The sequence below is a fragment of the Comamonas guangdongensis genome (assembly GCF_041079535.1).
GTDB classification, from domain to species: Bacteria; Pseudomonadota; Gammaproteobacteria; order Burkholderiales; family Burkholderiaceae_C; genus Comamonas; species Comamonas guangdongensis.
This window is the reverse complement of the sequence record NZ_JBFYGN010000001.1, coordinates 1-57,671: the sequence shown is the minus strand read 5'-3', so window position 1 is coordinate 57,671 and position 57,671 is coordinate 1. Positions and strand designations below refer to the sequence as shown.

General features: G+C 65.4%; 43 protein-coding genes and 2 tRNA genes (1 of these 45 running past the window's edge). 24 read left to right on the top strand and 21 right to left on the bottom strand.

The window, feature by feature from the left end:
* Together AB6724_RS00225 and AB6724_RS00220 are read left to right on the top strand one after the other, a co-directional pair.
* A protein-coding gene (locus tag AB6724_RS00225) for a D-amino acid dehydrogenase (RefSeq protein ID WP_369336491.1) crosses the window boundary here: on the top strand, positions 1–365 show its end. 904 nt of this gene lie to the left of the window's left edge; the window shows 365 of its 1,269 coding nt (coding positions 905–1,269); its start codon lies beyond the left edge, outside the window; it ends in the stop codon at positions 363–365.
* 100 nt (positions 366–465) lie between these two features.
* Positions 466–1,893: an amino acid permease gene (locus tag AB6724_RS00220; RefSeq protein ID WP_369336490.1), complete on the top strand. Its 1,428-nt coding sequence runs from the start codon at positions 466–468 to the stop codon at positions 1,891–1,893.
* 156 nt (positions 1,894–2,049) lie between these two features.
* Here AB6724_RS00220 and AB6724_RS00215 read toward each other — a convergent pair whose 3' ends face one another.
* A complete protein-coding gene (locus AB6724_RS00215) occupies positions 2,050–2,982 on the bottom strand; it encodes an EamA family transporter (RefSeq protein WP_369336489.1) in 933 nt (310 codons plus the stop codon).
* 344 nt (positions 2,983–3,326) lie between these two features.
* On the opposite strand from AB6724_RS00215, the gene nhaA reads away from it, so the two are divergent.
* From nhaA to AB6724_RS00200, 3 genes are all read left to right on the top strand, one after another.
* Positions 3,327–4,715, top strand: coding sequence for a Na+/H+ antiporter NhaA (nhaA, locus tag AB6724_RS00210; RefSeq protein ID WP_369336488.1), 1,389 nt, complete (start codon positions 3,327–3,329; stop codon positions 4,713–4,715).
* 398 nt (positions 4,716–5,113) lie between these two features.
* Positions 5,114–5,968, top strand: a complete 855-nt coding sequence (locus AB6724_RS00205; RefSeq protein WP_369336487.1) for an SEL1-like repeat protein — start codon at positions 5,114–5,116, stop codon at positions 5,966–5,968.
* A complete protein-coding gene (locus tag AB6724_RS00200) occupies positions 5,862–6,770 on the top strand; it encodes a tetratricopeptide repeat protein (protein ID WP_369336486.1) in 909 nt (302 codons plus the stop codon). The genes AB6724_RS00205 and AB6724_RS00200 overlap by 107 nt, the downstream gene beginning before the upstream one ends.
* 55 nt (positions 6,771–6,825) lie before the next feature.
* Here AB6724_RS00200 and AB6724_RS00195 read toward each other — a convergent pair whose 3' ends face one another.
* Complete coding sequence (locus AB6724_RS00195; protein WP_369336485.1) at positions 6,826–8,004, bottom strand: alpha-hydroxy acid oxidase; 1,179 nt, start codon at positions 8,002–8,004, stop codon at positions 6,826–6,828.
* A gap of 195 nt (positions 8,005–8,199) precedes the next feature.
* Between AB6724_RS00195 and AB6724_RS00190 the strand changes: the two genes are divergently transcribed.
* From AB6724_RS00190 to lldD, 5 genes are all read left to right on the top strand, one after another.
* Complete coding sequence (locus AB6724_RS00190) at positions 8,200–9,858, top strand: L-lactate permease (RefSeq protein WP_369336484.1); 1,659 nt, start codon at positions 8,200–8,202, stop codon at positions 9,856–9,858.
* 251 nt (positions 9,859–10,109) lie between these two features.
* Positions 10,110–10,262 (top strand): hypothetical protein, encoded by a 153-nt coding sequence (locus AB6724_RS00185; RefSeq protein WP_369336483.1) that lies wholly within the window; start codon positions 10,110–10,112, stop codon positions 10,260–10,262.
* 63 nt (positions 10,263–10,325) lie between these two features.
* Positions 10,326–11,990 carry an L-lactate permease gene (lldP, locus tag AB6724_RS00180; protein WP_369336482.1) on the top strand — a complete coding sequence of 555 codons (1,665 nt, stop codon included), beginning with the start codon at positions 10,326–10,328 and terminating at the stop codon, positions 11,988–11,990.
* Between the two features lie 17 nt (positions 11,991–12,007).
* Positions 12,008–12,778 (top strand): transcriptional regulator LldR, encoded by a 771-nt coding sequence (gene lldR / locus AB6724_RS00175; RefSeq protein ID WP_369336481.1) that lies wholly within the window; start codon positions 12,008–12,010, stop codon positions 12,776–12,778.
* Positions 12,775–13,911 carry an FMN-dependent L-lactate dehydrogenase LldD gene (gene lldD, locus AB6724_RS00170; RefSeq protein ID WP_369336480.1) on the top strand — a complete coding sequence of 379 codons (1,137 nt, stop codon included), beginning with the start codon at positions 12,775–12,777 and terminating at the stop codon, positions 13,909–13,911. Before lldR ends, lldD begins: the two co-directional genes overlap by 4 nt.
* A gap of 40 nt (positions 13,912–13,951) precedes the next feature.
* Here the strand turns inward: lldD and AB6724_RS00165 are convergent, their stop codons facing one another.
* The gene (locus AB6724_RS00165; protein ID WP_369336479.1) at positions 13,952–14,833 is read right to left on the bottom strand and encodes an EamA family transporter; all 882 of its coding nucleotides are present in this window, start codon (positions 14,831–14,833) and stop codon (positions 13,952–13,954) included.
* On the bottom strand, positions 14,830–15,450 hold the full coding sequence (locus AB6724_RS00160; RefSeq protein WP_369336478.1) for a nitroreductase family protein: 621 nt from the start codon (positions 15,448–15,450) through the stop codon (positions 14,830–14,832). The genes AB6724_RS00165 and AB6724_RS00160 overlap by 4 nt, the downstream gene beginning before the upstream one ends.
* 80 nt (positions 15,451–15,530) lie before the next feature.
* Between AB6724_RS00160 and AB6724_RS00155 the strand changes: the two genes are divergently transcribed.
* Positions 15,531–16,424 (top strand): LysR family transcriptional regulator, encoded by an 894-nt coding sequence (locus AB6724_RS00155; protein ID WP_369336477.1) that lies wholly within the window; start codon positions 15,531–15,533, stop codon positions 16,422–16,424.
* A gap of 27 nt (positions 16,425–16,451) precedes the next feature.
* On the opposite strand, the gene pbpC is transcribed toward AB6724_RS00155, so the two are convergent.
* The 12 genes from pbpC to argH form a co-directional block, all read right to left on the bottom strand.
* Positions 16,452–18,887 carry a penicillin-binding protein 1C gene (pbpC, locus tag AB6724_RS00150; RefSeq protein WP_369336476.1) on the bottom strand — a complete coding sequence of 812 codons (2,436 nt, stop codon included), beginning with the start codon at positions 18,885–18,887 and terminating at the stop codon, positions 16,452–16,454.
* A gap of 115 nt (positions 18,888–19,002) precedes the next feature.
* Positions 19,003–19,572 carry an HdeD family acid-resistance protein gene (locus AB6724_RS00145; protein WP_369336475.1) on the bottom strand — a complete coding sequence of 190 codons (570 nt, stop codon included), beginning with the start codon at positions 19,570–19,572 and terminating at the stop codon, positions 19,003–19,005.
* 82 nt (positions 19,573–19,654) lie between these two features.
* Positions 19,655–20,530 carry an endonuclease/exonuclease/phosphatase family protein gene (locus AB6724_RS00140; RefSeq protein WP_369336474.1) on the bottom strand — a complete coding sequence of 292 codons (876 nt, stop codon included), beginning with the start codon at positions 20,528–20,530 and terminating at the stop codon, positions 19,655–19,657.
* Positions 20,531–20,585: 55 nt separating this feature from the next.
* Complete coding sequence (locus tag AB6724_RS00135; protein ID WP_369336473.1) at positions 20,586–21,218, bottom strand: nucleotidyltransferase family protein; 633 nt, start codon at positions 21,216–21,218, stop codon at positions 20,586–20,588.
* Positions 21,211–21,606, bottom strand: a complete 396-nt coding sequence (locus AB6724_RS00130) for a VOC family protein (protein ID WP_369336472.1) — start codon at positions 21,604–21,606, stop codon at positions 21,211–21,213. The genes AB6724_RS00135 and AB6724_RS00130 overlap by 8 nt, the downstream gene beginning before the upstream one ends.
* Positions 21,607–21,660: 54 nt before the next feature.
* Positions 21,661–22,515 (bottom strand): carbohydrate ABC transporter permease, encoded by an 855-nt coding sequence (locus AB6724_RS00125; protein WP_369336471.1) that lies wholly within the window; start codon positions 22,513–22,515, stop codon positions 21,661–21,663.
* Positions 22,512–23,453, bottom strand: a complete 942-nt coding sequence (locus tag AB6724_RS00120) for a carbohydrate ABC transporter permease (RefSeq protein WP_369336470.1) — start codon at positions 23,451–23,453, stop codon at positions 22,512–22,514. The genes AB6724_RS00125 and AB6724_RS00120 overlap by 4 nt, the downstream gene beginning before the upstream one ends.
* Complete coding sequence (locus AB6724_RS00115) at positions 23,453–24,751, bottom strand: ABC transporter substrate-binding protein (RefSeq protein WP_369336469.1); 1,299 nt, start codon at positions 24,749–24,751, stop codon at positions 23,453–23,455. The genes AB6724_RS00120 and AB6724_RS00115 overlap by 1 nt, the downstream gene beginning before the upstream one ends.
* 72 nt (positions 24,752–24,823) lie before the next feature.
* On the bottom strand, positions 24,824–25,921 hold the full coding sequence (locus AB6724_RS00110) for an ABC transporter ATP-binding protein (RefSeq protein ID WP_369336468.1): 1,098 nt from the start codon (positions 25,919–25,921) through the stop codon (positions 24,824–24,826).
* Between the two features lie 127 nt (positions 25,922–26,048).
* Positions 26,049–32,012, bottom strand: a complete 5,964-nt coding sequence (locus tag AB6724_RS00105) for an alpha-2-macroglobulin family protein (RefSeq protein ID WP_369336725.1) — start codon at positions 32,010–32,012, stop codon at positions 26,049–26,051.
* 217 nt (positions 32,013–32,229) lie between these two features.
* A complete protein-coding gene (locus AB6724_RS00100; protein WP_369336467.1) occupies positions 32,230–33,222 on the bottom strand; it encodes a Bug family tripartite tricarboxylate transporter substrate binding protein in 993 nt (330 codons plus the stop codon).
* A 98-nt stretch (positions 33,223–33,320) separates the two neighbouring features.
* Positions 33,321–34,769 (bottom strand): argininosuccinate lyase, encoded by a 1,449-nt coding sequence (gene argH, locus AB6724_RS00095; RefSeq protein WP_369336466.1) that lies wholly within the window; start codon positions 34,767–34,769, stop codon positions 33,321–33,323.
* Positions 34,770–35,118: 349 nt separating this feature from the next.
* Between argH and AB6724_RS00090 the strand changes: the two genes are divergently transcribed.
* The 3 genes from AB6724_RS00090 to AB6724_RS00080 all read left to right on the top strand — a co-directional run bounded on the left by AB6724_RS00090 (position 35,119) and on the right by AB6724_RS00080 (position 37,973).
* A complete protein-coding gene (locus tag AB6724_RS00090; protein ID WP_369336465.1) occupies positions 35,119–36,072 on the top strand; it encodes a DMT family transporter in 954 nt (317 codons plus the stop codon).
* 106 nt (positions 36,073–36,178) lie between these two features.
* The gene (locus tag AB6724_RS00085) at positions 36,179–37,249 is read left to right on the top strand and encodes a sensor histidine kinase (protein ID WP_369336464.1); all 1,071 of its coding nucleotides are present in this window, start codon (positions 36,179–36,181) and stop codon (positions 37,247–37,249) included.
* Positions 37,227–37,973, top strand: a complete 747-nt coding sequence (locus AB6724_RS00080; protein WP_369336463.1) for a LytR/AlgR family response regulator transcription factor — start codon at positions 37,227–37,229, stop codon at positions 37,971–37,973. The genes AB6724_RS00085 and AB6724_RS00080 overlap by 23 nt, the downstream gene beginning before the upstream one ends.
* A gap of 30 nt (positions 37,974–38,003) precedes the next feature.
* Here the strand turns inward: AB6724_RS00080 and AB6724_RS00075 are convergent, their stop codons facing one another.
* From AB6724_RS00075 to polA, 4 genes are all read right to left on the bottom strand, one after another.
* Positions 38,004–38,825, bottom strand: a complete 822-nt coding sequence (locus tag AB6724_RS00075; protein WP_369336462.1) for a ZIP family metal transporter — start codon at positions 38,823–38,825, stop codon at positions 38,004–38,006.
* Positions 38,826–39,000: 175 nt separating this feature from the next.
* On the bottom strand, positions 39,001–39,909 hold the full coding sequence (locus AB6724_RS00070; RefSeq protein WP_369336461.1) for a dienelactone hydrolase family protein: 909 nt from the start codon (positions 39,907–39,909) through the stop codon (positions 39,001–39,003).
* 97 nt (positions 39,910–40,006) lie between these two features.
* On the bottom strand, positions 40,007–41,104 hold the full coding sequence (locus tag AB6724_RS00065) for a hypothetical protein (RefSeq protein ID WP_369336460.1): 1,098 nt from the start codon (positions 41,102–41,104) through the stop codon (positions 40,007–40,009).
* 191 nt (positions 41,105–41,295) lie between these two features.
* The gene (gene polA / locus AB6724_RS00060; protein WP_369336459.1) at positions 41,296–44,091 is read right to left on the bottom strand and encodes a DNA polymerase I; all 2,796 of its coding nucleotides are present in this window, start codon (positions 44,089–44,091) and stop codon (positions 41,296–41,298) included.
* A 34-nt stretch (positions 44,092–44,125) separates the two neighbouring features.
* Here polA and AB6724_RS00055 point away from each other — a divergent pair, with 34 nt between their 5' ends.
* From AB6724_RS00055 to AB6724_RS00045, 3 genes are all read left to right on the top strand, one after another.
* On the top strand, positions 44,126–44,488 hold the full coding sequence (locus tag AB6724_RS00055; protein ID WP_369336458.1) for a hypothetical protein: 363 nt from the start codon (positions 44,126–44,128) through the stop codon (positions 44,486–44,488).
* A 112-nt stretch (positions 44,489–44,600) separates the two neighbouring features.
* Positions 44,601–45,557: a homoserine kinase gene (locus AB6724_RS00050; protein WP_369336457.1), complete on the top strand. Its 957-nt coding sequence runs from the start codon at positions 44,601–44,603 to the stop codon at positions 45,555–45,557.
* A gap of 123 nt (positions 45,558–45,680) precedes the next feature.
* A complete protein-coding gene (locus tag AB6724_RS00045) occupies positions 45,681–46,502 on the top strand; it encodes a BPSS1780 family membrane protein (RefSeq protein ID WP_369336456.1) in 822 nt (273 codons plus the stop codon).
* Positions 46,503–46,634: 132 nt separating this feature from the next.
* Here AB6724_RS00045 and AB6724_RS00040 read toward each other — a convergent pair whose 3' ends face one another.
* Positions 46,635–49,103, bottom strand: coding sequence for a UvrD-helicase domain-containing protein (locus tag AB6724_RS00040; protein ID WP_369336455.1), 2,469 nt, complete (start codon positions 49,101–49,103; stop codon positions 46,635–46,637).
* Positions 49,104–49,268: 165 nt separating this feature from the next.
* On the opposite strand from AB6724_RS00040, the gene AB6724_RS00035 reads away from it, so the two are divergent.
* The 7 genes from AB6724_RS00035 (at position 49,269) to AB6724_RS00005 (ending at position 57,654) form a co-directional block, all read left to right on the top strand.
* The gene (locus AB6724_RS00035) at positions 49,269–50,831 is read left to right on the top strand and encodes an efflux transporter outer membrane subunit (RefSeq protein WP_369336454.1); all 1,563 of its coding nucleotides are present in this window, start codon (positions 49,269–49,271) and stop codon (positions 50,829–50,831) included.
* Positions 50,832–50,867: 36 nt separating this feature from the next.
* Positions 50,868–52,022 carry an efflux RND transporter periplasmic adaptor subunit gene (locus tag AB6724_RS00030; RefSeq protein ID WP_369336453.1) on the top strand — a complete coding sequence of 385 codons (1,155 nt, stop codon included), beginning with the start codon at positions 50,868–50,870 and terminating at the stop codon, positions 52,020–52,022.
* Between the two features lie 10 nt (positions 52,023–52,032).
* Positions 52,033–55,113 carry an efflux RND transporter permease subunit gene (locus AB6724_RS00025; protein WP_369336452.1) on the top strand — a complete coding sequence of 1,027 codons (3,081 nt, stop codon included), beginning with the start codon at positions 52,033–52,035 and terminating at the stop codon, positions 55,111–55,113.
* Positions 55,114–55,315: 202 nt separating this feature from the next.
* Positions 55,316–56,293 carry a GMP reductase gene (locus AB6724_RS00020; RefSeq protein WP_369336451.1) on the top strand — a complete coding sequence of 326 codons (978 nt, stop codon included), beginning with the start codon at positions 55,316–55,318 and terminating at the stop codon, positions 56,291–56,293.
* A gap of 210 nt (positions 56,294–56,503) precedes the next feature.
* Complete coding sequence (locus tag AB6724_RS00015) at positions 56,504–57,373, top strand: NAD(P)-dependent oxidoreductase (protein ID WP_439329809.1); 870 nt, start codon at positions 56,504–56,506, stop codon at positions 57,371–57,373.
* A 78-nt stretch (positions 57,374–57,451) separates the two neighbouring features.
* Positions 57,452–57,527 (top strand) — tRNA-Lys (locus tag AB6724_RS00010).
* Between the two features lie 51 nt (positions 57,528–57,578).
* A tRNA-Lys gene (locus tag AB6724_RS00005) sits at positions 57,579–57,654 on the top strand.
* Positions 57,655–57,671: the final 17 nt, after the last annotated feature.

Sequence of the window (57,671 nt, the reverse complement as noted above, 5' to 3'; positions counted from 1 at the left end):
TGGTCACCAGCCGCCTCGGCGACGATCGCTTCCGCGTGGCGGGCACGGCCGAATTCAACGGCTACAACAAGGACATCCGCGCCGACCGCATCCGCCCACTCATCGAATGGGTGCAGCAATGCTTTCCGGGCGTCAGCACGCGCAGCGTCGTGCCCTGGGCCGGCCTGCGCCCCATGATGCCGGACATGCTGCCGCGCGTGGGTCGTGGTAGCAAACCCTGCGTGTTCTACAACACCGGCCACGGCCATCTGGGCTGGACCCTGTCGGCCATCACCGCCGATATGGTCGGCGACGTGGTACTGCAGTCCATGGGCAGCACCGGCAAACAGTCCCGACCGGCCACGCTGACCACCGCCAGCGCCTGATCTCAAGCTAACAACTTCAACCACAAGCCAGACACGGCAGCCGCAGCGCCCCGTGAGGGGCAGCTGTTGCCGTGCGAATGGCAAAACGGAGACATACAACATGAGCCGAAATCATCCAACCGCAGCCGGGGATTCGCTGCAACGCACAGGGGAACTGGAGCGCGGCCTCAAGGACCGGCATATCCAGCTGATCGCCCTGGGTGGCGCCATAGGCGTGGGCCTGTTCCTGGGCTCGGCCAAGGCGATTCACAAGGCGGGGCCGCTGCTGCTGCTCAGCTACGCCATCGCGGGGCTGGCCATCTTCTTCATCATGCGTGCACTGGGCGAGTTGCTGGTGCACCGCCCGGTGGCCGGCTCTTTTGCCACCTATGCCGAAACCTATGTCAGCCCCTGGGCCGGCTTTGTCACCGGCTGGACCTACTGGTTCACCTGGGTGGTGACGGGCATGGCCGAACTCACGGCCATAGGCATCTACACCCATTACTGGTTTCCGAGCATTCCGCAATGGGTTCCGGCGCTCGCCACCCTGGCCGTGCTGCTTGGAGTCAACCTGATCGCGGTCAAGGTCTTTGGCGAGCTGGAATTCTGGTTCGCGCTGATCAAGGTCGTGACCATCGTGGCCACGCTCGTGCTGGGCGTGGCCATCATCACCACGGGCTGGGGGCCGCTGGGCCAGACGGCGAGTTTCGCCAATCTCTGGTCGCATGGCGGCTTCGCGCCCATGGGCATGGTCGGCGTGGTCTTCACCTTGCAGATAGCCTGCTTTGCCTACACCGGCGTGGAACTGATAGGCGTGACCGCCGGCGAGGCCGAGTCGCCCGAGAAAGTGCTGCCGAAAGCCACCAACAGCATCGTCTACCGCATTCTGATCTTCTATGTCGGCGCCCTGGTCGTCATCATGTCGCTGGTGCCCTGGAACGAGCTCAGCCCCGACATGAGCCCCTTCGTCCATGTCTTCGACAAGCTGGGCATTCCCGCTGCGGCCGACATCATCAACTTCGTGGTCATCACCGCCGCCGCCTCTTCGTGCAACAGCGGCATCTTCAGCACCGGGCGCATGCTCTATACGCTGGCCCAGTTCAAGCAGGCGCCTGCCCGCTTGGGCAAGGTCAATTCACGCCATGTGCCTGCGGCCGGCATTGTGCTGTCGGCGGCCTTCATGCTGGTCGGCGTGGTGCTCAACTATCTGGTGCCCGAGGAAGCCTTCATCTATGTGACCAGCATTGCGACGATAGGCGCCGTGTGGACCTGGGGCATCATCGTCTTTGCCCATCTGCGCTACCGCCGCGCCGTCAAGTTGGGTCAGGCCGCTGCCGTGGCCTACCGCATGCCCGGCGCGCCGTTTACCAACTGGTTTGTGCTGGCCTTTCTGGCCGTGGTGCTGGTCTGCCTGTCGCTGGATGCCAGCACCCGCGTGGCGCTCTATATCGCGCCCCTGTGGTTTGCGCTGCTGACGCTTGGCTACCGTCTTTATGCGGCCCAGCCCGAGCGGCGCCCACGCCTGCCGCAAGCGCAGCAAGTCGCCTGAGATGCATGGCAGCCGCAATGTCGATGCCGAGCTAGCGGCATCCGATACTGCGGTATCCCGCTATTGATTCAAGAGCTTCTTGCGCTCATCCATAGTTCACTTCATCGATTTTTCAATACAGGAATGAGCTATAGAAAGCGCAGGCAGCTCTCAAAATCAGAGCTGCAAACAGATCAGCACCAGGCCCAGCATCATCAGCGCCATGCCCAGCTTCTCCATCAACGACAGCTTCTCGCTGAACACCTTGCGCGAGACGATATAGCTGAACACCACCTCCACCATGCCCAGCGTGCGCACCGGCGCTGCGCCCTGCATGGCATAGGCGGTGAACCAGGCCAGCGATGCGGCGGCGCCCATGCTGCCGGCCAGCAGCGAGATGCGCCAGGCCTTGAAGATGGGGCGCAGCCCCTGTTCATGGGTTTTGGCAATCCAGGCGCTCATGACCACGGACTGCATGGTCTGCGCAATCAGCACGCCCCAGGCCCCGGAAAGCCAGGGCGAGCTCACGCCCAGCCTGGCAATCTCTACCGCACCGCCGCGAAAGCCTATCGTGGCCAGCGCAAAACAGGCACCGCAGATCAGGCCGTAGACAGACGATTTGCTGGTCCAGGCCGAGAGCGTGAACAGCTGCCCGCGCGGCGGCAGCGACAGCATCAGCACGCCCACCGTGGCCAGCACCATGGCCAGCAGCGCCAGCCGGGTCGGCAGCTCGTGCAGGAACATGGCCGCAAACAAGGCCACTTGCAGCACCTCGGTCTTGGAGAGCGTGACCGCCACGGCAAAGTTGCGCTCCTTCATGGCCATCAGCAAGGCGGCCGTGGCCGCGACCTGAAAGAAGGCACCGAGCGCAATCCAGCCCAGATAGGCGGCACTGAACTGCGGCAGCACCAGGGACGGATCGCCCAGACCATAGAGCGCCAGCAGATAGATGGCGGCGAACGGCAAGCCATAGAGAAAGCGCACCAGCGTGGCCGGCAGCGTGCCGACCTGTGCCGTCAGCGAGCGCTGGGCCGTGTTGCGCACCGTCTGCGCCGCCGCCGCAAACAGCACCACGACCACCCACAAATATTCCATTCCTATGCCCGACATGACACGCTTTCTTTATCGTTAGCGCGCCAGCATAGCGCCGGCCGCCGGGCGGCGCTGACGCGATTCGTGCAGTCCACCCGCTCAAGCCAAGGCGACGTGAAGCGCGAGAGGCAACCGTCCCGACAGCGAAGTCTCTTTTCCTGAAAATAAACCTCATATCCAGGCCATTGCTGCATCTTTAGCTACAATTTCAGCCGGGTGCCCGTCACACAAGGTGGCGATGGCAGGTGAATGTTCATGCGCAGGTCGGGCCGCCAGCGCGCCAGTCGTTTGCAGTGCAGACGGCACCATAAGACATGGTGCTGCACATCTGTCTGCGGACGAGCTCAGACACCTACCGACACATGGACCCACAAACAATGGTGCAGGCCCCTGCACCTTTTGCATCCCAAAAATCGCCCCGCGTCCCCGCACTGCAATCCGCGACCGAACGCGTGCAGGCGCAAATCTCGCAGCTGCTGCATATCGAATCCTTCGCCGGCATGGTGCTCATGCTGGCCGCCGCCGCAGCCCTGATCTGGGCCAACTCCGCTGCAGCGCCAAGCTACTTTGCACTGTGGCATGCGCCCGTCGCGCTGACGCTGGGCCCATGGAGCTTCAGCACCGACCTGCACTTCATCGTCAACGATGTGCTGATGACGGTGTTCTTTCTGGTCGTTGGCATGGAGATCCGACGCGAGCTGCACAACGGCGCGCTGGCCAGCCTGCGCCAGGCCAGCCTCCCACTGATCGCGGCCATCGGCGGCGTGGCCGTGCCCGCGCTCATCTATGTGGCCCTGGCGGGCAGCGACAGCACGCTGCTCAAGGGCTGGGCGATCCCGACGGCGACCGACATCGCGTTTGCCGTGGGCGTGCTGGCCTTGCTGGGCCGCAATATCCCGGGCGCTCTGCGCATCTTCCTGCTGGCCCTGGCCATCATCGACGACATCGTGGCCGTGCTCATCATTGCCTTCTTCTACTCGGGCGGGCTGGAGCCCATGGGCTTTGTGGTTGCCGCAGCCGGCGTGCTGCTGGTGCTGCTGTTCCAGCACATGGGCATTGCCGCCGCCCCCCTGTATGTGCTGCCCGGAGCCATTCTGTGGTTCGGCCTGCTCAAGACCGGCGCTCACCCCACCTTGGCGGGCGTGGTGCTGGGCCTGATGACGCCCGTGTTTGTACGCTCCGCTCCCATGCCGCTGCTGATCACGGCACAGGCGGCCATGCGCAAGGCCGGCGAACAGATGCTGAGAGGCAGGCCCGATCCGCAACACCTGCTGCAGGACCTGCGCACCGCTCGACTTGCACAGCGCGATCTGCTGCCGCCCGCTCTGCGCCTGCCCATGATTCTTCACCCCTGGGTGGCATTTTGCGTCATGCCCATCTTTGCGCTGGCCAATGCCGGCGTGCAGTTCTCAGGCGTCGACCTGAGCGCAACCGCGCCGCAGACCACGGCCATGGCCGTGCTGATGGCACTGGTGCTGGGCAAGCCTCTGGGCGTCTTCATCTGCACATGGCTGGCCGTCAAGAGCGGGCTATGCAACCTGCCCGAAGGCCTGAACTGGCGCGGTGTGCTGCTGGTGGGTCTGCTGGCCGGCATCGGCTTCACCATGTCTATTTTTGTAGCCGGCCTGGCCTTTGCGGATGCCAGCTTGCTGGGCGCGGCCAAGCTGGGCATTTTGGCGGGCTCGGCCCTCGCCGCCTTGCTGGGGCTGGGCTATGGCTTTTCCATGCACAGGCGCCTGCAACACAAGTAAGCACTTCTCAATCCCGATGCCCGATGGGGCTGGGGGCAGAAAAAGCACCCTGATCAACGAGCTGCAGCCGCCAGTTGCGATGAGCGACTTGGCGGCTGCAGCTTGTTACGTGACTAGAATGCCTGCTCGCTCTGGCCCGCAGTCCGTACATCTGGAACCTGTTCCATGGGCTGCGGCGTCCGGCCCTCCAGAGTGCCATCCATCCCTGACCAAGCGTGAATAGGCAGGGTCCGGATGATCGGTCCGGCAGCGCTGTTTCACTGCACTCTCCGTGAACTGCCTCACGGTGGCAGCGCTCAAGAAGACATCGAGTTGCCAGAAGTCATGGCGAGCTTTGCAGTCACAGGCCGAACACACTTCCCTTTTCGCAAGACCATCAGGAAAAAATGAAGAAACACATGGTTCATCTTTACTCCGCTGCTGCGCTGCTGCTCGCCAGCACCTTGGCAATGGCGCAACCCGCGGACCTGCTGCGCAAAGCACAAGAGGGCGATGCCCAGGCTCAGCTTGATCTGGGCCAGATATACGTGGAAGGCCGTGGTGTGGCGCAAAGCGACGAGAAAGCCGCTCAATGGTTTAGCCTTGCCGCGGCGCAGGGCAATGCCTTGAGCCAGAGCAATCTCGGCTTGATGTATGACCAGGGCCGTGGTGTGAAGCAAAGCGACCAGGAGGCCGTCAAGTGGTATCGCCTTTCGGCGGCGCAAGGTGAGGCCAATGGCCAGTTCAATCTGGGTGTGATGTACGACGATGGGCGTGGCGTTGAGCAAAGCGATGAGGAGGCCGTCAAGTGGTACCGGCTCGCTGCAGCGCAAAACCTTCTCGATGCCCAGTACAACCTGGGACTGATGTATGTCAGCGGCCGCGGCGTGGAACAAAGCGATCAGGAGGCCGCCAGATGGTTTGGCATGGCGGCTGCAAAGGGCCACGACTCGGGGCAAGCCAACCTCGCCGTGATGTATGCCACCGGTCGCGGCGTGCCGCTCGATGAGAAGGAAGCAGCCAGACTGCTGGGACTGGCCGCAGCGCAAGGCAATGCGACGGCCCAGCTCAACCTCGGCACGATGTTGGAGGAAAGCCGCGGCGTCAGACGCAGCCTGTCCCAGGCCTATTTCTGGTATGCCTTGGCGGCCGCTCAGGGCCTGGAAGATGCTGTGCCGCTGCGCGATGCTGCGGCCCGCAAGCTCAAGCCTGCAGAGCGCTCTGCGCAGGACGCAAAAATCAACGCCTGGAAACCCAAGGCGAAAACTCGCTGAGTTTGCACGCTCGAAACCGCAACTCTTTATCGACAAGCAAGCCATGAAAAAACAATTCAGCCGTCTCCTTTGCGCAGCCACCTTGCTGCTCTCCAGCACTTTGGCCATCGCACAATCGCCCGACCTGCAACAAAAGGCCGAGGCCGGTGACGCCCAGTCACAGTTCAAACTCGCAGCCGCCTACCTCACAGGCCGTGGTGCTCCCAAAAATGATGATGAAGCAGCCAGGTGGTTCACGCTTGCGGCAAAGCAGGGTCATGCGGAAAGCCAGGCCAATCTCGGCTTGATGTACGGCCGCGGACGCGGCGTGCCGCAAAGCGACGAGGAGGCGGTGAAATGGTATCGCCTGGCGGCAGAACAAGACGATGTCGACGGCCTGTTCAACCTCGCAGTGATGTATGACGACGGCCGGGGCGTGGCTGAGAACCAGGAGGAAGCCGTCAGGCTGTATCGCCTTGCCGTGGCGCAAAACCATGTCTCGAGCCAGAGCAATCTCGGCTATATGTACGACCATGGCCGTGGCGTGGCGCAAGACAGCAAGGAAGCCTTCAAGTGGTACATGATGGCGGCAGAACAGGGCGATGCCAACAGCCAGTTCAACGTAGGCTCCATGTATGCGCTGGGCCGCGGTGTGGAGCAAAGCTGGCCTCAGGCCTATTTCTGGGCGCTGCTGGCAGCCAAGGATGGCGAGAAGGATTCGGCCAAGCAGCAGGAAATCATCGCCAAGAAATTGAAACCGGCACAGCGGGCCAAGATCCAGCAGCAGGTGCAGGCATGGAAGCCCAGGGCCAGCAACTCCTGACCTCCGGCCAGAGGTCGTGGCGGCTTGCAGCGCAGCAAGCCGCCGACAACACGGATCAGATCACTGCAAACGGTTTGGGATAGGTGCCGGGCAACAGAATCTCTTTGCCGACCTGGTTGATATTGGTGTGCCCGCAGAAGGCCATGGTGGTGTCCAGTTCCTTGTGGATGATCTGCAGTGCCTTGCTCACTCCGGCCTGCCCATAAGCACCCAGACCGTAGAGAAAGCTGCGGCCGATCATCGTGCCCTGCGCGCCCAATGCGCGGGCCTTGAGCACGTCCTGACCGCTGCGGATGCCGCCATCCATCCAGACCTCGATGGCCTTGCCCGCAGCCTCTGCAATCGATGGCAAGGCTTCAATCGACGAAGGCGCACCGTCGAGCTGACGGCCGCCGTGGTTGCTGACCACCAGCGCATCGGCCCCGCTCTGCGCGGCCAGGCGCGCGTCTTCGGCATCCATCACGCCCTTGAGAATGATCTTGCCGCCCCAGAGCTTCTTGATCCATTCCACGTCGCTCCAGTTCAGTGTCGGATCGAACTGCTCGGCCGTCCAGGACGACAGCGAGGACACATCGCCCACGCCATCCACATGGCCGACGATATTGCCGAAGCTGCGGCGACGGGTACCCAGCATGCCCAGGCACCAGTGCGGCTTGGTCGCCAGATTGATCAGGTTGGCAAGCGTGGGCTTGGGCGGGGTGGACAGCCCGTTCTTGATGTCCTTGTGGCGCTGGCCCAGGATTTGCAGGTCCAGCGTCACCACCAGGGCCGAACAGTTGGCCGCCTTGGCGCGGTTGATCAATCGCTCCATGAAGGCCTTGTCGCGCATCACATAGAGCTGGAACCAGAACGGATGGCGTCCGGTGTGTTCGGCAATGTCTTCCAGCGAGCAGATGCTCATGGTCGACAGGGTGAAGGGAATGCCGAAGGCCTTGGCGGCCCTGGCGCCCAGAATCTCGCCATCGGCATGCTGCATGCCGGTCAGGCCCGTGGGCGCGATCGCCACCGGCATGGCCACCTCCTGGCCGATCATGGTGCTGCGCGTGCTGCGCCCCTCCATGTTCACCGCCACGCGCTGGCGCAGCTTGATCTTCTGGAAGTCGTCTTCGTTGGCGCGGTAAGTGCCCTGGGTGTAGGAGCCAGAGTCCGCATAGTCATAGAACATGCGCGGAACGCGGCGCTTGGCCACCACGCGCAGATCTTCGATACAGGTGATTTTGGAAAGATCGGCCACGGACTAAACCCTTTGTTTTTCGTTGCAGCCGATGGTAGTGCGCCTGCGGCATTTGTGTCGGCCGCTCAGGTTTGAAGTGATTTGTGCGGGTTTTGAAATTTTCTGCACCCGCCGCAAACCAAGGGCTAACGCTAGTGTGGGAACGCGCGCACATCGCCACCATCGCAGCCATTAATACAGAGAGGAGCAACAGAGATGGTTTGGCAACAGGTCTACGACCCCTTATCGAATATGTGGCTGTCCACATTGCTGGCGGCGATTCCCGTCGTGGTGATGCTGGTAGGCCTGGGCTTTCTGCACATGAAGGCCCACTGGGCCGCAGGCGCGGGCCTGGTTGCGGCGCTGGTCATTGCGGTTTTCGTCTACAGCATGCCGGCCGGGATGGCGGGCCGCGCGGCCATGCTGGGCGGCCTCACCGGCCTGCTGCCCATAGGCTGGATCGTGCTCAACATCATCTTTTTGCACCAGCTGACCGAGAAGAACGGCAGCTTCAAGATCCTGCAGGACTCGATTGCCGGCATCACCGAGGACCGCCGCATCCAGCTGCTGCTGATCGCCTTTGCCTTCGGCGCCTTCTTCGAGGGCGCGGCCGGCTTCGGCACGCCCGTGGCCGTGACGGCCGCCATCCTGATCGGTTTGGGTTTTTCGCCGCTGGCCGCCTCGGGCCTGTCGCTGATCGCCAATACCGCGCCCGTGGCCTTTGGCGCCCTGGGCACGCCCGTGATCACGCTGGCCAAGGTGCACGGCTACGACCTGATGGAAGTGACGGCCATGATCGGCCGCCAGTTGCCCTTCTTCTCGGTACTGGTGCCGTTCTGGCTGATCTGGGCCTTTGCGGGCCGCAAGGCCATGATGGAGATCTGGCCCGCCATCTTGGTGACCGGCGTGTCCTTCGCGATCCCTCAATACCTGGTGTCCAACTTCATCGGCCCCGAGCTGGTGGACATCATCGCCGCCATCGTCTCCATGGTCTGCCTGGTCGCCTTCCTGCGCGTCTGGCAGCCCAAGAACATCTGGCGCACCACCACGCTTCGTGGCCATGAAAGCGGTCAGGGCGAGGGGGAAGCACCACGCGCCATCACCAAGCATTCGCGCGCCGATGTGATCCGTGCCTGGACCCCCTGGGCCATTCTCACGGTCTTCGTCTTCATCTGGGGCCTGCCCTCGGTCAAGACCGCACTCAACGGCATCTTCAGCCCCGCCTTCCCCATGGACGGCCTGCACAATCTGATCGAGAAGATGCCGCCCGTGGTCAAGCAGCCCACCAAGGAAGGCGCGGTCTACACGCTGAACCTGCTGTCGGCCACAGGCACCGGCATTCTGCTGTCGGCCATCGTTGGCGGCCTGGTCATGAAGTACAACCCCGTGCAGCTTGTAGGCCAGTTCTTCAAGACCATCTACATCGTGCGCTACTCGCTGCTGACCATCGTGCTGATGCTGGCCCTGGGCACGCTGACGCGCTACTCGGGTACCGACACCACGCTGGGCCTGGCGTTTGCCAACACCGGCGTGCTCTACCCCTTCTTCGGCACCTTGATGGGCTGGCTAGGCGTGGCGCTCACGGGCTCGGACACGGCATCGAACGTGCTGTTTGGCGGCATGCAGAAAGTGGCGGCCGACCAGTTGGGCCTGTCGCCCAATCTGATGGGCGCTGCCAACAGCTCGGGCGGCGTGATGGGCAAGATGATCGACGCCCAGTCCATCGTCGTGGCCTCCACCGCCACGCGCTGGTTCAACCATGAAGGCGACATCCTGCGCTATGTGTTCTTCCACTCGATCGCCCTGGCATGCCTGATGGGCATCTTCGTGACCCTGCAGGCCTATGTCTGGCCCTTCCATCTGATGGTGAACTAGTCCCCCCTGAGCCGCTTTGCGGCTTCCCCCCAGGGGGACGACGGCCTTTGCTGCGGGGCGGCCCTTGCTGGCCGTCTCTGGCTTGGGTGCCGCGGTTTTGAGCACCGCGCTCAAAACCCGCCGTCAGACCGGCAATGAGCTTGTCCATAAAAGCCGCAGCGCTCCAGGCCTGCGGCTTTTTTACGTCCTCCGGACGATGCTTCCCCACCATATTGGTATTACCAATAAATCCCAAAAATCAAGGGAAAACCATGAATTTCCTTATCAAATCCGGTTTCTATAATCCGCTCCACTTGAGAATTTCTCATATTGGTCATACCAATTTACAAACCAAGCCATGGCGAGCCAGCCCCCTGTTTCGGGTGTCGCGCGCCTGCTGCACGGTTTTTGCTGAAGAAAATTGACGGGGAGACTTCTGGACGCTCAGAAGGCTTGCCCTCCCCGCGCAAATCCAGGAGATCGAGGCAATGCAAGAAATCTGGTCGCAGAACTACGACCCCGCGGGCAATCTGTGGGTGTCGGCGCTGGTGGCGCTGATACCCATCATCTTTTTCTTTCTCGCGCTGACCAAGCTGCGGCTCAAGGGCTATGTGGCGGGCAGCATCACGGTGGTGCTGGCGCTGGCCGTGGCGCTGCTCTTCTACCGCATGCCGGTCGCCAACGCGCTGGCGGCCGGCGTCTACGGCTTCTTCTACGGCCTGTGGCCCATTGCCTGGATCATTGTTGCGGCGGTCTTTCTCTACAAGGTCTCGGTCAAGACCGGGCAGTTCGACATCATCCGCTCGTCCATTCTGTCGGTCACCGAAGACCAGCGCCTGCAGCTGATCCTGGTGGGCTTCTGCTTCGGCGCCTTCCTTGAAGGCGCGGCCGGCTTCGGCGCGCCCGTGGCCATCACGGCGGCGCTGCTGGTGGGCCTGGGCTTCAGGCCGCTGTACGCAGCCGGCCTGTGCCTGATCGGCAATACCGCGCCCGTGGCCTTCGGCGCCATGGGCATTCCCGTCATCGTGGCCGGCCAGGTCTCGGGCGTCGATGCCATGGCCATCAGCCAGATGGCCGGCCGCCAGCTGCCGTTCATGACCATCATCGTGCTGTTCTGGCTCATGGCCATCATGGACGGCTGGCGCGGCGTCAAGGAAACCTGGCCCGCCGTGCTGGTTGGCGGCGGAAGCTTTGCGCTCGGTCAGTTCCTGACGGCCAACTACATAGGCCCCGAACTGCCGGACATCACCTCGGCCATCTTCGCGCTGGTGACGCTGACGACCTTTCTCAAGTTCTGGCAACCCAGACGCATCTTCCGCTTCGACACCGAACCCGGCGCCGCGAAAATCCAGACGGCGGCCACCGTCAAGCTGACGGCCGGCGTGGTGCTCAAGGCCTGGTCGCCCTTCATCATCCTCACGGCCATGGTGACGATGTGGAGCCTCAAGCCCTTCAAGGCGCTGTTCGCCTCGGGCGGCGCGCTGGCCGGTACGGTCTTCAACCTTCCCGTGCCCATGCTGCACAACCTGGTGCAGAAGATGCCGCCCGTGGTGGCCGCTGCCACGCCCTATGGCGCGGTGTACTCCTTCAACTGGCTGTCAGCCACCGGCACGGCGATTCTGATCGGCGCCGTGCTCGCCATCCTCCTGCTGCGCCTCAAGCCTGCCGTGGCGGTCAAGACCCTGGGCGAGACCTTCAAGGAACTGGCCCTGCCCATCTACTCCATCGGCATGGTGCTGGCCTTTGCCTTCATCGCCAACTACTCGGGCCTGTCCACCACGCTGGCCATGGCGCTGGCCCACACCGGCAAGGCCTTTGCGTTCTTCTCGCCCTTCCTGGGCTGGGTCGGCGTGTTCCTCACGGGTTCGGACACCTCGGCCAACGCCTTGTTCGGCGCGCTGCAGGCCACCACGGCGGCGCAGCTGGGCCTGCCCGAGGTGCTGACGGTGACGGCCAACACCACGGGCGGCGTGACCGGCAAGATGATCTCGCCCCAGTCCATCGCCATCGCCTGCGCGGCCGTGGGCCTGGCCGGCAAGGAGTCGGACCTGTTCCGCTTCACCGTCAAGCACAGCCTGGCCTTCCTGGTGCTGATCGGCATCATCTGCACGCTGCAGGCTTATGTGTTTCCGTGGATGATTCCAACCACGTAAACCTGCCGAGAGATTCCATGCCCGCCCCACGCCTGTCCGATCGCGTTGCCCAGCAGCTGCTGGAGCTGATCCAGACCACCCAGCTCCAGAGCGGCGACAAGCTGCCGACCGAGCGGGCGCTGGCCGAGCAGCTGGGCGTGTCGCGCACGGCGCTGCGCGAGGCGATACAGAAGCTCGCCAGCCGCGGCGTGCTCGAAAGCCGCGTGGGCGCCGGCACCTTTGTCTGCGCCCCCGTACCGCTGTGGCACGAGCAGGCCGTCGCGCCGCTCGCGCCGCTGCTGCGCGACGACCCCCAGTACCGCTACGACGTGCTGGAAGCGCGCCAGGCGCTGGAGCTCAGCACCGCCTGGTACGCGGCCCAGCGCGCCACCGACAAGGATAGAGACCGCATCCGCCGCTGCTTCGACGACATGCTGCGCCACCAGCAGGCGCATGATGCCGCCAGCGCCGCCCGCTCCGACGCGCAGTTCCACCTGGCCATTGCCGAGGCCTCGCACAACGCCGTGCTGGTGCAGCTCATGGGCAGCCTCTTCGAGCTGGTGCTGGGCACCGTGGCCCAGAACCGGCGCCTGATGTTTGTGCATGACGATCTCTCGACGCTCGAGCACCTGACTGCCCAGCATCAGAATCTCATGCAAGCCATTCTCGACGGCCAGCCCGAGCAGGCCAGAAGCGCCATAGGCCAGCACCTGGCCTATGTTCACGACAAGCTGTCCGAGTCCGACGCGGAAGCCGCCCGGCGCAAGCGGCTGGATCGTTTCTCATCTTCCTCCGTCATTTTTTCATGATCATCTCCTCCACCACCGACTACCGCGCGGCCGCGCAAAAGCGCCTGCCGCCCTTTCTGTTTCACTACCTCGACGGCGGTGCCTACGCCGAGAAGACACTGGCGCGCAACGTCGGCGACCTGGCAGAGGTGGCGCTGCGCCAGCGCGTGCTCAAGGACATGAGCCAGCTCGACACCGGCATCGAGCTGTTCGGCGAGAAGTTCTCGATTCCCGTGGCGCTGGCTCCCGTGGGCCTGACCGGCATGTTCGCGCGCCGCGGCGAAGTGCAGGCCGCCATGGCCGCCGACAAGAAGGGCATTCCCTTCACCATGTCCAGCGTTTCGGTCTGCCCGATCGAGGAAGTCGCACCCAAGCTGGGCCGCCCGATGTGGTTCCAGCTCTATGTGCTCAAGGACCGGGGCTTCATGAAGAACGCGCTGGAGCGCGCCCAGGCCGCGGGCGTCTCCACCCTGGTCTTCACCGTGGACATGCCCGTGCCCGGCGCGCGCTACCGCGATGCACATTCGGGCATGAGCGGCCCCAACGCCGCCATGCGCCGCTACCTGCAGGCCGTGACCCATCCGCACTGGGCGCTGGACGTGGGCCTGCTGGGCCGCCCGCACACCCTGGGCAATATCTCCACCTACAAGGGCCAGAACGTCAGCCTCGAAGACTATATGGGCTATCTGGGCGCGAACTTCGACCCCTCGATCTCGTGGAAGGACCTGGAGTGGATCCGCGACTTCTGGAAAGGACCCATGCTCATCAAGGGCATTCTCGATCCCGAGGACGCCAGGGATGCGGTGCGTTTCGGCGCCGACGGCATCATCGTCTCCAACCATGGCGGCCGCCAGCTCGACGGCGTGCTCTCGTCGGCACGCGCACTGCCAGCCATTGCCGATGCCGTCAAGGGCCAGATCAAGATCCTGGCCGACTCGGGCGTGCGCAACGGCCTGGACATCGTGCGCCTGCTGGCCCTGGGCGCAGACTGCACCATGATAGGCCGCGCCTTCGTCTATGCGCTGGCCGCCGAGGGCGAAGCCGGCGTGAGCAATCTGCTGAACCTGCTCGAAAAGGAAATGCGCGTGGCCATGACGCTGACCAGCGTCAAGAACGTCTCTGAGATCACGGGCGATCTGCTGGTTCGGGGATGATTCCGCGCCAGTCCCCGGCCGGGCCTGGGTCTGGCGGGAATCAGCGCGCCACGCCCTTCTGCCCCAGCCAGATGCCGCCCAGGACCAGGGACACGCCGGCCATCTGCACGGCCGTCAGCGTCTGGCCCAGGACCGCCCATCCCAGCAAAATCGCCGTGAGCGGGCTCAGAAAGCCCAGCGGCGCCACCATCTCGGGCTCGAGGCGGGCAATGCCGCGAAACCACAGCACATAGGTCAGCGCCGCGCCCACCAGGCCCAGCCAGGCCAGCCCGATCAGATGGCCGGGCGTGGGCGCCGGAAAAGCCGGCCCGGCCCAGAGCGCCACGGGCAGCAGCAACAGGCCGCCGGCCGTGAGCTGCCAGGCGGTAAAGGTCAACAGCGGCACGGGCGGACGCCACTTGCGCGTGAGCACCGTGCCGCAGGCCATGGACAGCGCTGCGGCCAGGCCTGCCGCAATGCCGGTCGCATCCAGCGCCACGCCGGGCGTGAGCACCAGCAGGGCCACGCCCGCCAGTCCGGCCAGGGCTGCGAGCACCGAGGCCGGTCGCAGTGCACTGCCCAGCACCCAGGCCGCAAGAAACACCACCACCAGCGGCTGCACGGCTCCCACGGTGGCAGCCGCCCCGCCCGGCAAGCGGTAGGCCGAGATGAACAGCAGGCTCCAGAACACCGAGAAATTGAGCGCCCCCAGGATGAATACCCTCAGCCACCACACGCCCTGCGGCAGACGCCGCGCGAAGGCCAGCAGCAGCAGGCCCGCAGGCAGCGCGCGCAGCAGAGCCACCGTCATCGCGGGCACCTGCGGCAGCAGCTGCGTGGTGACGATGTAGCTGCTGCCCCAGATGGCGGGCGCCAGCCCCGTCAGCAGCAGATCCCATGCCCGAGTCTGCCCCGGTGTTCGCACAGCTTGCCGGGAGCTCATGCGAACTCCAGCACCTGCTCCAGCGGCCGGCGCGGCTTCTGCGGCCAGTTGCCGGCTGCGGCACGACCCACGGTGACGAGCATCACCGGCAGCTCCTCGCGGGCCAGGCCGAAGCTGCCTGCCACGCCTTCGGCGTCGAAGCCCGTCATCGCACAGGACGCCAGGCCCAGGGCCTGTGCCGCATGCATCAGCGTCATGGCGGCTAAGCTGGCCGAGCGCAGGGCCTCGTCGCGCACCGCCAGCGCGCTGGCGTATTGCAGGCGCGCGGCCTGCAGCCAGCCCTGCGCCATGGCGGCAGGCATGAAGCCGCCGTCCACAAAGGGCTGCAGCCGTTCGGCCAGCGCCTCGGGGTCGGCCAGCACGCCGCAGACGATGAAGCAGACGGCCGCGTCCTGCACCTTGACCTGGTCCTGTGCCACAGCGCGCAGACTGGCCTTGGCTGCGGGCGTGCGCACGGCGATGAAGCGCCAGTTTTGAAGGTTGTAGGCCGTGGGCGCTCGCGTGGCCAGCTGTACCAGCCGTTCGATCTCGGCATCCGCCAGGGTGTGGGAGGTATCGAAGCGGTTGGCCGAGATGCGCTGCTCAATGAGAGCGAGTGTGGGGTGAGGAGTGGTCATGGCATGACTGTAGATAATTCACCCTGAATTGATAATTGGCTTTTATCGAAATAAACCATTCACTGGAAGAAAAGAATCAGATGGACCGACTGACCGCCTTGCAAGTCTTTCAGCGGGTGGCCCAGCGCGGCAGCTTTGCCGAGGCGGGCCGCAGCCTGGGCCTGTCGCCGGCTGCGATCAGCAAGAACATCGCCGAGCTGGAGGCCCATGTGGGCACGCGCCTGATCCAGCGCACCACGCGGCGCATGGCACTGACGGAGGAAGGCCGCCTGTATCTGGAGCATGTCACGCGGGCGCTCGATGCGCTGGCCGATGCCGACTCCGCGCTATGCCCCTTCAAGGCCGCGCCCAGCGGCCTGCTCAAGGTCAGCGCGCCCATGACATTCACGCTGACGCAGATCTCTTGCGCCATCCCTGCCTTCCTGGAACGCTACCCCGAGCTGCAGCTGGACCTGCACCTGGACGACAGGCGCGTCGATATCGTGCGCGAGGGCTTCGATCTGGCCATACGCGGCAGCGACCGGCTCGAGGACTCCTCGCTGATCGCACGCCCGCTGACAAGCATGTCGCATGTGCTGTGCGCCGCTCCCGGCTATTTCGAAAAGCGCGGCCTTCCGCACAGGCCTGCCGAGCTCAACGGCCTGGAGCACATACGCTTCAGCCTCTCGGGCCATGCGGATGCCTGGGAATTCGAGCAAGGTGGGCACATGGAGCGCGTGGCGGTCAACGCGCGCTATTCGGTGTCCTCAAGCCTGGCGGTGCGCGACGCGCTGCGTGCGGGCTTTGGCGTCAGCCTGATCCCGCGGCCCTATGTCGAGGAAGACCTGCGCACGGGCCGGCTGCAGGCCGTCCTGGAGGACTGGAGCACGGTGAAGACCACGCTCTATGCGATCTATCCGTCGCGCCAGCATGTGACGCCCAAGCTGCGCGCGCTGCTGGACTTTCTGGTAACGCAGTTCGCCCCCGGCAACTGACCAGCCGGTCCGTTGACCGGCTGGCATTCAGCGCCGGCGCTGGCTTTGGATCTGTTCAGGCCCGGCCACCAGGGCGCCGGCACCGCGCACCTCCAGCGCAATGCTGTCCAGCACCTTGCCCGACGCATCGAGCAGCTCCAGCTTGTGGCGACCCGGCCAGGGCAGCCAACCCAGCTGGCTGCCGCGCCCCAGCTCGCGCTGCACCTCTCGCATCACGGGCTGCGCGGTCTTGTCGGCTGCCGCAGGCGCCGAATATTGTCGCGTCACCAGCCGCCAGCGCAGGCTGTTGTCGCGCCAGTCCTGCTCCGCCGCCATGCTGGCCTGCCGTGCGATCAGCTGCACGCGCTGGCGCTCGGGTGGAATATCGGGGTCCAGCGCCAGAATCGTTCCGTTGGCCGGACGCGAAATCCGCACCGCCGCCGCCTGCTCGGCCTGCGGCTTCGAAAGTTTTCCCTTGGCCGCCCTTGCGTTGTCTTCGCCAGCAGCTATGTGATCCATAGCAAACAGAGGCTGCTGGGTACCGGCCACAAACCATTCGCGGCGTGCGCTCTCGATCGGCATGCCGCCGGCCACAGCGCTGCCGAACTCCACCTGCTGCAGCAGCAGGCCCGCCGGCGGCTTGGGCGCCCGGCTGGGCGTTGTGCGATGCAGAAAGCCCATGATCTCGGCCCAGATCGGCGCGGCGCCGCTGGTGCCGCTGACCGAGTGCATGGCCTCGCCGCGCGCATTGCCCACCCAGACCCCCACGGTGTAGCGCTCGGACCAGCCCACGGCCCAGTTGTCGCGCATGTCCTTGCTCGTGCCGGTCTTGACCGCCGTCCAGAAGCGTGTGGCCAGCACGCTGTCGGTGCCGAAGGTGGGCGCGCGCGCCATATTGTCTGAAAGCACGTCGCCCACGATGAACGCGGCTCTCGCATCCAGCACCGGCTGCTGCTTGTCGCCGGCCGGATCGCCGGGCTTGCCACCGGCCTTGCGGCCGGCGGCCGGCAGGGCCCAGCTCACGGGCCGGTACAGGCCGCCGTTGCCCAGCGCGCGATAGGCATTGCTGAGATTCAGCAGCGAAACCTCGGCACTGCCCAGTGCCAGGCTGAAGCCGTAATAGCCGCCGCTTTCGCGCAGCGGCAGGCCCAGGCGCTTGAGCTGCTCGAAGAAGGCGTCGGTCGTGACCATGACCAGGGTGCGCACCGCAGGCACGTTGAGCGAGGAGGCCAGCGCCGTACGCACCGAGACCCAGCCCTTGAAGCGGCGGTCGTAGTTCTGCGGGATGTACAGGCCGTTCGGGGTCGGAATATGTGCGGAAGAATCCTCGATCAGCGAGGCCGCGGTGAGGCGCTGCTCGGCTATCGCCTGTGCATAGAGAAAAGGCTTGAGCGTGGAGCCGGGCTGGCGCAGCGCGGTGACGCCGTCGACCTCGGCGGCCTGGCTCAGCGTGCCCGAGGAGCCCACCCAGGCCAGTATCTCGCCCGTGGCGTTGTCCAGCACCACGGCCGCGCCATCCTCCACATTGCGGCCCTGCAGCTCGCGCAGATGCTGCTGCAGGCTGCCGACCGCAAAGCGCTGCACGGAGGCGCTGAGCGTGGAGCGGACCCGCTCCTGGCCCTTGTTCTGCGGCAGGGCCAGCCAGCGCCGCGCGAAATGCGGCGCAATGCCCTCGCTGGGCTGCCACTGGCGCCGCTGCAGCACGCTGGCCGTGTACAGCTGCATGGCCGTGCCGTCCCCGGCGCAATTGCGCGCCGCCGCATCGTCGGGCGCCATGCTCTGCAGCACGCCACAGGCGCGCTGGGCCACGCGCTCGGGCGAGGCATTGGGCGCACGCACCAGCGCCGCGGCAATCGCCGCTTCGCGCGCATCCAGCCCATGGGGCGCCTTGCCGAAAAGGCTTTGCGCGAGCGCGTCTATGCCCACGATCTCGCCGCGGAACGGCACCATGTTCAGATAGGCCTCGAGAATCTGATCCTTGCGCCAGCGCCGGTCCAGCACCTGGGCCGCCACGGCCTGGCCCAGTTTCTGCACCACGCTGCGCCCGCCCGCACCCTGGCGCCAGTCGCCGTCGAGCAGGCCCGCGAGCTGCATGGTGATGGTGCTGGCGCCGCGCGTGCGGCTGTTCCAGAGATTGCCCCAGGCCGCCGAGGTCACGGCCGCCCAGTCCACGCCGCTGTGCTCGTAAAAGCGCTTGTCCTCGCTGAGCACCAGGGCCGTGCGCAGCGCCGGCGAGATATCGGCCAGCACCACCCAGGGGCCGCGCCGCACCGTGCTGTCGGTGCGCAGGCGCTGCAGCTCCTCGCCTTCGCGCGACAGCAGCAGGGTTTCCGAAGAACGGTGCTCGCCGCGCACCTCGTCAAAGCTCGGCAAGGCATGGCCGGTACCCGCCAGACCCAGCAGCAGAGCGCCAGCCAGTGCGGCCTGGCGCCAGGGTTTTCCAACGGTTGCTGCTATGAATGGGCTCTGCTTGCCTGGTTCCATGTCTGTCATCTGCTGATTGGCCGTGGACGCCATTGTCCCAAGGTCCGGACCGGCGGCGGGCCGCGGAGATGAAAAAAGCGGCTCCGCGAGCCGCTTGCTGGCTGCCGCGCCGGCCTCAGGCCGCGCGCAGATGGCTGATGCTGCGGATCCTGAAGGCCAGGATCACGATCAGGAGGCCGAACACCACCGCATAGCTGGCCAGCACCCAGAGCATGGCCATCATGCCCGCGCCCGGCTGCGCGAGCACGAAAGCGCCGAACAGCAGCGAGATCAGGCCGCCCAGGACCAGCAGCCACTCGCCTTCGATCTCCTTGCGCAGGCGGATGGCGGCGATGATTTCCATCACGCCGGTGATCAGCGCCCAGACGCCGATATAGAGGGTCAGCACCAGGGCCGTGACCGCGGGATTGATCACCGTGAGCACGCCCACGACCACGCCCGTCAGCCCCCAGAGCAGGATCACCCACCAATGACGCGATTCATGGCGGCTCTTGATCGCGGTATAGCTGCCCAGCAGGCCGTCGACAAACACATAGGCGCCAAAGACCAGCAGCAAGGCAGCCGCCGAGGCCGCGGGCTGCAGCCAGGTCAGCACGCCGAAAACAATGGCCGCGGCACCGCGCAACAGCAGCACCCACCAGCTACGGTGCAGCATCAGAGAGATGGACGGAATTTCTGCCGGCATGGGGACTCCCTAGAAAAACATGTTGAAACACTGATCCATAGCCCACGGACTGTCTGTAGGACTCCGGCCTGAACGTTCAGAATCAGCCCAGCGTCAGCATCACGGGCTGGTGGTCGGAGGCCTGGGTGGCACTGTCCACCTGCCATGCTCGCACATGGGCGCTCAGGCTGTCGTTGATCCAGATGAAGTCGCAGGCCGAGGGCTCGGGGCCCCAGGTGCGATCCACCAGCCTGAAGGTGGGCGGTTGCGGCGCGCCGGGATGCAGCACGCTCCAGCTGTTGAGCCAGCGGCCGGGCTTCAGCCCCGGCAGCTCATGCTCGGCCCAGGGCGCGGCGAGCTCGGCGTACTCGGGGTCCTGGGGCTCGAAATTGAAGTCCCCGCAGAGCACCGCATGGCGCGTATGCGGCTTGGTCTGGTAGGGAGAGCCATCGCTGGCCGCCTGGGGCGGCGTATCGGCCAGGGCGCAGGCCTGCATATGCAGAGCGCGCAAGGCCCTGGCCTGAGCCATGCGCTGCAGCGCGGAATAGTATTCAAGGTGGGTAGTCATGATGCGCACCGGCCCCAGCATGGGGTCGCTCACCGTCAGCACCGAGCACATGCGCTGCATGCAGCGCATCTGGGCCTCGGCCGGAAACGGCAGCGGATAGTGCTGGACCTGCAGCACCGGCAGGCGCGTGGCGATCACATTGCCGAAGCGCTGGCGCCCTTGCGGCGTGAATTCATCGACCGAGGCGCCGAAGAACAGCTGCCAGCCCGGCAGCAGCGCCCGCAGCTCGGCCGGCTGATCGCCGGGAACGCCCTCCAGATCCGGATAGTTGACGGCCACCTCCTGCAGGCACAGCACATCCAGCCCGCCGGCCGCGGCGCCCATGTCCAGCGCCTGGCGGACTATGCGCTCCACGCTGACCACGCCGTCCATGCCGCAGCACCACTGTGTATTCCAGGTCAGTATCTGCATGTTTCATCCTTCGCATCAAACCAGGGGCCAGCGCTGATGCTGCAAGCGCATCCAGCTATTGTTTTTGCAGGCTCTGCAGCTCCAGGCCAGGCCAGAAGCGCTGCCACTGCTTGGCGCTCATGCGCGCCTCATAGGTCGCGGGACTGACGCGCTCGGGATCGCTGGCGTTGTAGCGCACGCGCAGCGCCAGCAGATCGTCGAGACCCAGCGGAGCCACCAGTTGCAGCTCATCACGCGCATCAAGATAGACGCCCACGCAGGTGGCCACTTCCGGCCAGCTCGCAACAGCCTGCTCAAGCGATGCAAAAGGCGGCACCGCTTGGCCCTTCGCGCCGCGATACCAGCAATGCACGGCCGCCTGGTTCACGACCTCCCACCGCACCCATGGCAAGCGCTCCTGGAGTTGCTGCCTGGCCAATGCCTGCGCAGACTGCCAGTGACCCCGTTCTGCTTCCCGCACATCGAAATACACCACATCCATGTCGCCGAGGCAAGCCGGCGGCAACGCACCCGCGGCCCGCCCATGCAGTGCCTCCCATACCGCGCAGCGCACGGCTCCCGCACCTATGCACCACGACGCCCAACCCTGCTGCCTGGCCGCATCAAGCGCCTGCATCAGCCAGGGCGTGTGTCGTACAAAGTGCTTGAGCTGCCCTGCTTGCGCCGCGCCAGGCGCGATGTCATGCATGGCCCGCCGTCCATTCGCGCAGCTGGAACACATTGCCTTCGCAGTCCATGGCATTGCAGACCGCAAAACCCGGGCCCTGCCAGCGCTCGTCGAACACCTGGCCACCCAGAGCCTCGGCGGCGCTGGCGGCTTCGGCAATGGACGCCACGGTGGCAAAGAACTTGAGCGCCACGTTCTCGCGCCGCGCCGGCGGCGAGGCAATGCTCACCTGGCTGGCAATGGCTTCGGGAATGGCGTGGACGACCAGCTGCAGCTGCGGCGACGCCATCACCGTCAGATGCTCGTCGCGATGCAGCTGCTGCATGCCCAGCACCCGGCCGTAGAAGTTCGCGAGCGCATCGCGGTGTTTGGCGTAGATCAGCACGCCTGCTGCAGCGGGTCCGGACATGGCAAGTACTCCATTACACAAGAGCGCCACTGTACCCCGCCGCCCGCCTGCGGATCACTTGATGCCGGCACGCATGAAGCTTTGCACGAACTGGCGCTGGAACAGCAGAAAGGCCAGCAGCAGCGGGCCCGAGGTCATCAGTGTGGCCGCACAGATGGTGGACCACTCCACGCCAGACTCCACGCTGGAGAACACCTGCAGCCCCACGGTGAGCGGACGCGATTCCACGCTGTTGGTGATGATCAGCGGCCACAGGAAGTTGTTCCAGTGAAAGCTCACCGACACCAGCGCAAACGCCGTGTACACGGGCCGGGCCAGCGGCACGTAGACGCGCCAGAGGATCTGCAGCGTGCTGGCGCCTTCCACGCGCGCGGCCTCGTCCAGTTCCTTGGGGATGCTCATGAAGGTCTGGCGCAGCAGAAAGATCGCAAAGGCCGAGGCGAAATACGGCAGGCCTATGCCCAGCAGCGTATCGACGGCACCCAGCTGCGACATGGTCTGGTAATTGGCCACCAGCAGGATGTCCGGCATGATCATCAGCTGCACCAGCACCAGCGCGAAAGCCACGTTGCTGCCGCGAAAGCGATAGCGTGCGAACGCAAAGGCCGCCAGCGTGCTCAGCACCAGCTGCGCTGCCAGGATCAGCGCCACCAGGATCATCGTGTTGAGGAAGTAGCGCGCAAACGGCGCGGCCTCCCAGGCGTGGCGGAAGTTCTGCAGCGTCCAGGGTGCGGACAGGTCCAGGCGCGTGGACACATCGGCAGAATGGAAGGCCGTCCAGCACGCATAGGCCAGCGGCAGTATCCACAGCAGGGCCAGCAGCCAGGCGGCCACCGTGTCCAGCCACGATGCCGCGTAGAAATTCGCCCCCGGGCGCTGGCGCTGCGAGGAAAGGCTGGCGGCACTCATTGGTAATGCACCTTTTTGTCGAGCACGAAGAACTGCAGCAGCGCCACGCTGGCCAGCACCACCACCAGCACCACGGTGATGGCCGCGGCATAGCCGGTGTCCCAGAACTTGAAGCCCACTTCGTACAGGTGGTAGAGCAGCAGCGTGGAGGCATTGTCCGGCCCGCCGCGCGTGAGGATGAAGATATGGTCCACCAGGCGGAAGGCATTGATCACCGCATTGACCAGCACGAACAGCGTGGTGGGCATGAGCAGCGGCCACTGCACGCGGCGAAAGAAATACCAGCGCGATGCGCCCTCGATGGCCGCCGCCTCCTTGAGGCTGGGGTTCAGCGTCTGCAGCGCGGCCAGGTAGAAGATCATGAAGAAACCCGCCTCCTTCCACACGGCCACCAGGGTCACGCAGGCCAGCGCCGTGGACGGATCGCCCAGCCAGTTGTGCGCGCCCAGCCCGAAAGCACCGCGGATCTGCTCGAGCAGACCGTACTGCGGCGTGTAGAAGAACAGCCAGATATTGGCCACGGCGATCATGGGCAGCACCGTGGGCGTGAAATACGCCATGCGCAGAAAGGCCCGCCCGGCCAGTTTTTCGTTGACCCACAGCGCCATCAGCAGCGCCAGCCCCATGGACAGCGGGATCGTCGCCGAGGCAAACCACAGATTGTTGCGCACGGCCTGCCAGAACACGGGGTCGTCGACCATGACCACATAGTTCTCCAGGCCCGCCCACTCGCCGCTCTGCCCGCCGCGCCCCGTGGCATGCAGGCTGTCCCAGAACGTGGCCAGCGCGGGCCAGTGCGTGAAGCTCAGCAGCAGCACCAGGGCGGGCAACAGCAGCAGCCAAGCATGGACGGCCTCGCGGCGGGCCGCAGCGGCGGCCAGGGCCCCTGCCACAGGCCGCAGGCCGCCCCGCGCGTTGTCGGTCGCTGTGGCGCTCATTACTTGTAGCGACGCAGGATGCGGTCGGATTCCTTCTGCGCCTCTTCCATGGCCTGGGCCGGGGTCTTGCTGCCGTTCAGGGCCGCCTGGATGGCGTCGTTGAGCACCTTGGTCACGCGCTGATTCTCATGCGTGGAGTATTCGGCCACCGACACGGGCAGCTGGTCGCGCGCCACCAGGGCCGGCGGGAATTCCTGGCCGTACTTCTTGAGCTCGGGCGTCTCGTAGGCTGCGGGTGAGACCGCCACATAGCCACTGTCCATGCTCCACTGCGCGGCATGCTCGGGCTGGGTGATCCACTTGGCGAACTCGAAGGCGGCTTGCTGCTGCTCCTTGGAGGCCTTCTTGAAGATGTAGAAATTGCCGCCGCCCGTGGGCGAGCCCTTGCGGATATTGCCGGCGATCTGGCCCACGCCGAAATCGAACTTGGCATTGGCCTTGATATTGGTCAGATTGCCGGTCGTGGTCACGATGATGGCGGCCTTCTTTTCCATGAAGTCCTTGGGCGTCGTGCCCCACTCCACCACGCCGGCCGGATGCACGCCTTCCTTGACCAGGCTGACCCAGAAGTCCAGCGCTTCGATGACCTTGGGATGGTTCAGCGTGACCTTGGTGCCGGCCTCGTTGGCCAGCAGCGCGTCGTTGGGCGTGGTCAGCGTCTGCAGCATCCAGTAGGCAAAGCCCGTGGACGGAATCTGGATGCCGTACTGCACGACCTTGCCGCTGGCATCCTTCTTGGTCAGCTTGTGCGCGGCTTCCTTGAGCTCCTTCCAGTTCTGGGGAGGCTTGCTGGGGTCCAGGCCGGCTTCCTTGAAGGCCTGCTTGTTGTAGTACATGACCACGGTGGAGCGCTGGAACGGGATGCCCCAGGTCTTGCCGCCGGCCTGGCTGTTGGCCATGAAGGCCGGATAGAAGCCCTTGAGCCAGGCCTTGTCGGCATCGGTCTTCACGAAGTCGTCGATGGGCGCGATGGCGTCCTCGTCCATCAGCGTGAACATGTCGGTGGACAGCAGCACCGAGGTCGCGGGCGCCTTGCCGGCCTTGTGGGCCGTCAGCGCCTTGACGATGGTCTCCTGGTAGGTGCCCGCATAAACCGGCGTGAGCTTGTACTGGGGGTGGGCCTTGTTGAATTCGGCCGCATAGCCGTCGATCACCTTGGTGATGGGGCCGCCCACGGCCACGGGGTAGTAGAACGGCACTTCCAGCGGTGTCTGGGCCTGGGCCAGGCCCGCAAAGCCCAGGGCGGTCAAAGTGGCTGCGCCTGCGGTCAGGCTGCGGATGAAGGTGTGGCGACGCATGGAAACTCCTCCTCAAAACTGCGGAAACAAAAAGCCTGGATCTGAAGCCGGCCCATGGACCGGCGGTGCGGCTCAGGCCGCGGCAAACAGCAGCGGATCGGCCTCGGCGGCCTGTGCCGGAAGATGGATGCGCAGGCCCTGGGCGTCGAACCAATGCGCTTCGGACTGCGGCCAGCTCAGGAAAACGCCCTGGCCCGGCTGCAGATCCGCATGGGTATTGCCCGCCGTGCGCACCGTCAGCAGTTCGCGGCCCACCTGGCAGCGCACCACCAGATCGGCACCCAGATATTCAAAGCCCTGCACCACGGCGGCGACGCCCGGTGCATTGGCGGTGATGGAGATGAGCTCGGGCCGCACGCCCAGCGCTTGCGGATAGGAGCCGCCCGGCACCAGTGCCGGAGCCACGGCACATTCGCTGCCCGCAATGCAAGCCCCTTGCAGGCCCACCAGATTCATGGCCGGCGTACCGATGAAGCGCGCCGCAAACGCGGTGGCCGGCCGCGCATAGATTTCACGCGGCCGCGCGCTTTGCTCCACACGCCCCTTGTTCAGCAGCACCACCTGATCGGCCATGCTCATGGCCTCGGCCTGGTCGTGGGTCACGTAGACCACGGTCAGGCCCAGACGCTGCTGCAGCTCGCGCAGCTCGGCGCGCATCTCCTGGCGCAGCTGCGCATCCAGATTGGACAGCGGCTCGTCCATCAGGCAGACCTTGGCCTGGGCCACCAGCGCACGGCCCAGGGCCACGCGCTGTTGCTGGCCGCCCGAGAGCTGGCCCGGCCGGCGTTCCAGCAGCGCTTCCAGACCCAGCAGCCCGGCCGCCTGCTGCAGGCGGCGCTGGCATTCGGCCTTGGGCAGCTTGCGCACCTGCAGGCCGAACTGGATGTTGTCGGCCACGCTCAGGTGCGGAAACAGCGCATAGTTCTGGAACACCATGGCAATGCAGCGCTCGGCCGGCCGCAGATGGGTGACATCGCGCCCGTCGATGCGCACGGCGCCCGAAGTCGGCACGTCAAGGCCGGCAATCATGCGCAAGGTGGTGGATTTACCGCAGCCCGAAGGGCCCAGCAGCACACAAAACGAGCCCGGTTCGATTCTCAGATTCACGGCATGCAGGGCCGTGGTGTCGCCCCAGGATTTGGCGACATGCTCCAGCTCGATCAACGACATCGCGCCAGTCTAGAAACTGAACATGACAAGCGCATGTCAGCTCGCCCGGCCCAGGACGGGCAGGCCGCTGCAGGCATGAAAAAGCCCCGGCAGCTTGCACTGACCGGGGCTTTGCAAGCAAGCGCTGTTACTTGGGCATGGACACCTTGAGCTTGGCGTTCGGCGACTCGCCGAACATCTCGGGCGCATACAGTGCTTCGACGCGGGTGGGCGGCAGAGCGAACTCGCCGGCATTGTTCAGGCGCACGGTGTACTCCAGCTTGGTGCTGCCCGCGGGCAGGTACTGGTAGTAGGCGCGGTAGGCCTCGAAGCTGCGCTCTTCGTAGGCCAGCCAGCCGGCGCCCTCCTGCTTCTCGCCCCGCGAGGCGATTTCCGAATCCCGGCCCAGGCCGCCGCCCAGGATGGTGGCACCCGTGGGCACGGGATCGGTGACCGCGACCCAGCTCATATCGGTCTTGGCCTGCACCTCCAGCGTCACGCGCAGCACATCGCCGCGCGTGTACTGGCCGCTGCCGAACAGGCTCTTGTCGGCCTGCTCCACGGGCGTGACCGTACGCTTGATGGTGTAGCCGGAGCTGAACGGTGCCTTGAGCGCCACCGCGGCCACGGACTGCACGGTCAGCCAGGGCTTGCCCGTGCCCTGCTGGGTCACGGTCAGCTGCCCCTTGCCGGCCTTGCCCCAGGGCATGAACATGGTGTTGTTCATCAGGCCGCCGGCGCGCACGGGTTCGCCGAAGAGGCTGTTGGCATGGGCCACGCCCTGCACATCCTCGGAGCTCGCACGCTTGACATCGGCCCAGTTCACCTTGGCCTCGTTGCCGTTCATGCTGGCCAGCGTGGTCCCGGCCACGGGCTCGGACTCGAACTTCTGCGAGAAGCGGCGCAGCGCCAGCGCCCCCCAGAGGTTGGCCGTGGTCGTGCTCCAGGCGCCCGACTGCTGGCGCGCAATGAAGCCGCTGACCAGGCGCGGCAGGTCGGGCGTCCAGCTCGGGTCATTGAGGGTCACGAGAATCAGGCGTGCCAGATTCACGTCGGGGCCCTGCATCAGCCACCACCAGCCGTCGTCCTGATCGGTGGAAAAGCCCGCACGCGTGCCGTTGAAGCTCAGGCGCGCACGCAGCACCTGCATGGCCTGGGCCAGGCGTTCGTCGCGCTGCGGCAGATCCTTCATGCGCTGCAGCAGCAGCGTCAGATCGATCACCGCATGCGTGGGCCACTGGTTGGGCGTGATGTTGATGCTGTCGAGCATGCGCGGCGTCGCCTTGCCGGACAGGGCCAGCGCGGCAATCGCGGCCAGCTTGCGCATCTCCAGATCCTTGCGCGGACTCCAGAAATTGCGCTGGATGCGGCCTTCCACAAACGCGATCAGCCCGTCCTCCATGCGCGCGCGCTCGGCGGCCGGAATCACATAGCGCTTGTCCACGCCCTGGGCCAGGGCCGAGAGGTTGAGCAGATGCGCAGTCAGCGTATCGCTGCCCCGGCTGGCCGAACCGTCCTGGGGTGGGAAGTAGTTGGCCAGACCGTCGCTGTCCAGATAGTTGGGCAGCTGGGCCATGGTGCTGGTCCAGAGCTCGGCATTGTTCATGCCGACTGCCTTGCTGGTGACCTGCTCCAGGCAGGAATAGGGATAGCGGGCCCACCAGTCGCGCACGCCGGGCAGACCTTCGGTCAGCTTGGGCACCAGCGACATCTGCAGACCGCCGCGACCAGGCAGCGCATCGGCGGGCGGGTTCACGGGCACGGAGAAACTGCCGTCGACCTGCACCAGCGTGGCCTGCTGCACCGACAGCGGCACGGCCGGCACGATGCGCTGGCTGATCTTGAGCGCGTCACTCGCAGCATCGGCACCGCCGCCGGTGTCGCGCGCAGAAATCTCCCACAGCAGGGCTTCGGCACGCGTGCCGGCCAGCTGGGCCGGGGCCTTCACGTCCCAGAACACCTCGCGAGCCTCACCCGCGGGAATCTCCACGCTCTGGGCCTTGAGCTCCAGCAGCGTGGCGCGCGGCGTGACCTCCACCTTCATGGCCTTGGCCGAGGTGTTGCGCAGCATGACCTGGGCGCGGAACAGATCGTCCTCGCGCACCAGCGGCGGCAGGCCGCTGATGATCTGCAGGTCCTGGGTGGTGCGGATCGCCGTCTGGCCCGTGCCGAACAGGCTGACGCCGGAATCGGCGATCGCCACCACCTGGAAGGTGCTCAACGCATCGTTGAGCGGCACCTCGATCAGGGCCTGGCCATTGGCGTCCAGCATCAGATCGGGCTTCCACAGCAGCAGGGTGTCGAGCAACTCGCGCGTGGGGCTGCGGCCACCGCCGCCACCCGCGGGCACGGCCTTCTTGCCATAGTGGCGCCGGCCTATCACCTCCATCTGGGCCGTCGCCGTCTGCACCCCCCATTCGCGGCGCGTCAGCATGGCGTCCAGCAGGTTCCAGCTGGTATTGGGCATCAGCTCCAGCAGGGCCTGGTCCACGGCGGCCACGGCCACATGGACGCCCGCCGCAGGCTTGCCGTTGGGCAGGGTGGCCTTGATGCTGACCTTGGCCTTGCCGCGCACCTTGTAGCTGGACTTGTCGGACGTCAGCTTCACGTCGATAGTGTGGTTCTTGAGGCCCACGCGGATCTCGGACATGCCGAAGCGGAAGGCCGGCTTGGACAGGTCCACCATGGAAGTCGGGGCAATGAACTCCTTGCCATCGTTCCAGAACGCATGCCACCACTCCAGCGGCGATTTGAAGCCCCAAGTGAAGAAGCTGTACCAGGGCACCTCCATGAGACGGCCGCGCAGCGCCAGCACGCTCACATAGACATTCGGCCCCCAGTTGTCCTCCACCTTGAGCTCCACCGTGGGGTTCTCGCCGGAGAGTTCCACCACTCGCGTGCTCACCACGCCTTCGCGCTCCACTGCGACCAGGGCCGTGGCACGGCGGAAGGGCATGCGCACCTGGAAGCGCGCCGTCTCGCCGGGCTCGTAGCTCTTGCGCTCGGACAGCACGTCCATGCGGTCATGGTCTTCGCCGCCGAACCAGAGCTCGCCCTGGCCCGTCACCCACACCGAGGTCGCGGCCTGGGAGCTGCGGCCTTCCTTGTCGGAAGCCCTGACGATGATTTCCACCTCGCCGGGCTGGGACAGCTGGGCCTCGCACTGGACCAGGCCATGGCTGTCACTGGTGCCGGAGCAGACCGTGCCCAGGGATTTGAGCGAGGTCTGGTTGTCGTAGCTATAGAAGCCTCCCACCAGGCGCTTGCGGCTGGAGGTGGTGATGCGCGCCACGGCCTCGACCTTGATGGGCACGCCGGCCAAAGCCTTGCCCGCAGTATCCAGCGCCAGCGCCTGGAAACGCAGCTTGCGGTCCACCGACACCCAGCCCTCGGAGCGCACGCCGGCCACCACGGCCGCGGGCCAGAGCGTGCGCGTGCCGCGCAGGGTCTGGACCTCGCCATTGGGGTCGGCATATGTGGCCTCCATCAGCAGCTCGCGCGGCTCGCTGGACTTTGGCAGCTTGTCTAGCGTGACCTTGCCCAGGCCGTTCTTGTCCAGCGTCACGGGCAGCTTGTCGGCCACCACCTTGGTGTCGTCGCTGGCCGTGCTTTCCTCGTCGTCGCTATGGCCCAGATCCTGGGCGCTGCGCGGCGGATTGAAGCTGAAGCCGTCCCAGCCCTGGAAGTCCAGCGACTTGGCGCGCAGCAGAGCCGACACCTTGACCGGCAGATTCGCGGCCGCACCGCCGGAGACATAGTTGATCTGCACCTCGGCCGGCACGCTGCTGACGTTGTAGAGCGCATCCTTGCCCGCGGGGCCGACGCGGCCCTCCATCACGGGCAGGCGGAACTCCTCGACGCGGAAGATGCCGGTGTTGAAGCTGGAGCGGCCATGGTTGCCATTCGCATAGCCGAGTTCCACCAGGTATTCGCCGAGCTTGGCGTTCTTGGGCAGCGCAAACTCGTTGGCGGCGCTGGTGGTCTCGATGTTCCAGTTGATGGGCTGCGTATAGCGCTGGCCACTGCCCAGATGGGTGATGATCAGCCGGTCCGGATAGGCGGAGGGCAGCGCAAAACCATTGGAGTGCTTGCCCGGTCCCGTCAGGCCGCGGATGTAGTGGCGCATGGACACGGTTTCACCCGCGCGAAACAGCATGCGGTCGAACACCGTGTGCGCGACCTCGTCACGCATGCCGCTGGAGCTGGTGGGCACGTTGAAGCGCCAGGACTCTATGCCCTTGTTCCAGTTGCTCCAGACAAAAGCCAGTTCCTCGCCGGCGCTGGTATCGGCCCGGGCGCTCACGAAATAGGAGCCGCTGCGGTAGTAGCCGTCCTCGCCGCTGCAGGACGAGGGATTGGGGTTGAGACCGTCGAAGCTCGCGATGCCCTGCTCGTCGGTGACGGCCGCGGCAATCGCCTGGCCTCTGCAGTCCGAGACCTGCACCTTGGCGCCGGCCACCGCCTTGCCCTTGTCCAGCGTGGTCACCCAGGCCACGGAATTCTCGCGGCCCAGCTTGAAATGCACGGCCAGATTGGTCACCAGCGCCGAAGTGCGCACATACATGGTGCGGCCCGCGCCATAGCCTTCGTCGAGCAGCGATTTGCCCAGCAGGGGCGAGGCGATTTCCACCACCTGGAAGCCCGGGCTCAGCGGAATGCCGACCACCTCGAAGGGACGCGGATCGCCCTTGGCGGCCTTGGGCAGCTCCAGCGTCTTGACCTGGCTCTGCCCGTCGAGCAGGGACAGCATGCGCGTCTGCACCCAGTTCTTATCGTCGTTGATGACTGGAGGCAGAACCTTCACGTCGCGCCCAGCACGCTTGCGCTCCACGCTATAGCCATCATAGCGCTCGAGCTTGTTCAGCCAGGCGATGATGTCGGCGTCGGAGCCGCCCTTCTTGGTTCGCACCACGCTGGCATCCAGCGACTTGGCGGTCAGATCGGGCTCCACATTGCGCAGCGTCACGGGCAGCAGGGCTGGGCCGCTCGGGCCTTCGGCAAAGCGCTCCACGATGCCGAAGGGCGAGGCCGCGAACTTCACCAGCGGCGGCATATTGCCCGTGGCCGTGGCCAGCGGGAACAGATTGGCATTGCTCAGCGTGCGGCCCGCCGCATCCTTGAACTGGGGCGGCAGCTCGATCACATACTTGGCATTGGCCGTCATCGTGGCCGGGAAGCTCACGCTGTCGATCAGCGAATCCTCGGCCAGCTTGTCGCCATGCTGCTCGACGATGGGTGCGACCGCCGAAGCACCGCTCTTGAGGCGTATGCCTTCGATGAGCTTGCGCGGCACGGGCGCGCTGAAGGACAGGCGCATGGGACGGATGGGCAGACAGGCGGCGTTGGCGTTTTCACGCTCGCAGCTGAAGTCCGCGCTGAAGGGCTCGCGCACCTGGTATTCGTAGCGCTGCTCGTCCTTGCTGACCAGGCCGTTGGCCATGGCCACGCCCTTGCCATAGACCAGGGTCATCTTGCTGCCCGAGCTCAGGCGACGGTTGCAGGCCAGCACCGCATAGTTCTGCGGCCGCTTGGCGGCATCCTTGTCCCAGTGCTGCTGCTTGAGCACGGCATCGCGCTCCTTGCCGCCGATCAGCTGCACGGGAATGCGCTCGCCCACGCCTTCGGAGGTGCACCAGACGCGCTTTTGCAGGCTGTCCGCAGTGGCCGCGCCGGTGAGGCGCAGCGCGAAGTACTGCTGCTCGTCGATCTGCTCGTAGGTCTCGGGCGCGATATCGCCGACCTGGGGTCCGCCGGTCTGGAACTGATAGCTGGCAGCGCCCGTCAGCGCCGAGCCGGCCACGGTCTTGAACTGGGAATTGAGCTGCGCCGTGCAGCGCACGCCTGCGGGCAGGTTCTGCGCAAAGTCGAAAACCCATTCCTTCTCGCTGTTCCAGCGGCCCGTGCCCTTGGCCGCCTGGGCGTCCGAGCATTGCAGCGTGACGGGCGCCGCGGCCTTGGGATCGCCAAAGCGCACGCCGGCACCATCGAGCTGCACGACCACCTGGCCGACCTTGGTCACATCGCCCTGGGGACTGAACTGGCGAATACCGACCGCATGCGCCGCCGTCACCGCCATCCCCCACAGGGCCGCAATCCGCAGCCCCGCTCCCATTTGCTGGCGCCAGATCTGCGGCGACAGCCCTCTCTCCCTCGTGCTCGGCACGCTCATAACAGTCATCCCCTCTGGGGCTCAAACCTTGTGGTCAGGCCCAATGCTGTGAATGTAATGTCGGTCTTTGCGCAGTGCGAAGCCGGAAGCAGCCAACAAAAAAGCCCTGCTCCCTCTAGGCGGAGCAGGGCTTTAAGGCATTTGCTGCACGCGCGAGCTTCTACTGCGGCTGAAAACCGCTGCGCCGAATGATACCGGTCCAAACGCGGGTATAGGCGCCTTCGCGGGCCGCGAGCTGGGCGGGATTCATGTATCCAACTGTAAGCCCAAGCGCCGTCAGCTGAGCGTAGACGTCGCGCTGCTTGAGCACATTGGCGATGGCGATGGAGAAACGCTGCACAAACGACTGGCTCACGCCCTTGGGCGCATAAATGCCGTAATAAGGCGTGTCCTCGAAGCCTCTGATGCCCTGCTCCTGCAGGGTCGGCACATCGGGCATGGAGGCCTGGCGCTTGGCGCCGAGCACGCCGATCACGCGCAGCTTGCCGGCCTTGTGGTTCTCGATGAAGTCGGGCACCGAGCCTATGCCTGCGGGAATCTGGTTGCCCAGCATGTCGCCCAGCATGGGTGCACTGCCGCGATAGGGCGCGGCCACCAGATCGAGCTTGTAGTGCTCGGCCAGGATCTTGACCAGGAACTCGGGCGTCGAAGCCGGTGCCGGAATGCCTATGGAGCCGCGCTTGGCGCCGGCCTTCACCCATTCCACATACTCGGCCAGATTCCTGGCCGGGGTGTTGCTGGAGACCGCCAGGGCATTCACAAAGGTCGCAATCCCGGCCACGGGAGTGAAGTCCTGCTGCGGATCGAAGCCGGGCTTCTTCACCACCTGCGGCAGGATGGAGATGGTGTGGTCGTGGGTCAGAAACAGGGTGTGGCCGTCGGCGGCCGCGGCCTTGAGCTGCTGCGCGGCGATCTGGCCGCCCGCCCCCGGGCGGTTGTCCACCACCACCGTCACCCCGAGCTCATCCTTGAGCTTTTCCGCCAGCAAACGCGCTATGGCGTCCGATCCGCCGCCGGGCGGAAAGCCCACCAGGATGCGGACGGGCTGGCCCGTATGGGGCTGGCCGGACTGGGCCCAGGCCAAAGGAGCCAGAGCGGAAGCTGCGGCCACGCAGGCGGTGGTGCGCAGCAGCTGACGACGGGTTTGCGTCATGGGTTTTCTCCTCAAGATTTTTTAGACTAACCAAAACAAAAGCGCCCGGTAAAGGGCGCTTTCCCGGCGTGATGACTACGCCACGGTGTTCGGCCTGATCAGGCCAGACGTGCCAGGTGCTTGGCCAGTTGCGCACGCACCTGGGCCGGCGCCGTGCCGCCCAGGGTGTTGCGGGCGTTGAGCGAGCCTTCCAGGCTCAGGGCCTCGAACACATCGGCCTCGATATTGGGGTTGAAGGCCTGCAGCTCGGCCAGCGGCAGCTCGGTCAGATCCACGCCCTTCACGGTGGCCAGCTTCACGGCGTGAGCCACGGTTTCGTGGGCATCGCGGAAGGGCAGGCCCTTCTTGACCAGATAGTCGGCCAGGTCGGTGGCCGTGGCATAGCCCTTGAGCGCCGCGGCGCGCATGTTCTCGGCGTTGACCGTGATGCCGCCTTCCTTGGCGCCGGCAGCGGGGTTGAGCTGGCCGCCGATCATCTCGGCGAAGATGCGCAGCGTGTCCTTCAAGGTGTCCACCGTGTCGAACAGCGGCTCCTTGTCTTCCTGGTTGTCCTTGTTGTAGGCCAGGGGCTGGCCCTTCATCAGGGTGATCAGGCCCATCAGGTGGCCGACCACGCGGCCGGTCTTGCCGCGTGCCAGCTCGGGCACGTCGGGGTTCTTCTTCTGGGGCATGATGGACGAGCCGGTGGTGAAGCGGTCGGCAATCTTGATGAAGCCGAAGTTCTGACTCATCCAGATGATCAGCTCTTCCGACAGGCGGCTCACGTGCACCATGCACAGCGAAGCGGCTGCCGTGAACTCGATCGCGAAGTCGCGGTCGCTCACGCCGTCCAGCGAGTTCTGGCTCACGCCTTCCATGCCCAGGGTCTTGGCCACGCGCTCGCGGTCCAGCGGGTAGGTGGTGCCGGCCAGAGCCGCCGAACCCAGGGGCAGCACGTTGACGCGCTTGCGCACGTCCAGCATGCGCTCGGCGTCGCGCTTGAACATTTCCACATAGGCCAGCATATGGTGGCCGAAGCTCACGGGCTGGGCCACCTGCAGGTGGGTGAAGCCGGGCAGGATCACGTCCACATTCTTCTCGGCCACTTCGACCAGCGAGCGCTGCAGCTCCTTGAGCAGGCCTTCGATCAGATCGATCTCGCCGCGCAGCCACAGGCGCACGTCGGTGGCCACCTGGTCGTTGCGGCTACGGCCCGTGTGCAGGCGCTTGCCCGCATCGCCGACCAGCTGGGTCAGGCGCGCCTCGATATTCAGGTGCACATCTTCGAGGTCCAGCTTCCAGTCGAAGCTGCCGGCCTCGATCTCGGCCGTGATCTGTGCCATGCCCTTCTGGATGGCGGCGAAATCCTCGGCCGCAATGATCTTCTGGGCCGAGAGCATCTCGGCGTGGGCGAGGCTGCCCTGAATGTCGGCCTGCCACATGCGCTTGTCGAAGAACACGCTGGAGGTATAGCGCTTGACCAGGTCGCTCATGGGTTCGGAGAACAGGGCAGACCAGGCTTCGGCCTTGGTGTCGAGCTGGTTGTGCGAAGGAGCAGATGTAGACATGTGAGGACAGCAATCCCGTAAAACCACAGGCCTGGCCACCATCCGGGCGATGGCGTTGCGGCTGTGCAAAGCAGAAGCTGGGATTTTATCGGTCTGCCTAGGCCACGGCCCCAATCCGGCCCATAGCCATTGCCTGCAACTGCGGCAAAGCAGCCATCACCGCCGGAAAGCTCTGTTTTTCATAGCAGCGTGTGCTTGATGACAGAGCGATGTACGACGTTTCTCGTGGAAAGCAGGCTTCTCTGGCCCGCACACCGGTTTTTGTGCAGCGCGCAAAATCACGCCCTATCACCCGTACGCTTCGCTTTCTCCCAGGTCGCAGCTCCCAAGGCCCGCGCACCGCCCCGGCATGAATTCCCGCTCCTCTCTGTTATCCGGCTTCGGCTTCGCCCTGGCTGCCTGCGCGCTATGGGGCGCTATTTTTCTGGTCCCCGCGCTGTTGCCCGAGTTCTCGCCGCTGCAGGTCACGTTCGGCCGCTTCGTGCTCTATGGCCTGGTGGCGCTATGCATTTTTCTGCCCCAGGCCGGCCGCCTGCTGCCCAGGCTGCAGAAAGCCGATATCCGGCATCTGGTCTGGCTGGCCTTCACCGGCAATGTGGTGTATTTCGCGCTGGTCGCAACCTCGGTGCAATGGATAGGCATGGCCATGACCTCGCTGATCGTGGGGCTGGTGCCCATCATGATGCCCTTGCTGGGCCGCAAGACCTCGGGCGCCATTCCCGTGCAGCGCATGCTGGCCCCTATGGCTCTGATTCTGGCCGGCATTGTGCTCATCAATGCCCATGCGCTGACGGGCGGTGCGGCGGACAAGCCCGCCCGCCATCTGCTGGGCGTGCTGCTGGCCGTGCTGGCCATGCTGTCCTGGAGCCGCTATGCACTGGACAACACCCGCTATCTCGCGCAAAGCCGCTTCAACGGCACCGAATGGTCCACGCTCTGGGGCCTGGCCGTGGGACTGATCAGCGCCCTGCTCTGGGCCCTGCTGTGGCTGCTGGCCCCGGCCTCCGGCGCGCCCCCGATTCCCGCGGCCCGCTGGCAGTTGTTCTGGCTGCTCAACCTCGGGGTGGCGGTGTTCTCCTCCTGGCTCGGCAACTGGATGTGGAATGCCGCCAGCCAGCGCCTGCCCATCACGCTCGTGGGCCAGTTGCTGGTGTTCGAGACCCTGTTTGCGCTGACCTACCACTTCATCTACGAGCAGCGCCTGCCCCAGGCCAGCGAGCTGGCCCCCATGCTGCTGATACTGGCCGGCATTGCCTGGTCGCTGCGGCGCTTTGCCCACAGCCGCAGCGCCCGCGGCTCTTGAGCCGCCTCAAGGCCGAGGCAACAAACTGACAGCCATCTGGCGTCCGCTGTGCGCAGGCCCGCAGACTGCCCATAATTCCGGGTCTGCCATCCCTGCCCGCCACACCGTGCCACTGCGTTTTTTTGCCGCCCCGACCGATGCGCCGCGCCCCGTCCAGGTCTTCGATGCCTGCAATGCGGGCGTGGTGCTGCGCGCCGTGCTGTTTGTGCAGCTCGTGGTGGCCACGGCCGCCATCTATGGCGCGGAAACGCCCCTGGAGTGGCTGGGCTCCATGGCCTTGCTCACCGGTGCCAGCCTGCCCGGCACGCTGGTCTGGCTGATTGCGGCCTGCAGCCTCAAGCAACCGCTGCAGCGCCTGAGCACGCCCGGCCAGTATCTGGCCGGAGTGCTGCTGGGGGCGCTGGCCGGGCTCTACGCCTGCGGCATGTGGTCCTGGATCGGCATGGACAGAACGCCCTGGCTGGCCAGCGCCGTCACGGGCGGCCTGCTGGCCGCCCTGCTGGTGACGGCGCTGGTGCTGCGCGCGCGCGGCAGTGCCCCGGCCCAGACCCAGGCCCGCCTGACCGAGCTGCAGTCGCGCATACGCCCGCACTTTCTGTTCAACACGCTCAACAGCGCCATTGCCCTGGTGCGCGCCGAGCCTGCCAAGGCCGAGTCCCTGCTGGAGGACCTCAGCGACCTGTTCCGCTATGCGCTGGCCGAACCCCACACCACGACCACGCTGGCCCAGGAGATAGAGCTGGCCCAGCGCTATCTGTCGATCGAACAGGTGCGTTTCGGCGCCCGCCTGCAGATCCAGTGGCAGCTCGATGAAAGCGTGCATGCGGCGCTGCTGCCGCCCCTGCTGCTGCAGCCGCTGGTGGAGAACGCCATACGCCACGGCGTGGAGCCCAATCCGCGCGGTGGCAAGCTGCAGGTGCGCACCGAAAAGCGCGGCAACCAGGCCTTGATCCACATCATCAACACCCTGCCCGATACCGAGGCCACACCTGCCAGCCGGGGCCAGGGCATGGCGCTGGACAATGTCAAGGCCAGGCTCTCGCTGCTGCACGACCTCCAGGGCAGCTTTCGCACCAAGCTGCGCCACGGCCTGTACATCGTGCGGCTCAGTGTTCCCCTGGCCGCAGACCCCATGCCCGCCAAGAAAGCCCGCGATGCATATTTTGATCGTCGATGACGAAGCCCTGGCTCGCGCCCGCCTGCGCACCCTGCTGGCCGATTGCAGCCACGGCCCCCACCATGTGCAGGAGGCCGAATCCGCCGAACAGGCCCTGCAGCGGCTGGGCGCGGAGCAAGCCGCGCCCGTGCAGCTGGTGCTGCTGGATATTCATATGCCGGGCCGGGACGGCCTAAGCCTGGCGCGCGCGCTGGCCTCCATGCACTGCCCTCCGGCCGTGGCCTTTGTGACGGCCCATGCCAACCATGCAGTCCAGGCTTTCGAGCTGGATGCGATCGACTATCTGACCAAGCCGGTACGTCTCGAGCGTCTGCAGCAGTCGCTACAAAAAGCGGAGCGCGCACTCAATGCCCGCACCGTGGTGGAAAGCGGTCCCGTGCTGCTGATCCAGGAACGCGGCAGCACCCTGCGGCTGCCGCTGAGCGAGGTGCGCTACCTCAAGGCCGAGCAGAAATACATCACCGTGCGCACCGTGCAGCGCAACTACATTCTCGACGGCGCGCTGGCCGAACTCGAAGCCCGCCACAGCGAGCAGCTGCTGCGCGTGCACCGCAATGCGCTGGTGGCCCGATCGGCGCTGTGCAGCCTGGAGCGCTATGACGACCCCGAGGAAGGCGAGGGCTGGGGCCTGCGCCTGCAAGGCATTCCCGAGCTGCTGGCCGTCTCGCGCCGCCAGCTGGCGGCCGTCAAGGCCGTGCTGCGCGGCGAGGCGGAACCCGGCTGAAAGGCATCAGAGGCAGGGCGCTGGCCCGGGTCAATGCATGTGCGGATGGGTGTGGGCCGCGCCGCTCATCACCGTCACCAGCAGTATGCCCAGCAGCAGCCAGAACACCTGGGCCGCCGTCTCCCTGGCGCTCAAACGCTTTTGCAACTGGGGAATCAGATCGGCCAGCGCCACATAGATAAAGCTGCTGGAGGCCACGGTCAGGAAATAGGGCAGCAGATCATGCAGCCGGCCGACGAGGAAGTAGCCCGCCACCCCGCCCAGCGTGGTCACCGCGCCGGCCATGGAGACCTTGATCAGCGCCACCCGGCGGTTGGTGCTGGCCTGACGCAGCACCACGATGTCGCCCATGTGGTGAGGCACCTCATGGGCGAGCACGGAAAGCGCGGCAATCATGCCCAGACGGATGTCGGCCATGAAGGCCGAGGCGATCAGCACGCCGTCGCCAAAGCAGTGCACGCTGTCGCCGGTCAGGACCGCCCAGCCGCCCTTGCCGTGAGCATGCCCATGCGCGTGTTCATGATGCTCATGCTCATGCTCATGTTCGTGGACATGGCTGTGCGAATGCTCGTGGCCGTGGTGCCAGAGCTCCGCCTTGGACAGCAGAAAAAAGAACACCAGTCCGATCAACAGGGTGATGAACAGGTCATGGGCCTCGCCATGGCTTTCGAAAGCCTCGGGCAGCAAATGCATGAAGGCAGTGGCCAGCAGCGCACCCGCGGCCAGACTCAACAGCCGCTGGGGCATGACGCCCGGCGCACGCGACCCTCCCAGACCCATCAACAATGCGGCCACCCAGACACTGCCGATACCAGCAGCCAGGGTGGCCAAGATAATTGCTACCAATGTCATAGCGATTTATGGCTTAACCGTATGCCCAGGAACCATATTCCTTGAGGCGAATGGCGGGGATTCTCGCAGAATGCGCGGTCTCGGGCCGCGGCTCGGCGCTATCCCCATATCGCCAGCTCCGGATGGCTGGCTTCATTTCACCTTAGCAAAGCTGTCAAGCCCCCTGCGCGCCCTCTCACGCCACGCCGTGATGCCGGAACCAGGCCAGCATTTGCACCCAGCCGTCCTGAGCGGCCTGTTCGCGATAGCTGGGGCGGTAATCCGCATGAAACGCATGCGGAGCTTCGGGGTAGATCACGAATTTCGAGGCCCTGGCCGCGGCCGAGCCGGTCTGGAGCGCGGCCTTCATGGCATCCACCGACTGCAGCGGAATACCTGCGTCCTGGCCGCCATACAGGCCCAGCACCGGCGCCTTGAGCTGTGCCACCAGGTCGATGGGATGGCTGGGCTGCAAGTCGTTCTTGCCGCCCTGCAGCCGCCCGTACCAGGCCACGCCGGCCTTGACCGGGCCATGGGCCGCATACAGCCAGGCGATGCGCCCGCCCCAGCAGAAGCCGGTAATCGCCAGCTTGGCGGTGTCGCCGCCATTGGCAGCAGCCCAGCGGACCGTCGCATCCAGATCCCCCATCACCTGCGCATCGGGCACCTTGGCGATCACCTCGCTCATGAGCTTGGCCGTCTCGGCATAGGCCATGGGATCGCCCTGGCGCACGAACAGGTCGGGAGCAATCGCCATATAGCCCGCGCGCGCCAGGCGACGGCAGGTATCGGCGATGTATTCATGCACACCGAAAATCTCGGAAATCACCAGCACCACGGGCAGATTCGTCCTGCCCACCGGCGCGGCGCGGTAGGCGGGCAGATTGAAGCCCTGGACATCAATGCCGATCTCTCCCGCGCTCAGCCCCTCCGCCGAGGTCTTGATGGCCGTCTGCGCCATCACCGGACCAGCGGCGCAGGCATAGCCTATGCCCAGCCCCCCGCCCAAGGCCAGGCGCAATGCATCGCGGCGGCTGGTGCCATTGTGGTTGCCCGCCTGACCCAGCAACGCACTCAGGTCCTGCTTGATGTCCTCGTATTTCATGATGTCTCCTTGGCTGTTGCCATCCCTCCGAATATCAATGAAAAGTCATGCGCCGCTGCAAGCCAGCGGCGCATGACCACGCTTTCAACGGCCTGCTTCAGGAACTCGAAGCCTCGTGCTGCACCGCCGGAGCGGCGCGACTGCTGCGCGGCCGGTCGTCCGCCGGCAGGTTGTCCAGCCAGTTGGCAACGCTTTTCCAGTTGCTGAGCCAGTTCTCCGCAAATGCCTGGCTGGCCTTGGACGATAGCAGCGAAGGCTCCTGTCCCAGTTCGCGAATCAGGGCCTGGGTGTCTTCCCGCAGGGCCACCGCATGCAAGGCACTGGCGACGCGCTCGCGCTGCTCGGCCCGCATCTGACTCGAGACAAACCAGGCCGCCCAGCTGGCCGTGAGCATGGGCAGCCGCCATTGCATGAAGGTGGGCGTGCCCTTGTAGGCGCCGTCTCCCGTCGAAAGCAGCACATGGACCTTGTCCGCCACCGCGGACGTGTCCTTGGCGGACAGTCGCCTTTGCAGCTCCGGACAGGTCTCCAGCAGCAGATCCTGCTGGCCGGAGGCCAGGCTCGCCAGGCCCTGGGCCGAGTTGCCCGCGAAATCGGTGACGCTCCAGGAGACGCCGGTCCTGTGCTCCATGGCCTTGATCCAGACCCTGGGCAACAGGCCGTAGCTGGCCCCCATGCCCATGCGTATGGGCCGCTTCAGGCCCTGCAGCCAGGCCATGAAGCTCTCGGCGTTGCGGGGCTGCAGATCATGGCCGCTGGCCAGGCACCAGGGGCGCTGCGATATCAGCTGCACGGCCACGGCGCGCGCCTCGGAGCGTCTGGCCAGTTGCTCGTCGTAGATCTGCTCGTTGAGCAGCGGCGTCATCAGCACCACGGTGCGCCCCGCATTCTCGGAGCTCAGCGCGTCCCGCGCCGCCTCCATGCTCCGGCCCCTGGAGACATCCTGCAGCACCACTTTGTCCCCCAGGTACTGAGGCAGATATTTGACATAGTGCTGCACCACAGGGTCCAGCAGGGGACCGCGGCTTTCGGGCTGCACCAGATACCAGGTGCTCCCCCGGTCCTGCGCCTGCACCAGTCCGCCCACCAGGCTGCTGGCGAGCAGCGCGCCACGCAACAGCGCCAGCACCGCAGAGCGCGGGCTGCAAATCAATCCAGACGTCGAGACTGCCGATGTGGTGGCCAGAGCTGTCATGCGCCCCCCGTTGTGCGCTTGCACGACTGCAAGCGAGATCGATCAAGTTTGTAGAAAAAATCCTACAACATTCCTGAAAAACCACAAACGCCGGCTTTTGCTCCAGGCCTGTGCCCACCGGCCATGGCAAGCGCAGCGCGCCACGGTTTCTGCCTGCAGGCCGTGGCACGCGTGTTTCCGATTTCCAACAATCAGTGCGCTTTTTCCCAGTCCGGCCCGAAGCCGATCTCGGCCAGCAGCGGCACATGCAGATCGGCCACTCCGGCCATCAGGGCCGGAACTTCGCTCCTGACCCAGTCCTGCTCGGCCAGCGGCAGCTCGAACACCAGTTCGTCATGCACCTGCATGATGACCTTGATGTTCGGCCTCTCTTCATCCAGCCTGGCCTGCACGGCCACCATGGCCTTCTTGATCAGATCGGCCGCCGTGCCCTGCATGGGCGCGTTGATGGCCGCGCGTTCGGCCGCTTTTTTGCGCGGGCCGTTGCCGCCGTTGATCTCGGGCAGGTACAGGCGCCGGCCGAAGACGGTCTCCACATAGCCCTGGCTGTGGGCCAGCTCCACGGTTTCGTCCATATAGCGCTTCACGCCCGGATAGCGCTGGAAGTATTTGTCGATATAGGCGGCCGCGGCCTTGGTCTCTATGCCCAGGTTTTTGGCCAGACCGAAGCTGCTCATGCCGTAGATCAGGCCGAAGTTGATGACCTTTGCATAGCGGCGCTGCTCGCTGCTGACCTGGTCGAGCTCGACGCCGAACACCTCGGCCGCCGTGGCGCGGTGCACGTCCAGGCCCTGGCGGAAGGCCTGCAGCAGCGCCTCGTCGCCGCTGAGGTGGGCCATGATGCGCAGCTCGATCTGCGAGTAGTCGGCGCTGGCGATGAGCTTGCCCTCGGGCGCCACAAAGGCCTCGCGTATGCGCCGGCCCTCGGGCGTGCGCACGGGAATGTTCTGCAGATTCGGGTCGTTGCTGGACAGCCGGCCCGTGACGGCCACGGCCTGCGCATAGTGGGTGTGGACACGACCGTCGCTGGGCAAAGCCATCTGCGCCAGCTTGTCGGTATAGGTCCCCTTGAGCTTGGACAGCGAACGGTGTTCCAGAATCTTGGCCGGCAGCGGGTAATCCTCGGCCAGCTTCTCCAGCACCTCCTCATCGGTGCTGCGCGCACCGGTGGCGGTTTTCTTCACCACGGGCAGGCCCAGCTTGTCGAAGAAGATTTCGCCCAGCTGCTTGGGGCTGGAGAGATTGAACTGCTGGCCCGCGATCTCGTAGGCCTCGTTCTCCAGCTGCAGAATGCGCGCCCCCAGGTCGTTGCTCTGGCGCGCCAGCTCGCCCGCGTCGATGCGCACGCCGTTGCGCTCCATGCGGAACAGCGCTTCGCTGGTCTGGATCTCCAGCTCGTAGATATGCAGCAGGCCGGGATGGGCCTGGATCTGCGGCCAGAGCACGCCATGCACGTCCAGGGTCTGGTCCGAGTCCTCGCAGCTGTAGGCCGCGGCTTTCTCGACGGCCACATGGGCAAACGGAATCTGGTTCTTGCCCTTGCCGCACAGGTCCTCGTAGCTGATGCCGGTGCGGTTCACATGGCGCAGCGCGAGACTCGTCAGATTGTGCGGGCGGTGCACTTCGAGCACATAGGACTGCAGCATGGTGTCGTGCGCATAGCCGCGCACCGTGATGCCGTGGTTGGCAAACACATGCTGGTCGTACTTCACATGCTGGCCCAGCTTCTTCTTGCCAGCATCTTCCAGCCAGGGCTTGAGCTTGGCCAGCACCCGAGCCATGTCCAGCTGCTCCGGCGCCTCCAGTCCTTCGTGACGCAACGGGATATAGGCCGCCTCGCCCACCTGCACGCTGAAGGAAATGCCGACGATCTGCGCCACCATCTCGTCCAGCGAGTCGGTTTCGGTGTCCAGAGCCGTCAGCTCGGCCGCGTCGATCCTGGCCAGCCAGGCGTCCAGCTCGGCCTCGTCCAGAATGGTGTGGTAGACCACATCGCGCTGCTGGGCCGCGACAGCGATCTCGGTGGTCTCAGCGTCTTCGGCGTCGAACAGGCCGCCCTGGGCCTCTGCCGCCTTCTGGGGCGCGGCCTCGGGGCTGGCCGCTGCGGCCGTCCGTGCCAGGCCCTTGAAGCCGTATTTTTCATAGAAAGGCGCAAGCGCCGCATTGTCGGGCTCGGCCAGGGTCACGGCGTCGAGCTGCGGCAGGCCGCCGATATAGCCGGACAGATCGCAATCGGTCTTCATGGTCACCAGCTGGCGGCTCAGCGCCAGCTGACCGCTGGCGACGGCATCGCGCAGGTTCTGGCCCGCAACGCCCTTGATGCTTGCGGCATTAGCTATCAAATTATCCAGCGAACCGTATTCCTCCAACCATTTGGCGGCGGTCTTGGGGCCCACCTTGGTCACGCCCGGCACATTGTCCACGGTGTCGCCGACCAGGGCCTGGTAGTCGATCATCAGCGCCGGCGGCACGCCGAACTCCGCCGTCACCCCGGCGATGTCGCGCTTTTTGCCGTTCATGGTGTCGATGATGGTCACACGCTCACCCACCAGCTGGCTCAGGTCCTTGTCGCCGCTGGAGACGATGACATCAATGCCCTGGGCGGCCGCGGTCTGCGCCAGCGTGGCGATCACATCGTCGGCCTCCACGCCGGGCACGGCCACCACCTCCCAGCCCAGCAGCCGCACCACTTCGTGGATGGGCGCGATCTGGCTGCGCAGGTCGTCTGGCATGGGCGAGCGCGTGGCCTTGTATTCGGCGTACAGCTCGTCGCGGAAGGTCGGGCCCGAGGCATCGAACACGCAGACCGCGTAATCGGCCGGCACCTCCTTGCGCAGCGCCTGCATCATGTTCACCATGCCGCGTATGGCCCCCGTGGCCGGACTCGCCGGGTCGCCCGGAACGGCCCGCAGGTCGGGCATGGCATGGTAGGCGCGGTAGAGATAGCTGGAGCCGTCCACCAGCACCAATGTCTTGGAATTGCTCATACCAAGATTGTGCACGCGCCACTACAATCCCCTTATGCGCGCTGCACCACTTTTCATCCTCCTGAGCCTGGCCGCCGGATCCGTTCTGGCCCAGACCACCACTCCTGCCCCCGAGGCTCCTGTCGCGGTCCCCGCGCCCCAGGGCCGAGAGGACAACTCTGCGGCCACCGGCAAACACAATCAGCGGATAGAACATATCCATGTGGAAGACGCCGGCAGCCGCGTGGATGAAACCCGTGTCGGCGGCCAGACCAAGAGCATCACCGTGCAGCCCAAGGTGGGCACCATGCCCGAGTACGAGGTGCAGTCCAACGACGGCGCCCGCGCCGCGCGCAACCGCGACAATAACAACAACGACACCACGGGCACGCGTGTCTGGAACCTGATCAAGTTTTAAGGCGCCGCGCGCCAGACCATCCCTGACAGGGCAGTGCTTAGGAGCACTGCCCTGTTGCATATAGAACCCCAAACCGTTAGTCCCGGCCGGTCGCAGACCGGCTCTTTGCATCATGGCTGTTTTCACCGAAGTCTCTGAAAAAGATGCGCGCGAGCTGCTGCGCCGCATGTCCCTTGGCGCCTTGAAAGAACTGCGGGGTATTCAGGGCGGCATTGAAAACACCAATTACTTTCTGACTACCGACCAGGGTGAATGGGTGCTCACGCTATTCGAACGCCTGAGCGCCGAACAACTGCCGTTCTATTTGTATCTGATGAAGCACCTGGCCCAGGCCGGCATTCCCGTGCCCGACCCGCAGGCCGAAACCCGCAGCGGCGACATTCTGCTGCGCGTCTGCGGCAAGCCGGCGGCCATCGTCAACCGCCTGGCCGGCAGGAGCGAGCTGGCCCCCACCCCCGTGCACTGCGCCGCCGTGGGCGACATGCTGGCGCGCATGCACCTGGCCGGACAGGATTACGACCGCAGCCAGCCCAATCTACGCGGCCTGCCCTGGTGGAACGAGACCGTGCCCGTGGTCCTGCCCTATCTGGACGCCGCGGCCGCCGACCTGCTGCGTGCCGAACTCGCCTACCAGAACCATGTGGCGGCCTCGCCCGCCTATGCGGCCCTGCCGCGCGGCCCGGTGCATGCGGACCTGTTCCGCGACAACGTGATGTTCGAGGGCGACAGGCTTACCGGCTTCTTCGACTTCTACTTCGCGGGCATCGACACCTGGCTGTTCGACCTGGCCGTGTGCCTGAACGACTGGTGTATCGATCACGCAACAGGTGCCCACGACGCCGCGCGTGCCAAGGCCATGCTCGCGGCCTACCAGGCCGTGCGCCCGCTGAGCGCGGCCGAGAGAGAGCTGCTCAATGCCCAGCTGCGCGCCGGCGCCCTGCGTTTCTGGATTTCCCGCCTCTGGGACTTCCACCTGCCGCGCGAAGCCTCGCTGCTCCAGCCCCACGACCCCACGCACTTCGAGCGCGTGCTGAGCCAGCGCATCGCCCATCCTCTGGCACTGGACTGAGCCGCTGCCGCCGTCGCCAAGTTGCATATCTGCACGGGGCTATTGATGGCCCCGCCGGGCCGACTCGGGTACAGTGCAGAAGCGGCTTTTGCAACACTTGGCAAGAGTATTCCAGCCTCCTCAATGAAACTTCAAATCGTTCCCGCCCGTACTGGCTTGCAGTGGGTACAGCTCGGCCTGCGCACTTTCAAGAGCCAGCCGCTGGCCCTGGCTGCCCTGTTCTTTCTGGGCATGGCCAGCATGTCGCTGATCACCGCCCTGCCCCTTATCGGTCCCGTCATCGCCCTGGCCCTGCTGCCCTGCGTCTCGCTGACCATGATGGTCGCGGCCTCGGAGGCCGCCCATGGCCGCAAGCCCAGTCCGGCCTTGCTTCTGGTGGCCTTCCGCTCCGGCAGCCAGCATCTGCACTCCATGCTGATGCTGGGCGGCCTCTACGCCGCGGGCTTTCTGCTCATCATCGGCGCCTCCAGCATCATCGACGGCGGCACGTTTGCCAGCGTCTACCTGGGCCAGACCCCGATGTCGCGCGAGCTGGCCGAGGATCCCGACTTCCAGTCTGCCATGTGGCTGAGCATGTTCCTCTACCTGCCGCTGTCGCTGGCCTTCTGGCATGCGCCGGCGCTGATCCACTGGCACAACATCAGCCCCGTCAAATCGCTGTTCTTCAGCTTTGTGGCCTGCATGCGCAATATCGGCGCCTACATCGTCTTCGGCCTGTGCTGGATGGGCGTGTTTCTGGCCTGCGGCATGCTGCTGGCCATGGTCACCGGCATTCTGGCCGCGCTGATCGGCAGCGTGGCCGGCGGCATCATGGTGGCCACGGCGCTGATGCTCGCAGCCATGTTCTTTACCTCCATCGTCTTCACCTTCCGCGACTGCTTCAGCCCGCCCGACGAGGTGACCGACCAGGCCGGACCGTCGGAGCCACCGGCCCCGGAGTTCTGATTCCCAGCCCCGGCCTGCCGGGGCTTTTTCTTGGCTCAAGCCAGGACCGGATCCGGCACCCCCTATGCAAGAGCCGTTTGCTGCATGCGCAAACGGCTCTTGATCGACGGGCTCGCCAGGCAAGCCCGGGACTCAATCCACCACGGTGAGCTTGGCGATGGACAGCGCCAGCCATTTGGTGCCGTGGCGGCCAAAGCTGACCTGGGCACGCGCATCGTCGCCCGTGCCTTCGACGGCCAGCACCTTGCCCTCGCCGAATTTGTTGTGGAACACTTTGAGTCCGGCCTTGATGCCATGGGAAGGCTGGGCTTTCTGCTGGGGCACGGGCGGGCTGGCAAAGACCTCGGACTTGCCACCCCAGCCAGAGTTCGAGCCGAACTGCTCCGAACCCTTTGCTCCATAAGCGCCATAAGCACCCGAATTAGGAGCAAACGTGCCAAAACCGCTTTGCCTGGGCGTGATCCACTTGAGCGCCTCCTCGGGCAGTTCGTCGAAGAAGCGGCTCTTGACGTTGTAGCGCGTCTGACCATGCAGCATGCGGGTCTGCGAATGGCTGAGGTACAGACGCTGGCGCGCACGCGTGATGGCCACATAGGCCAGGCGACGCTCTTCCTCGAGGCCACCGCGGTCCATCATGGCGTTCTCGTGCGGAAACAGCCCCTCCTCCACGCCGCCGATGAACACGGCGTCGAACTCCAGGCCCTTGCTCGCATGCACGGTCATCAGCTGTACCGCGTCCTGCCCAGCCTGGGCCTGGTTGTCGCCGGCTTCAAGCGCCGCATGCACCAGAAAGGCCTGCAGCGGCGACAGGGTCTCGCCGGTATCGGCGTTGACCATGGAGGCCACCGTGCCCACGGGCGGCTTGAGCGCCTCGTCGAGCAGCGGCAGATTCGAGTCCAGCCCCTGGCTCACCGGCGACTGGTTCAGCAGCGATGCGCCCTGCTGCTCGTCCAGCGGCAGCGCCACGGCGTCTCGGCCAAAGCCTTCCTGGGTGACGAAGCTCTCGGCCGCCGTCACCAGCTCCTGCAGGTTCTCTATGCGGTCCGCTCCTTCTTTTTCATTGCGGTAATGCTCGATCAGCCCGCTTTGCTCTTCCACGGTCTCGATGATCTCGCGCAGCGTCCGCCCTTGGGTCTGCTCGCGCAGCACATCGATCTGCGCCACAAAGCCCTGCAGCTTGGTGCCGGCCGAGCCGCCCACGGCCGTGACGGCATCGCTGAGCGAGCAACCGCTGCTGCGCGCCGCATCCTGCAGCAGCTCGATGGTGCGCGCGCCTATGCCGCGCGCGGGGAAGTTCACCACGCGCATGAAGCTGGTGTCATCGTGCGGGTTCTCCAAGAGGCGCAGATAGGCCAGCGCATGCTTGATTTCGGCACGCTCGAAAAAGCGCAGCCCGCCATAGACGCGATAGGGAATGGCGGCATTGAACAGCGCCGATTCGATCACCCGGCTTTGCGCATTGCTGCGATAGAGCACGGCGATTTCCTGGCGCGTGAAGCCGTCGTTCTTCACCAGCTGCTTGATCTCGTCGACCATCCACGAGGCTTCGGCCAGGTCGCTGGGCGCTTCGTAGATGCGCACGGGCTCGCCCGGGCCCTGGGTGGTGCGCAGATTCTTGCCCAAGCGATTGCTGTTGTGGCTGATCAGCGCATTGGCGCAGTCCAGGATATTGCTGTAGCTGCGGTAGTTCTGCTCCAGCTTGATCTGCTGCCTGACCTCGAACTCGCGGATGAAATCAGCCATATTGCCCACGCGCGCGCCGCGGAAGGCATAGATGCTCTGGTCGTCGTCGCCCACGGCAATCACGCTGGAGCTGGACGCATAGCGGCCGCCGACCTCGTTGCCCGCCAGCTGCTTGAGCCACTGGTACTGCAGCTTGTTGGTGTCCTGGAACTCGTCCACCAAAATATGCTGGAAGCGGCGCTGGTAATGCTGGCGCAGATGCACATCGTCACGCAGCAGCTCGTAGCTGCGCAGCATCAGCTCGCCGAAGTCCACCACGCCTTCGCGCCGGCACTGCTCCTCGTAAAGCTGGTAGATCTCGACCTTCTTCTTCGTGTCGGGGTCTATGGCCTCGATATCGCCGGGGCGCTTGCCCTCCTCCTTGCAACCGGCGATGAAATACATCAGCTGCTTGGGCGGAAAACGCTCGTCGTCCACATTGAACTGCTTGCACAGCCGCTTGATGGCCGAGAGCTGGTCCTGGGTGTCGAGAATCTGGAAGGCCTGCGGCAGCCCGGCCGCCTGGTAATGGGCGCGCAGCATGCGGTTGCACAGGCCGTGGAACGTGCCTATCCACATGCCGCGCACGTTATAGGGCAGCATGGCCGACAGGCGCGCCAGCATCTCCTTGGCAGCCTTGTTGGTGAAGGTCACGGCCATGATGGAGCCCGGCGTGGCCTGGCCGGTCTGCAGCAGCCAGGCGATGCGCGTGGTCAGCACCCGGGTCTTGCCCGAGCCCGCACCGGCCAGGATGAGCGCGTGCCCCGCCGGCAGGGTGACGGCCGCCAACTGTTCTTCATTCAAATGGGCCAGCAAGGGAGAAGCATGTGCGGCGTCAGGCACCGGCGCACTGCCGGAAAGCAGGTCTAGAGGGAACATCCTTACATTGTAGAAACTAGGCCTGCTTGCGCAGTTTGTGTGGTTAGGAATTACCATAGGCCTCTGGCCTTTCTCCTTGCTGCATCGCAGACGCATTGCTCGGGTGGCGACAGGACGGGGATCGGGCAGGGTGGATTCGCCATGTCACTCTCGCAGAGGATCGCCATGTCCAGAGCCGACAGCCATGCCATTCCCGCAGCGGCGGCCGCGCCCGCCAGCCTGCGGCTGGGCCTTGCAGCCGCCGTGCTGCTCGGCGGCTGCGCGGTCGGACCCGACTTCACATCGCCCGAGCTGCCGGCCGCAGTGACCGACAATTCCTACACGCCCACGCCGGTGGTGCAAGAGACCGTGTCGGCGCCGGGCACCGGGGGCGCAGCGCAGCGCCTGCTGCCGGGACGGGACATTCCGGCACAGTGGTGGTCGCTGTTCCATTCGGACGCGCTGGACCAGTTGATCCGTGCGGCGCTTGCGCAAAGCCCGAACCTCGCAGCCGCGCAGGCGGCATTGCGCCAAGCTCAGGAAACGCTCAATGCCCAGACCGGCGCGCTGCAATACCCGAACGTCGGGCTGCAACTGGGCGCGCAGCGGGAGCGCGCGAACACCAACACCAGCGCAGGCGTGGCCGACTTCAACCTGTACAACGCCTCGGTCAATGTGGGCTACACGCTGGACCTGTTCGGCGGCAACCGACGCGCGCTCGAAGGCCTGGCGGCCGCCGTCGACTACCAGCGCTTCCAGGTCGAGGCAAGCTATCTGGCGCTGACATCCAACCTTGTCACCACGGCGATCCGCGAGGCCTCGCTGCGCGCGCAGCTGCAGGCCACGCGCGAGGTGCTGGCGCTGCAGGAAAAGCAGCTCTCGGTGGTGAACCTGCAGTTCAACGCCGGCGCCGTGGCGCGCTCGGCGGTACTGGCGCAGCGCACCCAGGTCACGCAGACGCGCGCGACCGTCCCGCCGCTCGAAAAAGCGCTGGCACAGACGCGGCACCAGCTATCGGTCTACGCCGGCAAGCCGCCGAGCGAGCTGGGCCTGCCCGAATTCGAGCTCGACTCGCTGCAGCTGCCGCAGGAGCTGCCGCTCAGCCTGCCGTCCTCGCTGGTGCGCCAGCGCCCCGATATCCGCGCCAACGAGGCGCTGCTGCACGAAGCCAGCGCGCAGGTCGGCGTGGCGACCGCGGCGCAATACCCGCAACTCAACCTGAGCGCCGGCTACGGCACCAGCAGCAGCCTAGCCAGCCAACTGTTCACGGGGGCGGCCACGATCTGGAGCCTGGCCGCGGGCCTGACCCAGCCCATCTTCAACGGCGGCGCGCTGAGCGCCAAGAAGCGGGCGGCCGTGGCCGCCTACGACCAGGCCCAGGCCCAATACCAGGCGACGGTGCTGGGCGCCTTCCAAAACGTGGCCGATGCGCTGCGCGCGATCGAGTCCGATGCCCAGGCGCTGAGCACCCAGGCACAGACCGAAGCGCTGGCGCGCGAAGCGCTGGCGTTGACGAACGAGCAATACAAGCTGGGTGCGGCGAGCTACCTGCAACTGCTCGACGCCCAGCGCACCTACCAGCAAACCCGGATCGGCCTGGTGCAGGCCCAGGCGGCGCGCTACGCCGACACGGCCGCACTGTTCCAGGCGCTGGGCGGCGGCTGGTGGAACGCGCCGGCCCTGGCCGACACCTCGCAACCCGGCACGGCGGCCGTCACGCAGCGCCCTGCCCTGGCGCCGGTGCGCTGACGGAGCAAACAACCCAATAACGCAACAGGGGATCTCATGACCAAGCGGATGCTCATCATGATCGGGGGCCTGCTGGTGCTGGTGGCCGTGCTGGCGCTGGGCTTTTTCCTGCACATCCGCGGCCTCATCGCCAGCTCGCCCAAGCCGGGGCCGCAGACCGTCTCGACCATCAAGGCCCAAACGCTGGAATGGCAGCCCCAGATCGCCTCGGTCGGCACCCTGGTCGCGGTGCGCGGTGTCGACGTGACGACCGAGATCGCAGGCCTGGTGCGCAGCCTGCACTTCAGGTCGGGTCAGGATGTGAAGGCCGGAGATCTGCTGGTGCAGCTCAACGCCGACTCCGACCTGGCCCAGCTCAATTCGCTGCAGGCCGCGGCCGAGCTGTCGGCCCTCACGCTCAAGCGTGATCAGGCGCAGCTCGCGGGCCAGGCCATCAGCCAGGCCCAGGTCGACAACGACCTGGCCGATCTCAAGAGCCGCCGCGCGCTGGTGGCCCAGCAGCAAGCACTCGTGGCCAAGAAAACCATACGCGCACCGTTCTCGGGGCGGCTGGGTATCACCACGGTCAATCCTGGCCAATACCTGAACCCGGGCGACACCATCGTCACGCTGCAGACTATAGACCCGATCTACGCCAACTTCTCGGCCCCGCAAAAGCAGATCGCCGGACTCTCCGCAGGCCAGGTCGTGAACGTGGCGACCGATGCCTTCGCCGATGAAGTGTTCGCCGGCAAGATCACATCCATCAACCCCAAGGTCGACCCGAGCACACGCAACGTGCTGCTCCAGGCCACGATCGCCAACCCGCAGCTCCGGCTGCTGCCCGGAATGTTCGCGCGCGCCAGCGTCGACGTCGGCGAAAAGCAGCGCCACCTCACGCTGCCGCAGACCGCGATCACCTACAACCCCTACGGCGCGACCGTGTTCATCTTGAAGCCGGCCGAGGCCCAGCCCGCGCCGGGCGGCAAGGAGGAGAAGAGCGCCCCGCCCGCAGGCGCGCTGGTGGCGCAGCAGGTGTTCGTGACCACCGGAGAGACGCGCGGCGACCAGGTCGCCATCCTGAAGGGCATAGAGGAAGGCCAGGAGGTCGTCACCAGCGGCCAGCTCAAGCTCAAGAACGGCACGCCGGTCGTGGTCGACAACAAGGTGCAGCCGGCCAACAGCGCCAACCCCAGCCCGCAGGAACGGTGAAGGCCCGACCATGAAATTCACCGACATCTTCATTCGCCGGCCGGTACTGGCCATGGTGGTCAGCCTGCTGCTGGTGGTGCTGGGGCTGCGCTCGCTCTTTGGCCTGCCGGTCAACCAGTTCCCGAGAACGCAGAATGCGGTGGTCACGATCTCCACCACCTACTACGGCGCCGACGCCCAGACCGTGGCCGGCTTCATCACCCAGCCGCTGGAATCGGCGATCGCCCAGGCCCAAGGCATAGACTACCTGGCGTCGTCGAGCGCCAGCGGCGTCTCGGTCATCACCGCCACGCTGCGCCTGAACTACGACGGCAACCGCGCGCTGACCGAGATCAGCAGCCAGGTCAACTCGGTCAAGAACCAGCTGCCCGCGCAGGCGCAGACCCCCGTGCTGACGGTCGCCACCGGCCAGACCACCGACGCGATGTACATGGGCTTCTACAGCGACACGCTGCCGACCAACAACGTCACCGACTTCCTGTCGCGCGCGGTCAAACCCAAGCTCGACTCCATCCAGGGCGTGCAGACCGCCGAACTGCTCGGCGCACGCCAGTTTGCACTGCGCGCCTGGCTCGATGCCGGCAAGCTTGCCGCGCATGGCGTCACCGCTGCCGACGTGAGCCAGGCGCTGGCCGCCAACAACTTCCTGGCTGCACTGGGCGCGACCAAGGGCCAGATGGTGACGGTGCCGCTGACCGCCGGCACCGACCTGCATTCGGTGGACGAATTCAAGAAGCTCGCGGTCAAGCAAAACGGCGATGCGATCGTGCGGCTCGAGGACGTGGCCACCGTCACGCTGGGCTCCGAGAACTACGACTTCAACGTGGCATTCAGCGGCGTGCGCTCGGTCTTCATCGGCATCAAGGTCGCGCCCGAGGCCAACATCCTCGACGTGGCCAAGCGCGTGCGCGAGGCGTTCCCGGACATCCGCTCCCAGCTGCCGACCGGCCTGGTCGGCGAGATCGTCTACGACTCGACCGATTTCATCAACACCTCGATCTTCGAAGTGGTGAAGACGCTGGCCGAGGCGCTGGCGATCGTCACGGTGGTGATCTTCCTGTTCCTAGGCAGCCTGCGCGCCGTGGTGGTACCGGTGATCGCCATGCCCCTGTCGCTGATCGGCACCTTCTTCATGATGCTGATGCTGGGCTACTCGATCAACCTGCTGACCCTGCTCGCCCTGGTGCTGGCCATCGGGCTGGTGGTGGACGATGCGATCATCGTGGTCGAAAACGTGGACCGCCACATGAAGGAGGAAGGCCGGCCACCGCTGGAGGCGGCGCTGCTGGCGGCGCGCGAGCTCGGCAGCCCCATCCTGGCGATGACGGTGGTGCTGATCGCGGTGTACGTGCCTATAGGCTTTCAGGGCGGACTGACCGGCGCGCTGTTCACCGAATTCGCGTTCACGCTGGCCTCGGCGGTGGCGGTGTCGGGCGTGGTCGCGCTGACGCTGTCGCCCATGATGTGCTCGCGCTTCTTCAGGCCCTCGCAGGACAGCGGCCGCTTGGCACAGGCCATAGACCGGATTTTCGAGAAGCTGCGCCACGGCTACCAGCGCCTGCTGCACAGCCTGCTCCTGACCTACCCGGTGCTGATCGTGATGGCCTTCATCCTGTTTTGCCTGCTGGGCGTGATGTTCAAGATGTCCAAGTCCGAACTGGCGCCCGAGGAGGACCAGGGCCTGGTTCTGGCGCAGATCGTCGGCCCGCCCACGGCCACCGCCGACCAGATGCAGACCTATGCCGAGCATGCCTTCAAGGTCGGGAAATCCCTCCCTGAATACAAACAGATGTTCCAGATCACCGGCGTGCCGACGGTGAATCAGGGCATAGGCGGCGTGCTGCTGAAAACCTGGGACCAGCGCAGCCGCAGCGCCCATCAGATCCAGCAGGACCTGCAGGCGCAGTGGAACCAGATCGCCGGCGCGCGCGTGGCAGCGTTCCAGTTCCCGGCGTTGCCGGGGTCATCCGGCCTGCCGGTGCAGTTCATCGTCACCACCACCGAGCCGTTCGAAAACCTCAACTCGGTGGTGCAGCAGGTGCTGGACAAGGCGCGGGCGTCGAACATGTTCTACTTCGTCGATGCCGACCTCAAGATCGACAAGCCACAGGCCACCGTGGTGGTCGATCGCGACAAGATCGCCGCGCTGGGCATGACGCAGCAGGATGTGGGCGCCGCCCTCGGCGCGGCGCTGGGCGGCGGCTATGTCAACTACTTCTCCATCGCCGGCCGCTCGTACAAGGTGATTCCGCAGGTGCTGCAGGTGGACCGACTCAACCCGGCGGAAGTGCTCAATTTCTATATCCGCACGCCCAGCGGCAGCATGATCCCGGCGAACACCGTGGCCAGCATCCGCTACGACGTGGTTCCCGAGTCCATCACACGCTTCCAGCAGCTCAACTCGGCCACGATATCGGGAGTGTCGGGCGCCTCGCAGGGCGAGGTGCTGGAGTTCATGCGCAACACCGTGAAGGAAGTGGCTCCTAGCGGCTACACCGTCGACTACGCAGGCCAGTCGCGCCAGTTCATGCAGGAATCGGGCGGCTTTCTGGTGACGATGATGTTTGCGGTGATCATCGTGTTCCTGGCGCTGGCCGCGCAGTTCGAGAGCTTCCGCGATCCCACGGTGATCCTGGTGTCGGTGCCGCTGGCGCTGTTCGGCGCGTTGATCTTCATCTTCCTCGGCTTTGCGTCGATGAACATCTACACCGAGGTCGGGCTGGTGACCTTGATGGGCCTGATCAGCAAGCACGGCATCCTGATCGTCGAGGTTGCCAACCAGGCGCGCAAGCGCGGCCTGGGCAAGCTCGAGGCCATCCAGCAAGCCACGTCGCTGCGCCTGCGGCCTATCCTGATGACGACCGCCGCCATGGTGTTCGGCGTGGTGCCGCTGGTGATCGCCTCGGGCGCCGGTGCGGCCGGCCGCCAGGCGATGGGCCTGGTCATTTTCACGGGCCTGTCGATAGGCACCCTGTTCACCCTGTTCGTGGTGCCGGCCATGTACATGCTGCTGGCCAGCGAGCACCAGGCCGAGCCCGCCGAACCAGCGCTGCCGGCTGCCGCGGCACATGGCGGCCCTGAATCCATTTAGGTACCCCTGCCGCAATCACCCTGCTGGGTAGCAGGATTGCGGCAGGGGTACAATCAATCACCGGGCCCAAGTTTTTTGAGGTCCGGTTTTTTTTGCCCGCTGCCAGCCAGCGCTGCAAAAAGCCGGTCTCCAAGCCAAGCGCCTATCCTCGAAAATTGAGGCGGGTGAGATTCCCGCCGTGACCTTTCCGGAGCTTGGAACCATGGAAATCTTCGACTACGACAACATTCTTTTGCTGCCCCGCAAGTGCCGCGTGGAAAGCCGCTCGGAATGTGACACCAGCGTGCAGCTGGGCGGCCGCAGCTTCAAACTGCCGGTCGTTCCCGCCAACATGAAAACGGTGGTGGACGAGAAGATCTGTACCTATCTCGCACAGAACGGCTACTTCTATGTGATGCACCGTTTCGACATCGACAACGTGGCTTTCACCAAGGAGATGCAGTCCAAGGGACTGTACGCCTCGATCTCGCTGGGCGTGAAAAAGCCTGACTACGAAATCGTGGACCGCTTTGTGGCCGACGGCATCTGCCCCGAATACATCACCATCGACATCGCCCACGGCCATGCCGACAGCGTCAAGAACATGATCGAGTATCTGAAGGCCAAGATCCCTGCTGCCTTCGTGATCGCCGGCAACGTGGGCACACCCGAAGCCGTGATTGATCTGGAAAACTGGGGCGCCGACGCGACCAAGGTCGGTATCGGCCCGGGCAAGGTCTGCATCACCAAGCTCAAGACCGGCTTCGGCACGGGCGGCTGGCAGCTGTCGGCGCTCAAGTGGTGCGCTCGCGTGGCCACCAAGCCCATCATTGCCGACGGGGGCATACGCAGCCATGGCGACATCGCCAAGAGCGTGCGCTTCGGCGCCACCATGGTGATGATAGGTTCGCTGTTCGCGGGCCACGAGGAATCGCCGGGCCAGACCGTGGAAGTGGACGGCCAGCTGTACAAGGAGTACTACGGCTCGGCCTCGGACTTCAACAAGGGCGAGTACAAGCATGTGGAAGGCAAGCGCATCCTGGAGCCCGTCAAGGGCACGCTGGCCGAAACCCTGATCGAGATGCAGCAGGACGTGCAGTCCTCCATCAGCTACTCGGGCGGCAAGAAGCTCATGGACATCCGCAAGGTCAACTACGTGATCCTGGGCGGCGAAAACCAGGGCGAACACCTGCTGATGTAAGCGCGCAAAGCGCTCTCACCGGCGCGAAGGTGAACCTCCAAAAAAAGCATCAAGGGCAGCTTAGGCTGCCCTTGCTGTTTCCGACTCCGGTTCCGTCCGCTTCAGGCACAACTGATCTGTGCCCCAGCCTGCGATTGCGGCCGGCAATAGGCCTTAGCATGTGTGCATTCATACAAGAGATCCAAGGAAGGCAAGGCAATGAGCACTGGAATGAAAATCGCGGTTCTGGGCACCGGCATGATGGGCCTGCCCATGGCGCGCCGCCTGGCCCAGGCCGGCCATGAAGTCCACGCCTGGAACCGCACGCGCGCCAAGGCCGAGCCCCTGGCCGCCGACGGCGTCACCATCCACGACCAGGCCGCCGACGCGGTGTGCGGCGTGGACTTTGCGGTAAGCCTGCTCGAGAACGGCGCCATCGTGGGCGAGGTGCTGTTCAAGCTGGGCGTGGCCGCCGCCATGCCCAAGGGCTCGCTGTTCATCGACATGGCCTCGATCCAGCCGCGCGAGGCGCGCGAGCATGCGGATCGGCTGCTGGCGCTGGGCGTGCAGCATCTCGACGCGCCCGTCTCGGGCGGTACCTTGGGTGCCGAGGCCGGCACGCTGGCCATCATGGCCGGCGGCGAGGCTGCCGACTTCGCGCGCGCCCTGCCCTTGTTCGCGGCCCTGGGCCGCGCCACCCATGTGGGGCCACATGGCACGGGCCAGCTGACCAAGCTCGCCAATCAGATGATCGTGGGCATCACCATAGGCGCCGTGGCCGAGGCCCTGCTGCTGGCCGAGCGCGGCGGCGCCGACCCGGCCAAGGTGCGCGAAGCCATCTCGGGCGGCTTTGCCGACAGCCGCATCCTGCAGGTGCATGGCCAGCGCATGGTGCAACACGACTTTGCGCCGCGCGGCCGCATGACGGTGCAGCTCAAGGACATGCGCAATGCCATGGCGACCGCCGGGGAAATCGGCTTTGACGCGCCCATTACCGCCCTGCTGGGGCAGCTGTATGCGGACGGCGTCGAGCACGGGCTCGGGGATCTGGATCAGGCGGGCCTGTTCGTGGAACTGCAGCGCCGCAACACATCGAACTGAAAAAATCCCGTGTTTTGCTGCGAGGCATTCAGAAATGACGCATAATTGCGGTCTCGCTTGCAGCGCATGCGTGGTGTGGGGCTCTTAGCTCAGCTGGTAGAGCAGCGGACTCTTAATCCGTTGGTCGAGTGTTCGAATCACTCAGGGCCCACCAAAATTTTCTTCGCTCCGATCGCTTCGGAGCCATCCTCCGGTTTACTCCGGCGGGCTCTTAGCTCAGTTGGTAGAGCAGCGGACTCTTAATCCGTTGGTCGAGTGTTCGAATCACTCAGGGCCCACCAAAATTTTCTTCGCTCCG

What these genes read in the sequence shown, in the direction of transcription:
- nhaA (WP_369336488.1), top strand. Translation starts at nt 3,327, where the DNA reads ATGGACCCACAAACAATGGTGCAGGCCCCTGCACCTTTTGCATCCCAA.
- AB6724_RS00140 (WP_369336474.1), bottom strand. Translation starts at nt 20,530, where the DNA reads ATGCAGATACTGACCTGGAATACACAGTGGTGCTGCGGCATGGACGGC.
- AB6724_RS00115 (WP_369336469.1), bottom strand. Translation starts at nt 24,751, where the DNA reads ATGCGTCGCCACACCTTCATCCGCAGCCTGACCGCAGGCGCAGCCACT.
- AB6724_RS00220 (WP_369336490.1), top strand. Translation starts at nt 466, where the DNA reads ATGAGCCGAAATCATCCAACCGCAGCCGGGGATTCGCTGCAACGCACA.
- AB6724_RS00070 (WP_369336461.1), bottom strand. Translation starts at nt 39,909, where the DNA reads ATGAAATACGAGGACATCAAGCAGGACCTGAGTGCGTTGCTGGGTCAG.
- AB6724_RS00190 (WP_369336484.1), top strand. Translation starts at nt 8,200, where the DNA reads ATGGTTTGGCAACAGGTCTACGACCCCTTATCGAATATGTGGCTGTCC.
- AB6724_RS00040 (WP_369336455.1), bottom strand. Translation starts at nt 49,103, where the DNA reads ATGTTCCCTCTAGACCTGCTTTCCGGCAGTGCGCCGGTGCCTGACGCC.
- AB6724_RS00055 (WP_369336458.1), top strand. Translation starts at nt 44,126, where the DNA reads ATGCGCGCTGCACCACTTTTCATCCTCCTGAGCCTGGCCGCCGGATCC.
- pbpC (WP_369336476.1), bottom strand. Translation starts at nt 18,887, where the DNA reads ATGGAACCAGGCAAGCAGAGCCCATTCATAGCAGCAACCGTTGGAAAA.
- AB6724_RS00125 (WP_369336471.1), bottom strand. Translation starts at nt 22,515, where the DNA reads ATGAGTGCCGCCAGCCTTTCCTCGCAGCGCCAGCGCCCGGGGGCGAAT.
- AB6724_RS00145 (WP_369336475.1), bottom strand. Translation starts at nt 19,572, where the DNA reads ATGCCGGCAGAAATTCCGTCCATCTCTCTGATGCTGCACCGTAGCTGG.
- AB6724_RS00050 (WP_369336457.1), top strand. Translation starts at nt 44,601, where the DNA reads ATGGCTGTTTTCACCGAAGTCTCTGAAAAAGATGCGCGCGAGCTGCTG.
- AB6724_RS00205 (WP_369336487.1), top strand. Translation starts at nt 5,114, where the DNA reads ATGGTTCATCTTTACTCCGCTGCTGCGCTGCTGCTCGCCAGCACCTTG.
- AB6724_RS00130 (WP_369336472.1), bottom strand. Translation starts at nt 21,606, where the DNA reads ATGTCCGGACCCGCTGCAGCAGGCGTGCTGATCTACGCCAAACACCGC.
- AB6724_RS00080 (WP_369336463.1), top strand. Translation starts at nt 37,227, where the DNA reads ATGCATATTTTGATCGTCGATGACGAAGCCCTGGCTCGCGCCCGCCTG.
- argH (WP_369336466.1), bottom strand. Translation starts at nt 34,769, where the DNA reads ATGTCTACATCTGCTCCTTCGCACAACCAGCTCGACACCAAGGCCGAA.
- AB6724_RS00100 (WP_369336467.1), bottom strand. Translation starts at nt 33,222, where the DNA reads ATGACGCAAACCCGTCGTCAGCTGCTGCGCACCACCGCCTGCGTGGCC.
- AB6724_RS00035 (WP_369336454.1), top strand. Translation starts at nt 49,269, where the DNA reads ATGTCCAGAGCCGACAGCCATGCCATTCCCGCAGCGGCGGCCGCGCCC.
- AB6724_RS00135 (WP_369336473.1), bottom strand. Translation starts at nt 21,218, where the DNA reads ATGCATGACATCGCGCCTGGCGCGGCGCAAGCAGGGCAGCTCAAGCAC.
- AB6724_RS00160 (WP_369336478.1), bottom strand. Translation starts at nt 15,450, where the DNA reads ATGACCACTCCTCACCCCACACTCGCTCTCATTGAGCAGCGCATCTCG.
- AB6724_RS00165 (WP_369336479.1), bottom strand. Translation starts at nt 14,833, where the DNA reads ATGAGCTCCCGGCAAGCTGTGCGAACACCGGGGCAGACTCGGGCATGG.
- polA (WP_369336459.1), bottom strand. Translation starts at nt 44,091, where the DNA reads ATGAGCAATTCCAAGACATTGGTGCTGGTGGACGGCTCCAGCTATCTC.
- AB6724_RS00155 (WP_369336477.1), top strand. Translation starts at nt 15,531, where the DNA reads ATGGACCGACTGACCGCCTTGCAAGTCTTTCAGCGGGTGGCCCAGCGC.
- AB6724_RS00020 (WP_369336451.1), top strand. Translation starts at nt 55,316, where the DNA reads ATGGAAATCTTCGACTACGACAACATTCTTTTGCTGCCCCGCAAGTGC.
- AB6724_RS00030 (WP_369336453.1), top strand. Translation starts at nt 50,868, where the DNA reads ATGACCAAGCGGATGCTCATCATGATCGGGGGCCTGCTGGTGCTGGTG.
- AB6724_RS00110 (WP_369336468.1), bottom strand. Translation starts at nt 25,921, where the DNA reads ATGTCGTTGATCGAGCTGGAGCATGTCGCCAAATCCTGGGGCGACACC.
- lldR (WP_369336481.1), top strand. Translation starts at nt 12,008, where the DNA reads ATGCCCGCCCCACGCCTGTCCGATCGCGTTGCCCAGCAGCTGCTGGAG.
- AB6724_RS00025 (WP_369336452.1), top strand. Translation starts at nt 52,033, where the DNA reads ATGAAATTCACCGACATCTTCATTCGCCGGCCGGTACTGGCCATGGTG.
- AB6724_RS00045 (WP_369336456.1), top strand. Translation starts at nt 45,681, where the DNA reads ATGAAACTTCAAATCGTTCCCGCCCGTACTGGCTTGCAGTGGGTACAG.
- lldP (WP_369336482.1), top strand. Translation starts at nt 10,326, where the DNA reads ATGCAAGAAATCTGGTCGCAGAACTACGACCCCGCGGGCAATCTGTGG.
- AB6724_RS00200 (WP_369336486.1), top strand. Translation starts at nt 5,862, where the DNA reads ATGCTGTGCCGCTGCGCGATGCTGCGGCCCGCAAGCTCAAGCCTGCAG.
- AB6724_RS00215 (WP_369336489.1), bottom strand. Translation starts at nt 2,982, where the DNA reads ATGTCGGGCATAGGAATGGAATATTTGTGGGTGGTCGTGGTGCTGTTT.
- lldD (WP_369336480.1), top strand. Translation starts at nt 12,775, where the DNA reads ATGATCATCTCCTCCACCACCGACTACCGCGCGGCCGCGCAAAAGCGC.
- AB6724_RS00065 (WP_369336460.1), bottom strand. Translation starts at nt 41,104, where the DNA reads ATGACAGCTCTGGCCACCACATCGGCAGTCTCGACGTCTGGATTGATT.
- AB6724_RS00015 (WP_439329809.1), top strand. Translation starts at nt 56,504, where the DNA reads ATGAAAATCGCGGTTCTGGGCACCGGCATGATGGGCCTGCCCATGGCG.
- AB6724_RS00105 (WP_369336725.1), bottom strand. Translation starts at nt 32,012, where the DNA reads ATGGGAGCGGGGCTGCGGATTGCGGCCCTGTGGGGGATGGCGGTGACG.
- AB6724_RS00185 (WP_369336483.1), top strand. Translation starts at nt 10,110, where the DNA reads ATGAATTTCCTTATCAAATCCGGTTTCTATAATCCGCTCCACTTGAGA.
- AB6724_RS00075 (WP_369336462.1), bottom strand. Translation starts at nt 38,825, where the DNA reads ATGACATTGGTAGCAATTATCTTGGCCACCCTGGCTGCTGGTATCGGC.
- AB6724_RS00120 (WP_369336470.1), bottom strand. Translation starts at nt 23,453, where the DNA reads ATGAGCGCCACAGCGACCGACAACGCGCGGGGCGGCCTGCGGCCTGTG.
- AB6724_RS00090 (WP_369336465.1), top strand. Translation starts at nt 35,119, where the DNA reads ATGAATTCCCGCTCCTCTCTGTTATCCGGCTTCGGCTTCGCCCTGGCT.